The 55,180-nt window shown below is 72.2% G+C and carries 52 protein-coding genes, 1 tRNA gene and 1 riboswitch (1 of these 54 only partly in view); of the genes, 27 read left to right on the top strand and 26 right to left on the bottom strand.

Annotated elements, in window-relative coordinates; translation table 11 throughout:
• From FQY79_RS12645 to thiS, 4 genes are all read right to left on the bottom strand, one after another.
• Window positions 1-532: the beginning of an SLC13 family permease gene (locus FQY79_RS12645; protein ID WP_146313270.1), read on the bottom strand. The gene continues 1,304 nt to the left of window position 1, outside the view; 532 of the gene's 1,836 nt are visible here — the first part of the coding sequence; its start codon is at window positions 530-532; the stop codon falls past the left edge of the window.
• 94 nt (window positions 533-626) lie between these two features.
• On the bottom strand, window positions 627-1,376 hold the full coding sequence (gene trmB, locus FQY79_RS12650; protein ID WP_146313271.1) for a tRNA (guanosine(46)-N7)-methyltransferase TrmB: 750 nt from the start codon (window positions 1,374-1,376) through the stop codon (window positions 627-629).
• Window positions 1,377-1,428: 52 nt separating this feature from the next.
• Window positions 1,429-2,226 carry a thiazole synthase gene (locus FQY79_RS12655; RefSeq protein ID WP_146313272.1) on the bottom strand — a complete coding sequence of 266 codons (798 nt, stop codon included), beginning with the start codon at window positions 2,224-2,226 and terminating at the stop codon, window positions 1,429-1,431.
• 63 nt (window positions 2,227-2,289) lie between these two features.
• Complete coding sequence (gene thiS, locus FQY79_RS12660) at window positions 2,290-2,490, bottom strand: sulfur carrier protein ThiS (protein WP_146313273.1); 201 nt, start codon at window positions 2,488-2,490, stop codon at window positions 2,290-2,292.
• Between the two features lie 140 nt (window positions 2,491-2,630).
• Between thiS and FQY79_RS12665 the strand changes: the two genes are divergently transcribed.
• From FQY79_RS12665 to FQY79_RS12690, 6 genes are all read left to right on the top strand, one after another.
• Window positions 2,631-4,481 carry an autotransporter domain-containing protein gene (locus tag FQY79_RS12665; RefSeq protein WP_146313274.1) on the top strand — a complete coding sequence of 617 codons (1,851 nt, stop codon included), beginning with the start codon at window positions 2,631-2,633 and terminating at the stop codon, window positions 4,479-4,481.
• Between the two features lie 75 nt (window positions 4,482-4,556).
• A tRNA-Gly gene (locus tag FQY79_RS12670) sits at window positions 4,557-4,630 on the top strand.
• A gap of 73 nt (window positions 4,631-4,703) precedes the next feature.
• Window positions 4,704-5,651 carry a 30S ribosomal protein S6--L-glutamate ligase gene (gene rimK / locus FQY79_RS12675; protein WP_146313275.1) on the top strand — a complete coding sequence of 316 codons (948 nt, stop codon included), beginning with the start codon at window positions 4,704-4,706 and terminating at the stop codon, window positions 5,649-5,651.
• Between the two features lie 264 nt (window positions 5,652-5,915).
• Window positions 5,916-6,599 carry a response regulator transcription factor gene (locus tag FQY79_RS12680; RefSeq protein WP_146313276.1) on the top strand — a complete coding sequence of 228 codons (684 nt, stop codon included), beginning with the start codon at window positions 5,916-5,918 and terminating at the stop codon, window positions 6,597-6,599.
• Window positions 6,586-7,944, top strand: coding sequence for a sensor histidine kinase (locus FQY79_RS12685; protein WP_146313277.1), 1,359 nt, complete (start codon window positions 6,586-6,588; stop codon window positions 7,942-7,944). The genes FQY79_RS12680 and FQY79_RS12685 overlap by 14 nt, the downstream gene beginning before the upstream one ends.
• Window positions 7,945-8,133: 189 nt before the next feature.
• Window positions 8,134-8,895, top strand: a complete 762-nt coding sequence (locus FQY79_RS12690) for a protein-L-isoaspartate(D-aspartate) O-methyltransferase (protein ID WP_146313278.1) — start codon at window positions 8,134-8,136, stop codon at window positions 8,893-8,895.
• A 107-nt stretch (window positions 8,896-9,002) separates the two neighbouring features.
• Here the strand turns inward: FQY79_RS12690 and FQY79_RS12695 are convergent, their stop codons facing one another.
• The 3 genes from FQY79_RS12695 to metF all read right to left on the bottom strand — a co-directional run bounded on the left by FQY79_RS12695 (window position 9,003) and on the right by metF (window position 11,612).
• Window positions 9,003-9,914 (bottom strand): branched-chain amino acid transaminase, encoded by a 912-nt coding sequence (locus tag FQY79_RS12695; protein ID WP_146313279.1) that lies wholly within the window; start codon window positions 9,912-9,914, stop codon window positions 9,003-9,005.
• A gap of 94 nt (window positions 9,915-10,008) precedes the next feature.
• Window positions 10,009-10,719, bottom strand: coding sequence for a DUF4124 domain-containing protein (locus FQY79_RS12700; RefSeq protein ID WP_146313280.1), 711 nt, complete (start codon window positions 10,717-10,719; stop codon window positions 10,009-10,011).
• Window positions 10,720-10,787: 68 nt separating this feature from the next.
• Window positions 10,788-11,612, bottom strand: coding sequence for a methylenetetrahydrofolate reductase [NAD(P)H] (gene metF, locus FQY79_RS12705; RefSeq protein WP_146313281.1), 825 nt, complete (start codon window positions 11,610-11,612; stop codon window positions 10,788-10,790).
• A gap of 220 nt (window positions 11,613-11,832) precedes the next feature.
• Here metF and FQY79_RS12710 point away from each other — a divergent pair, with 220 nt between their 5' ends.
• Complete coding sequence (locus tag FQY79_RS12710; RefSeq protein WP_146313282.1) at window positions 11,833-12,387, top strand: DUF3228 family protein; 555 nt, start codon at window positions 11,833-11,835, stop codon at window positions 12,385-12,387.
• 12 nt (window positions 12,388-12,399) lie between these two features.
• On the opposite strand, the gene FQY79_RS12715 is transcribed toward FQY79_RS12710, so the two are convergent.
• A complete protein-coding gene (locus FQY79_RS12715; protein WP_146313283.1) occupies window positions 12,400-13,008 on the bottom strand; it encodes a DNA-3-methyladenine glycosylase I in 609 nt (202 codons plus the stop codon).
• 205 nt (window positions 13,009-13,213) lie between these two features.
• On the opposite strand from FQY79_RS12715, the gene FQY79_RS12720 reads away from it, so the two are divergent.
• Both FQY79_RS12720 and FQY79_RS12725 read left to right on the top strand, forming a co-directional pair.
• Window positions 13,214-14,374 carry a zinc-dependent alcohol dehydrogenase gene (locus FQY79_RS12720; protein ID WP_146313284.1) on the top strand — a complete coding sequence of 387 codons (1,161 nt, stop codon included), beginning with the start codon at window positions 13,214-13,216 and terminating at the stop codon, window positions 14,372-14,374.
• A 23-nt stretch (window positions 14,375-14,397) separates the two neighbouring features.
• Window positions 14,398-14,820, top strand: a complete 423-nt coding sequence (locus FQY79_RS12725; RefSeq protein ID WP_222434286.1) for a hypothetical protein — start codon at window positions 14,398-14,400, stop codon at window positions 14,818-14,820.
• A gap of 50 nt (window positions 14,821-14,870) precedes the next feature.
• On the opposite strand, the gene FQY79_RS12730 is transcribed toward FQY79_RS12725, so the two are convergent.
• The 6 genes from FQY79_RS12730 to ahcY form a co-directional block, all read right to left on the bottom strand.
• Window positions 14,871-15,431: a manganese efflux pump MntP gene (locus FQY79_RS12730; protein WP_146313285.1), complete on the bottom strand. Its 561-nt coding sequence runs from the start codon at window positions 15,429-15,431 to the stop codon at window positions 14,871-14,873.
• A 306-nt stretch (window positions 15,432-15,737) separates the two neighbouring features.
• Window positions 15,738-16,382, bottom strand: a complete 645-nt coding sequence (locus FQY79_RS12735) for a DUF2894 domain-containing protein (protein WP_146313286.1) — start codon at window positions 16,380-16,382, stop codon at window positions 15,738-15,740.
• Window positions 16,372-17,022: an OmpA family protein gene (locus FQY79_RS12740; RefSeq protein ID WP_146313287.1), complete on the bottom strand. Its 651-nt coding sequence runs from the start codon at window positions 17,020-17,022 to the stop codon at window positions 16,372-16,374. Before FQY79_RS12740 ends, FQY79_RS12735 begins: the two co-directional genes overlap by 11 nt.
• Window positions 17,019-19,112 (bottom strand): DUF802 domain-containing protein, encoded by a 2,094-nt coding sequence (locus FQY79_RS12745; RefSeq protein ID WP_146313288.1) that lies wholly within the window; start codon window positions 19,110-19,112, stop codon window positions 17,019-17,021. Before FQY79_RS12745 ends, FQY79_RS12740 begins: the two co-directional genes overlap by 4 nt.
• Window positions 19,109-19,792, bottom strand: coding sequence for a DUF3348 family protein (locus FQY79_RS12750; protein WP_146313289.1), 684 nt, complete (start codon window positions 19,790-19,792; stop codon window positions 19,109-19,111). Before FQY79_RS12750 ends, FQY79_RS12745 begins: the two co-directional genes overlap by 4 nt.
• 66 nt (window positions 19,793-19,858) lie before the next feature.
• On the bottom strand, window positions 19,859-21,307 hold the full coding sequence (gene ahcY, locus FQY79_RS12755; RefSeq protein ID WP_146313290.1) for an adenosylhomocysteinase: 1,449 nt from the start codon (window positions 21,305-21,307) through the stop codon (window positions 19,859-19,861).
• A 36-nt stretch (window positions 21,308-21,343) separates the two neighbouring features.
• A riboswitch (S-adenosyl-L-homocysteine riboswitch) is annotated at window positions 21,344-21,422 on the bottom strand.
• Window positions 21,423-21,637: 215 nt separating this feature from the next.
• Here ahcY and FQY79_RS12760 point away from each other — a divergent pair.
• The 8 genes from FQY79_RS12760 to FQY79_RS12795 all read left to right on the top strand — a co-directional run bounded on the left by FQY79_RS12760 (window position 21,638) and on the right by FQY79_RS12795 (window position 32,327).
• A complete protein-coding gene (locus FQY79_RS12760) occupies window positions 21,638-23,944 on the top strand; it encodes a TonB-dependent receptor (protein WP_186760044.1) in 2,307 nt (768 codons plus the stop codon).
• Entirely contained in the window at window positions 23,944-25,278 is a 1,335-nt protein-coding gene (locus tag FQY79_RS12765; RefSeq protein WP_146313291.1) for a spinster family MFS transporter, read from the top strand. The genes FQY79_RS12760 and FQY79_RS12765 overlap by 1 nt, the downstream gene beginning before the upstream one ends.
• The gene (locus FQY79_RS12770; protein WP_146313292.1) at window positions 25,275-26,915 is read left to right on the top strand and encodes a carboxylesterase/lipase family protein; all 1,641 of its coding nucleotides are present in this window, start codon (window positions 25,275-25,277) and stop codon (window positions 26,913-26,915) included. The genes FQY79_RS12765 and FQY79_RS12770 overlap by 4 nt, the downstream gene beginning before the upstream one ends.
• On the top strand, window positions 26,906-28,513 hold the full coding sequence (locus FQY79_RS12775; RefSeq protein ID WP_146313293.1) for an AMP-binding protein: 1,608 nt from the start codon (window positions 26,906-26,908) through the stop codon (window positions 28,511-28,513). The genes FQY79_RS12770 and FQY79_RS12775 overlap by 10 nt, the downstream gene beginning before the upstream one ends.
• Window positions 28,514-28,666: 153 nt before the next feature.
• On the top strand, window positions 28,667-29,308 hold the full coding sequence (locus FQY79_RS12780; protein ID WP_146313294.1) for a TetR/AcrR family transcriptional regulator: 642 nt from the start codon (window positions 28,667-28,669) through the stop codon (window positions 29,306-29,308).
• A gap of 54 nt (window positions 29,309-29,362) precedes the next feature.
• The gene (locus tag FQY79_RS12785) at window positions 29,363-30,253 is read left to right on the top strand and encodes an SDR family NAD(P)-dependent oxidoreductase (protein WP_146313295.1); all 891 of its coding nucleotides are present in this window, start codon (window positions 29,363-29,365) and stop codon (window positions 30,251-30,253) included.
• Window positions 30,250-31,509, top strand: coding sequence for a serine hydrolase domain-containing protein (locus FQY79_RS12790; protein WP_146313296.1), 1,260 nt, complete (start codon window positions 30,250-30,252; stop codon window positions 31,507-31,509). Before FQY79_RS12785 ends, FQY79_RS12790 begins: the two co-directional genes overlap by 4 nt.
• Before the next feature lie 32 nt (window positions 31,510-31,541).
• The gene (locus FQY79_RS12795; RefSeq protein ID WP_146313297.1) at window positions 31,542-32,327 is read left to right on the top strand and encodes an SDR family NAD(P)-dependent oxidoreductase; all 786 of its coding nucleotides are present in this window, start codon (window positions 31,542-31,544) and stop codon (window positions 32,325-32,327) included.
• Window positions 32,328-32,346: 19 nt separating this feature from the next.
• Here the strand turns inward: FQY79_RS12795 and bktB are convergent, their stop codons facing one another.
• Both bktB and FQY79_RS12805 read right to left on the bottom strand, forming a co-directional pair.
• On the bottom strand, window positions 32,347-33,525 hold the full coding sequence (bktB, locus tag FQY79_RS12800) for a beta-ketothiolase BktB (protein ID WP_146313298.1): 1,179 nt from the start codon (window positions 33,523-33,525) through the stop codon (window positions 32,347-32,349).
• A gap of 216 nt (window positions 33,526-33,741) precedes the next feature.
• Entirely contained in the window at window positions 33,742-34,401 is a 660-nt protein-coding gene (locus FQY79_RS12805; RefSeq protein WP_146313299.1) for a TetR/AcrR family transcriptional regulator, read from the bottom strand.
• A 393-nt stretch (window positions 34,402-34,794) separates the two neighbouring features.
• Between FQY79_RS12805 and FQY79_RS12810 the strand changes: the two genes are divergently transcribed.
• Window positions 34,795-35,874: a glycosyltransferase family 4 protein gene (locus tag FQY79_RS12810; protein ID WP_146313300.1), complete on the top strand. Its 1,080-nt coding sequence runs from the start codon at window positions 34,795-34,797 to the stop codon at window positions 35,872-35,874.
• A 9-nt stretch (window positions 35,875-35,883) separates the two neighbouring features.
• Window positions 35,884-38,001: an amylo-alpha-1,6-glucosidase gene (locus tag FQY79_RS12815; protein ID WP_146313301.1), complete on the top strand. Its 2,118-nt coding sequence runs from the start codon at window positions 35,884-35,886 to the stop codon at window positions 37,999-38,001.
• A gap of 118 nt (window positions 38,002-38,119) precedes the next feature.
• On the opposite strand, the gene metK is transcribed toward FQY79_RS12815, so the two are convergent.
• On the bottom strand, window positions 38,120-39,337 hold the full coding sequence (metK, locus tag FQY79_RS12820; RefSeq protein WP_146313302.1) for a methionine adenosyltransferase: 1,218 nt from the start codon (window positions 39,335-39,337) through the stop codon (window positions 38,120-38,122).
• A 207-nt stretch (window positions 39,338-39,544) separates the two neighbouring features.
• Here metK and FQY79_RS12825 point away from each other — a divergent pair, with 207 nt between their 5' ends.
• Window positions 39,545-40,606: a metal-dependent hydrolase gene (locus FQY79_RS12825; RefSeq protein WP_146313303.1), complete on the top strand. Its 1,062-nt coding sequence runs from the start codon at window positions 39,545-39,547 to the stop codon at window positions 40,604-40,606.
• Here FQY79_RS12825 and FQY79_RS12830 read toward each other — a convergent pair.
• The 8 genes from FQY79_RS12830 to FQY79_RS12865 form a co-directional block, all read right to left on the bottom strand.
• On the bottom strand, window positions 40,588-41,520 hold the full coding sequence (locus FQY79_RS12830) for a phosphatidate cytidylyltransferase (protein ID WP_146313304.1): 933 nt from the start codon (window positions 41,518-41,520) through the stop codon (window positions 40,588-40,590). The two genes, FQY79_RS12825 and FQY79_RS12830, sit on opposite strands and share 19 nt — an antisense overlap.
• Complete coding sequence (locus FQY79_RS12835; protein WP_027072832.1) at window positions 41,517-42,128, bottom strand: lysophospholipid acyltransferase family protein; 612 nt, start codon at window positions 42,126-42,128, stop codon at window positions 41,517-41,519. The genes FQY79_RS12830 and FQY79_RS12835 overlap by 4 nt, the downstream gene beginning before the upstream one ends.
• Window positions 42,125-42,763, bottom strand: coding sequence for a CDP-alcohol phosphatidyltransferase family protein (locus FQY79_RS12840; protein WP_146313305.1), 639 nt, complete (start codon window positions 42,761-42,763; stop codon window positions 42,125-42,127). The genes FQY79_RS12835 and FQY79_RS12840 overlap by 4 nt, the downstream gene beginning before the upstream one ends.
• Before the next feature lie 127 nt (window positions 42,764-42,890).
• Window positions 42,891-43,889 (bottom strand): tRNA dihydrouridine synthase DusB, encoded by a 999-nt coding sequence (gene dusB / locus FQY79_RS12845; protein ID WP_146313306.1) that lies wholly within the window; start codon window positions 43,887-43,889, stop codon window positions 42,891-42,893.
• Window positions 43,890-43,964: 75 nt separating this feature from the next.
• The gene (locus FQY79_RS12850; protein ID WP_146313307.1) at window positions 43,965-44,300 is read right to left on the bottom strand and encodes a YegP family protein; all 336 of its coding nucleotides are present in this window, start codon (window positions 44,298-44,300) and stop codon (window positions 43,965-43,967) included.
• Between the two features lie 64 nt (window positions 44,301-44,364).
• On the bottom strand, window positions 44,365-45,336 hold the full coding sequence (locus FQY79_RS12855; RefSeq protein ID WP_146313308.1) for a ribokinase: 972 nt from the start codon (window positions 45,334-45,336) through the stop codon (window positions 44,365-44,367).
• 4 nt (window positions 45,337-45,340) lie between these two features.
• Window positions 45,341-46,639: a NupC/NupG family nucleoside CNT transporter gene (locus tag FQY79_RS12860; RefSeq protein ID WP_146313309.1), complete on the bottom strand. Its 1,299-nt coding sequence runs from the start codon at window positions 46,637-46,639 to the stop codon at window positions 45,341-45,343.
• Window positions 46,640-46,723: 84 nt separating this feature from the next.
• Entirely contained in the window at window positions 46,724-47,851 is a 1,128-nt protein-coding gene (locus FQY79_RS12865; protein ID WP_146313310.1) for a GGDEF domain-containing protein, read from the bottom strand.
• Window positions 47,852-47,951: 100 nt separating this feature from the next.
• On the opposite strand from FQY79_RS12865, the gene FQY79_RS12870 reads away from it, so the two are divergent.
• A complete protein-coding gene (locus FQY79_RS12870; RefSeq protein ID WP_146313311.1) occupies window positions 47,952-48,938 on the top strand; it encodes an aldo/keto reductase in 987 nt (328 codons plus the stop codon).
• A gap of 51 nt (window positions 48,939-48,989) precedes the next feature.
• On the top strand, window positions 48,990-49,187 hold the full coding sequence (gene hemP / locus FQY79_RS12875; protein WP_146313312.1) for a hemin uptake protein HemP: 198 nt from the start codon (window positions 48,990-48,992) through the stop codon (window positions 49,185-49,187).
• A 41-nt stretch (window positions 49,188-49,228) separates the two neighbouring features.
• On the opposite strand, the gene FQY79_RS15695 is transcribed toward hemP, so the two are convergent.
• On the bottom strand, window positions 49,229-50,425 hold the full coding sequence (locus FQY79_RS15695; protein ID WP_246123118.1) for a sigma-70 family RNA polymerase sigma factor: 1,197 nt from the start codon (window positions 50,423-50,425) through the stop codon (window positions 49,229-49,231).
• Between the two features lie 233 nt (window positions 50,426-50,658).
• On the opposite strand from FQY79_RS15695, the gene FQY79_RS12890 reads away from it, so the two are divergent.
• From FQY79_RS12890 to gcvH, 5 genes are all read left to right on the top strand, one after another.
• Window positions 50,659-51,639, top strand: coding sequence for an SPFH domain-containing protein (locus FQY79_RS12890; RefSeq protein ID WP_146313313.1), 981 nt, complete (start codon window positions 50,659-50,661; stop codon window positions 51,637-51,639).
• A gap of 9 nt (window positions 51,640-51,648) precedes the next feature.
• Window positions 51,649-52,101: an NfeD family protein gene (locus FQY79_RS12895; protein ID WP_146313327.1), complete on the top strand. Its 453-nt coding sequence runs from the start codon at window positions 51,649-51,651 to the stop codon at window positions 52,099-52,101.
• A 165-nt stretch (window positions 52,102-52,266) separates the two neighbouring features.
• The gene (locus FQY79_RS12900) at window positions 52,267-53,220 is read left to right on the top strand and encodes a cation diffusion facilitator family transporter (protein WP_146313314.1); all 954 of its coding nucleotides are present in this window, start codon (window positions 52,267-52,269) and stop codon (window positions 53,218-53,220) included.
• A 76-nt stretch (window positions 53,221-53,296) separates the two neighbouring features.
• Window positions 53,297-54,388, top strand: coding sequence for a glycine cleavage system aminomethyltransferase GcvT (gcvT, locus tag FQY79_RS12905; RefSeq protein WP_146313315.1), 1,092 nt, complete (start codon window positions 53,297-53,299; stop codon window positions 54,386-54,388).
• Window positions 54,389-54,479: 91 nt separating this feature from the next.
• On the top strand, window positions 54,480-54,875 hold the full coding sequence (gene gcvH, locus FQY79_RS12910) for a glycine cleavage system protein GcvH (protein ID WP_146313316.1): 396 nt from the start codon (window positions 54,480-54,482) through the stop codon (window positions 54,873-54,875).
• The last annotated feature ends 305 nt before the right edge of the window (window positions 54,876-55,180 follow it).

Here is a 55,180-nt window from a genome sequence, read left to right on the forward strand (position 1 = left end):
GGAGGTTGGCGTTGGCGGCCACCAGCAGGTCGTTGAGCAGGATCAGCGGCGAGGTGCCGACCATGGTCAGCGCGCCGCCGGTCACGATCGCCACGGCGACCGGCAGCAGCATCCGCGACAGCGGGATGCCGGTGCGCGAGGACAGCCGCGACATCACCGGCAGGTACAGCGCCATCACCGACGGGTTCTGCATCACCGAGGAGTTGAGGCCGGCGATGCCCGAGACCAGCAGCAGCAGCCGCTGTTCGATGCCGCGCGCGCGCCGCAACAGCCAGGCGGCCAGGCGGTTGAGCGCGCCGGTGCGGTCCAGGCCCATGCCCAGGATCATGGTCGCGATCACGCTGATCACGGCATTCGAGGAGAATCCGTTGAACAGGTCCTCCGGCTGCACCAGGCCGGTGAGGCCCAGCATCACCAGCACCACCAGCGCCACCAGGTCGGCGCGCACGCGCTGGAACAGGAACAGGAGCATCGTCAGGCCCACCAGCCCGAGGACGATCTTCATGTCCGTGGTGAGGACGAGCTGGTCCATCAGCGGCGGGGCGGGTCGGTCGCGGCGCGGAAGGGGCCGGGCGCGCCGGGTGCGGCGGGCGGGTGGGCGCGGGCGATCCGTCGCGGACGCGGTGTCACGTGCCCTCCGGCGCCGTTCCGTCGTGGCGGGCGTCCTGCCGGTCGTACAGCAGGTCCCAGACGCCGTGGCCCAGGCGTTGGCCGCGGGTCTCGAAATGGGTTTGCGGGCGCCAGTGCGGACGCGGCACGTGGCCGCGCGCGCCGGCGCGGTTGCGCAGTCCCGGGGTGGCGTCGAGCACGTCCCACATCTGCTCGGCATAGTCCCGCCAATCGGTGGCGAGGTGCAAGCGCCCGCCGGCGACGAGCTTGCGCACCAGCAGGGCGGCGAAGGCCGGCTGCACCAGGCGCCGCTTGTGGTGGCGCTTCTTGTGCCAGGGGTCGGGGAAGTAGATCCGGACCTCGTCGAGGCTGGCGTCGGCGATTTCGCGCTCCAGCACCTCGACCGCGTCGTGGTGGTAGACCCGCACGTTGGTCGCACCGTCGGCGGCCAGGGCGTTGAGCAGGCGGCCCACGCCCGGCGCGTGCACCTCGATGCCGATGTGGTCGCGGCCGGGGTCGTGGGCGGCGGCCAGGCGCAGTGCCTCGCCGTTGCCGAAGCCGATTTCCAGCACCCGCGGCGCCCGGCGGCCGAAGACCGCGTCGAAGTCGCGCACGGCGCCTTCGAAATCCAGCCCGTAGCGCGGCCACAGCGCTTCGAACGCGCGCTGCTGGGCCTCGGTGAAGCGGCCCTGGCGCAGCACGAAGCTGCGCACCGCGCGCCGGCCCGGCTCGGTGGTGTAGGGCTTCTTCTGCAGCAGGTCGGCCATCGCGCGGCTCAGGCGCGGACGGCCGCCGCGGCGGGCGGGCGGTGCAGTGGGCTCATCCCACCAGCCCGTCGAGCGGCGAGGAGGCCGAGGCGTAACGCTTGCGCGGGATGCGCCCGGCGAGGAAGGCGTGGCGCCCGGCCTCGACCGCGAGCTTCATCGCCCGGGCCATGCGCACCGGGTCCTTCGCGCCGGCGATGGCGGTGTTCATCAGCACGCCGTCGCAGCCCAGTTCCATCGCGATCGCCGCGTCCGAGGCGGTGCCCACGCCGGCGTCGACCAGCACCGGTACCTTCGCGTTCTCCACGATCTCCAGCAGGTTGTAGCGGTTCTGGATGCCCAGGCCCGAGCCGATCGGCGCGGCCAGCGGCATCACCGCCACGCAGCCGATCTCCTCCAGGCGCTTGGCCAGGATCGGGTCGTCGCTGGTGTAGACCATCACCTCGAAGCCGTCGGCCACCAGCATCTCGGCGGCCTTGAGCGTCTGCACCACGTCGGGGTACAGCGTCTTCTGGTCGCCCAGCACCTCGAGCTTGGTCAGGTTGTGGCCGTCGAGCAGCTCGCGCGCCAGGCGGCAAGTGCGCACCGCGTCCTCGGCGGTGTAGCAGCCGGCGGTGTTGGGCAGGATCGTGTAGCGGTCCGGCGGCAGCACGTCGAGCAGGTTGGGCTCGCCCGGGTCCTGGCCGATGTTGGTGCGGCGGATCGCCACGGTCACGATCTCCGCGCCGGCGGCCTCGGTGGCGCGGCGGGTCTCGTCGAGATCCTTGAACTTGCCGGTGCCGGTGAGCAGGCGCGAGCGGTAGGTGCGGCCGGCGATGACGAGGCCGTCTTCGGGGTGGGGGTGCGTGGTCATCACGCGATTATCGCGCAAAGCCACCGGCGTGCGCGGTTGCCGCCGCGCCGTGTTGCGCCTCGCTCAGCCGCCGCCCAGCGCGTGCACGATCTCGATCCGGTCGCCGGGCTGCAGGCGGTGTTCCGCGTGCCGGCCGCGCGGCACGATCTCGCCGTTGACCTCCACCGCCACCCGACGTGCGCCCAATCCCTGCTGCTCGAGCAGGGCCACCACCGTGATGCCGTCGCCGACCGCGACGGTCTCGCCATTGAGGATGATGTCCATGGCGCCATTGTCGCCCGTCGCGCCGGGCCCTGCATCCGGTCGGCGCGCGCGGCGCTTGAGCGGCGTTGCCGGCTCGTGGACACTTGGGGTTCCGTGCGGCCGCGTATGCGGCCGCCGTCGATTTCCTTCGGAGAGCCAGGATGCCCCAAGCACAGACACGATCCCGCCCCGCGACCCGGCTGCTCGCCGCCGCCCTCGCGCTGGCCGCGGCGGCGCCTGTCGCCGCCGGCGACGCCTTCCCGCGCACGGTGTTCTTCGGCGACAGCCTGACCGACGCGGGCTATTTCCGGCCGCTGTTGGTGCAGCAGGACCCGGCGGCCGCGATCCTCGGCCGCTTCACCACCAACCCGGGCCTGGTCTGGGCGGAATGGCTGGCGCAGTACTACGGTGCCGACGCCACGCCCAACGGCAACGGCCAGTCGGGCGACAACTACGCCGCGGGCGGCGCGATGGTCGCCACCGACCGGATGGGCCCGCCGTTCGGGCTGACCCCGTCGCTGGCCACCCAGGCGGCCGCGCACCTGTCGGCCAACGGCGGCCGCGCCGATCCGGACGCGCTCTACACCGTGTGGGGCGGCGCCAACGACCTGTTCTCGGTGGAGGCCAACCCCGGCCAGGCGCCGCAGATCATAGGCGCCGCGGTGACCGCCCAGGTCGGCCTGGTCGGCACCCTGCAGGCGGCCGGCGCCCGCTACGTGCTGGTGCCCAACATCCCCGACCTGGGCATGACCCCGGCCTTCCTGGCCCGCGGCCCGGTCGCGGCGGCCCAGGGCACGGCGCTGTCGGCCGCGTACAACGAGGCGCTCTACGGCGGGCTCCAGGCCCAGGGCCTGCAGGTGATCCCGCTCGATACCTTCACCTTCCTGCGCGAAGTGGTCGCCGATCCGGCCGCCTACGGCTACGGCAACGTCACCGGCACCGCCTGCCAGCCGCAGATCACCGCGCAGTCGATCACCTGCCATCCGGGCACCTACGTGTCCCCGGGTGCGGACCAGTCCTACCTGTTCGCCGACGGCGTGCATCCGTCCTCGGCCGCGCACCGCGGGCTGGCCGACCTGGCCATCGCCCAGATCGAAGGCCCGCGCCAGCTCGCGGTGCTGCCGCGGTCGGCGGCGATGACCGGGCGCGGCCGCGCCGAGCGGGTCGGCGCCCAGCTGCCGGCGCTGGCCGGCCAGGAGGGCCGGCGCTGGTGGGCCGACCTGCGCGGCGACTTCCAGCGCTACGGCCACGGCGACCGCTACGACGGCGTCGGGCCGGCGCTGACCGCGGGCCTGGGCTGGGGCAGCGACGGCCTGGTGTACGGCGGTTTCGTGGGCTACGGCCGCCAGGAGAACGACTGGGGCCGGCGCCGCGGCAGCTGGGACCAGTCCGAGGCCACGCTCGGCGGCTTCGTCGGCTGGCAGGGCGGGAACGGCGCCTGGATTGGTGGACAGCTCAGCTACACCCGGCTGGACATCGACACCCGGCGCACCGTGCCGCTGGGCCCGGCGCTGCGCGCGCACCGCGGCGACACCGACGGCAGCAACCTCACCGCGGCCGTCCACGCCGGCTGGAACCTGGGCGAGGGTGCCCTGCGCCACGGCCCGGTGCTGGGACTGGTGGCGCAGCAGGTCGAGATCGACGGCTTCGCCGAGGATGCGCCCGACTCCTCGACCTCGCTCGCCTTCCCCGACCAGGAGTTCGACTCGCTGGTGGGTAGCGTGGGCTGGCAGGCGAGCTACGAGATCGGCCCGCACCTGGCGCCCTACGCGCGCCTGACCTTCGACCGCGAGTTCGAGGACGGCCCGTCCGAGGCGTTCGCCCGCTCGCAGTCCACCGGGCTCGACTACGCGGTGCCGGGCCCCGGCTACGACGACAGCTGGACCACGCTGACCATCGGCGCGCGCACCCGGCTGTTCGGGTTCGACGCCAACCTCGGCGTGAGCCTGAACCAGGGCGAGAAGGGGGGTCGCCAGACCACCGCCTTCGCGACCATCGGGGCCGGATTCTGAGGCTCCGCGGCGCGGCGCCGGGCCCCGGCGCCGCGTTGCACGGCCGCGCCGCATGGGCTTAGACTGGGGCCACGCGCGGGCGTAGTTCAATGGTAGAACTGCAGCTTCCCAAGCTGCTAGCGTGGGTTCGATTCCCATCGCCCGCTCCACATCCAGGCGGCGGCACCATCGTTACGATGGTGCCGCCGTTTTCACTTCCGGCCTCTCCCCGGCGCCGTCCGCATGAAGCTCGCGATCCTCTCCCGCAACGGCAAGCTGTACTCCACCCGGCGGCTGGTGGAGGCGGCGCGCGCCGCCGGCCACAGCGCGCGGGTGCTCGACCCGCTGCGCTGCTACATGCGCATCGCCAGCGACGGCTTCTCGATGCGCTACAAGGGCCGGGCGATCGACGGCTACGGCGCGGTGATCCCGCGCATCGGCGCCTCGATCACCCGTTACGGCTGCGCGGTGCTGCGCCAGTTCGAGCTGATGGGCAGCCACACGCCCAATCCGGCCGCGGCGGTGGCGCTGGCGCGCGACAAGCTCGCCTGCCACCAGCTGCTGGCCGCACGCGGGATCGGCCTGCCGGCCACCGTGTTCGGCGACAACCCCGACGACACCGCCGACCTGCTGTCGCTGCTCGGGCCGCCGCCGCACGTGGTCAAGCTCAACGAGGGCACCCAGGGCGCCGGGGTGATGCTGACCGAGAAGCTCTCCGCTTCGCGCGGGGTGGTCGAGGCCCTGCGCGGGCTGTACGCCAACTTCCTGGTGCAGGAGTTCGTGGCCGAGGCCGAGGGCGCGGACCTGCGCTGCTTCGTGGTCGGCGACCGGGTGGTGGCGGCGATGCGACGCACGGCCCCGGCCGGCGACTTCCGCTCCAACCTGCACCGCGGCGGCAGCGCGAACGCGGCCCAGGCCACCCCCGGGCAGTGCGCGGTGGCGGTGGCGGCGGCGGCGGCGGTGGGCCTGGGGGTGGCGGGCGTGGACCTGATCGATTCCCGTCGCGGGCCGCTGGTGCTGGAGGTCAACGCCTCCCCGGGGCTGGAAGGGATCGAGGATGCGACTGGGATCGATATTGCAGCGAAAATCGTCGAATTTGCGGTGAAAAGCTCGCAAAAGTCCGGTTCCGCGCCGCGCCTGAAGGGCCGTCGCAAGGTCGTGGACTTAACGTCTGGAGGCGGCATGGTTTAACAAAGACTTAATCGTTCCGGGTCTACCTTGTCGCCACCGGATTCCGCGCTCTCTCCTGTTTCCTTGTCCATGGGGCGGCACAACGGATGACGGTAATCGGGGCAGTCCTATTGGGCCCAGGCGATGGCCTCGTCTGGGCTCTTTTGTAGGCGCGTGTCGACGCGGCGGCGACCAGGGCGTGTGACAGAATCCCTGCATGCCCGCGACGGCGGAACCGCCACCTGCCCCCGCGGTCCAAGCAGGCCGCCCACACGGAAACCGCTCATGCGCATCCTCGTCATCGAAGACAACCAGGACATCGCCGCCAACCTTGGCGACTACCTCGAGGACCGGGGGCATACGGTCGATTTCGCGGCCGACGGCGTCACCGGCCTGCACCTGGCGGTGGTCCACGACTTCGATGCGATCGTGCTCGACCTCAACCTGCCGGGCATGGACGGACTGGAGGTCTGCCGCAAGCTGCGCAACGACGCCCGCAAGCAGACCCCGGTGCTGATGCTCACCGCCCGCGACAGCCTGGACAACAAGCTGGCCGGGTTCGACTCCGGCGCCGACGACTACCTGGTCAAGCCCTTCGCCCTGCAGGAGGTGGAGGTGCGCCTGAACGCGCTCTCGCGTCGCGGCAAGGGCGTGCAGACCCGGGTGCTGGAGGTCGGCGACCTCGAGTACAACCTCGACACCCTCGAGGTGCGACGCCAGGGCAAGCTGGTCCAGCTCAACCCGACCGCGCTCAAGATCCTGCAGGCGCTGATGGAGGCCTCGCCGGCGGTGGTCACCCGCCAGGACCTGGAAACCCGGGTCTGGGGCGAGGAACTGCCGGATTCGGACTCGCTGCGCGTGCACATCCACGGCCTGCGCGCGGTGATCGACAAGCCCTTCGACGTGCCCCTGATCCAGACCCGCCACGGAATCGGCTACCGGATCGCCGCGCCCGATGGTGCCGGCTGAGGACACCGCGGCCGCCCAGCCCGGCCGCGGCGCCCGGCGCGAGCACCGCTACCGCAGGCGCCTGCGCACGCGGATCATCCTGTCGTTCCTGCTGCTCGGCCTGGGCCTGACCACCCTGTTCGCGCTGGCCACCCTGTACGTGCGCAGCAAGCTGGAGAACCAGCTGATCGAGCAGACGCTCGAGCGCGAGGTGAGCAACCTGGTCGAACAGGTGGAGCGCAACCCCGACGAGCCGCCGTTCTTCCTGATCTTCGACGCCCGGACCTGGAGCCCGCAGAACGCGTTCAAGGTGGATCCGCTGTACCGGGACCTGCCGCCGGGCATCCATGACGTGCGCCAGCAGGCGCCCGACGGCAGCATGCACGACTACAAGGTGGCCGTGCGCCAGGGCGTGAGCCCGAACGGCACCCCGTTCACCAGCCTGGTGCGCTACGACGTCACCGGCGCCGCCGAGACCGGGACCAAGCTCATGCTGGCCCTGGTGGCCTCGGTGGTGCTGTTCTCGCTGCTGTCGTTGCTGCTGGGCTGGTGGTCGGCGTCGCGGGTGATGCGGCCGGTCTCGGAACTGGCCGCGCGCCTGGGCCAGTCCGGCGACACCACGCAACCGCAGCCGCTCGCGCCGCACTTCCCCGACGACGAGGTGGGCGAGCTGGCGCGCGCGCTCGACGACTACGCTGCGCGCCTGACCGAGGTGGTCCAGCGCGACCGCGAGTTCAACGCCGACGTCAGCCACGAGTTGCGCACGCCGCTGTCGGTGATCCGCGGCGCGGTCGAACTGCTGCTGTCGCGGCCCGACATCGACGACAAGACCCGCGCGCGCCTGCTGCGCATCCAGCGCGCCGAGCAGCAGTGCACCGACCTGATCAGCGCCCTGCTGCTGCTCTCGCGCAACGAGCGCGGGCACGGCAACACCGACGTGGCGCGGGTGGCCGAACAGCTGTTCGACGCGCACCGCGGACAGCTCGGCAGCAAGCCGCTCACCCTGCGGCTGGAGGGCGGGCCGGGCCAGGTGGTGGTGGACGCGCCCGAGTCCGCGGTCACCGTGGCCCTGGGCAACCTGGTCGGCAACGCGGTCAAGTACACCCAGCAGGGCGAGGTCGTGGTGCGGCTGCGCGACAACGCGGTGGACGTCATCGACTCGGGCCCCGGACTGAGCGCGGAGGATGCCGCGCGCCTGTTCGAGCGCGGCTACCGCGGCACCCATGCCGAGCACTCGCAGGGCGGCGGCATCGGCCTGTCGATCGTGCGCCGGCTGTGCGACCTCTACGGCTGGAGCGTGCGCGTGGCGCCCGGCGAGCAGCAGGGCGTCGTCGCCACGCTGACGTTCTCGCGCGACGACGCCTGACCCCACGCCCCGCATCCGCCCCTCGTGGGAGCGGCTTCTGCCGCGATCTGGGGTCCCGGTCGCCGCGCTCCTCCCAACACCAGGGCCAGCGTCGGACCCGTCGCCGCACCCTGCACGGGTGACGCCAACGCCGTCGCCACCGCCCCCGTGGCATGATCGCCCGTTGCGGTACGGCGGAGGAGGGTGCCGATGTCCAGCAACGCACCGCGTCGCGGTTCGCGCCTGCGCCAGTGGCTGCTGGGGCTGTTCTGGGTCCCGGCCGCGGCCTGCGCCACGTCCCCGCCGTCCGACGATCCCACTGCCCAGGCCCGCGAGCGCATGGTGGAGCGCCAGATCGCGTCGCGCGGCATCGACGACGCGCGCGTGCTCGCGGCGATGCGGGCGGTGCCGCGGCACCGCTTCGTCCCGGAGGCACACGCCGCCGACGCCTACCTGGACCAGCCGCTGCCGATCGGCCACGACCAGACCATCTCCCAGCCCTACATCGTCGCCCTGATGACCCAGCTGGCGCGCCCGGCCCCCTGCGCCCGGGTGCTGGAGGTCGGCACCGGCTCGGGCTACCAGGCCGCGGTGCTGGCCGAACTGGGCGCCGAGGTCTACACCGTCGAGATCGTCGCGCCGCTGGCCGAGCGCGCGGCGCGGGTGCTGGCCGAACTGGGATACGACCGGGTCCACGTGCGCGCCGGCGACGGCTACGCCGGATGGCCGGAGCATGCGCCGTTCGACGTGATCGTGGTGACCGCGGCGCCGGAGCGGATCCCGCAGCCGCTGCTCGAGCAGCTGGCGCCGGGCGGGCGGCTGGTGATCCCGGTCGGTCCGGTCTCCGCGACGCAGCAGCTGCGGCTGGTGGAAAAGGATGCACAGGGCCGACTGCACGAGCGCAGCGTCATCCCGGTGCGCTTCGTGCCGCTGACGGGCGAGGCGGCGGACCGGGACCGGGGCGGGCGCTAGGGCCGGGCGGGGCGCGGGAGCGACCGAAGGCGGGGCGGCGGGTGCTGGCTCCCTCCCCCGCCTGCGGGGGAGGGCCGGGGTGGGGTGGGGGGGTCCCCGCCGGTGGGTCAGACCGGCTCGAGCCACCCGTACCGGTCGGGTGTCGAGCCGTTGAACAGGCCGAAGAACAGCTCCTGGATGCGGCGCGTCACCGGACCGGCCTTGCCGGCGCCGACCTGGCGGCCGTCGACCGAGCGGATCGGTGTGATCTCCGCCGCCGTACCGCACATGAACAGCTCGTCGCACAGGTACAGGTATTCGCGCGGCAGGTCGCGTTCGACCACCTCGATGCCCGCATCGCGCGCCAGGGTGAGGATCGAGTTGCGGGTGATGCCGTTGAGCAGGGCCGCGCTCACCGGCGTGGTGTGCAGCGCGCCGTCGAACACCAGGAACAGGTTCTCGCCCGCGCCTTCGCTCAGCAGTCCGGTGGACGCCAGCGCGATGCCCTCGCCGAAGCCCAGCCGCCGCGCCTCGCGCGCGACCAGGGTGCCCGAGAGGTAGTTGCCGCCGGCCTTGGCCCCGGCCGGGATGGTGTTGGGCGCGAAGCGCTGCCAGCTCGACACGCAGGCGTCGATGCCGCTCGAAAGCGCCTCGTCGCCCAGGTACTTGCCCATCTTCCAGGTCGCCACCGCCACGTCCACCGGCGTTTCCGCCGACAGGCCGAAGCCGCCCAGGCCGCGGAACGCGACCGGGCGCAGGTAGTCGGTCGTGTTGCCGTTGGCCGCGATCACCTCGCGGCAGGCGGCGTTGATCCGCTCGAGCGGGTAGGGGATGTCGATCTCGTGAATCTTCGCCGACATGAACAGGCGGCGGTTGTGGTCGGTCAGCCGGAAGATCACCGGGCCCTTCGCAGTGTCGTAGCACCGGATGCCCTCGAACACCGACGAGCCGTAGTGCAGCGCATGCGACATGACGTGGGTCGTCGCCTCGGCCCAAGGCTTGATCGCGCCGTTGTGCCAGATCCAGTCGGGGTACTGCATGGGTCGGTCTCGATGCGGAAAGCGACATTCTGCACGATCGCGCGGCGCCGCCGACGGGGGGCGGGGACAGGCAGCGCCGCGGTCGGCCGGTCCGCTACAGGCTCAGCCACCAGCAGCCGAGGTGGCGCCGCAGCGCGAATACGGTCTGCACCGGCGTGACCCGGTTCGGCGCGGTCTGTTCGACCACCAGCCCCGTGGGCCGGCCGGCGGGGCGCGCAGGCGCGCGCGCCGCCGCGGTGGCGTCCGTGGCGGCGAAGTCCCCGTCGCCGGCGGTGGCGTCCACCGGGTCGGCCGGGGGCGCTAGCGCGGCATCCGTGGGCCGGGGCAGAGTGCGCCAGACCCGCACGCCCGAGGGCAGTTCGACCCATCCGGAGGCCGGGGCCGCGTCGGCCGGGGGCGGCGCCGGCGCAGGCGGTGCCGGATGCAACGGCGTGATGGCGACCAGGGGCCGCCGGGCAATCGCGTCGAGCCGCGACATCACCGCATAGCCGGCGCTGGAGGACATGCCGGGCCAGTGGTAGAGCCCGGCGAGCCGGTTGACGTCGCCGGCGTCGATCGCCGCGGTCAGCTCGAACACCAGGTCCTGCAGCCGCCGGCTGCAGTCGCGGCGCAGCGGTGCGCCGGCCGACGCGGCCGGGCCGGTCGGCACCACGCGCTCGCTCGCGCCGAGGTCGACGCACGGGCGGTCGGTGTAGAGGTGGTGGCCGTCGTCGGTGGTGCAGCGGCGGATCTGCGCATGCGCGGCCGGGCCTGCCCCGAGCGCGGACGACAGCAGCAGCAGGGCGCAGAGGGACCGGCGGATCATCGGGGCAGCCTAGCGCCGGGGCGCACCCGCGGGAAGCAGGACCGAGGCGCCGGCGCCCGCGAGGCGCGTTACTGCAGGCGCGCGAGCACCGCCTGGGTCGGGCGGGCGAGGTTGAGGGTGTAGAAGTGCAGTCCCGGCGCGCCGCCCTCGACCAGGCGCCGGCACAGTTTCGCCACCAGGTCGGCACCGAACTCGCGGACCGCCTCCACGTCGTCGCCCAGCGCCTGCATCTTCTTCTCGACCCAGCGCGGGATCTCCGCGCCGCACTGCGCGGAGAAGCGGCGCAGCTGGGAGAAGTTGGAGATCGGCATGATGCCGGGCACGATCGGCACCTCGACCCCGAGCGCACGGACCGCGTCGACGAAGTGGAAGTAGGCGTCGGCGTTGTAGAAGTACTGGGTGATCGCCGAATCCGCGCCGGCGTGGACCTTGGTCCGGAAGTGGCGCAGGTCGGCCAGCGCGTCGTCGGCCTGCGGATGGGTCTCGGGATAGGCGGCGACCTCGATCCGGAAATGGTCGCCGTGGCGCTTGCGGATGAACGCCACCAGGTCGGAGGCGTAGCGCAGTTCGCCGGGCTGGCCCATGCCCGACGGCAGGTCGCCGCGCAGGGCGACGATGCGGCGACAGCCCAGTTCACGGTACTCGTCGAGCAGGGCGGCGATCTCGTCGCAGCTGCCGCCCACGCACGACAGGTGCGGCGCGGCGTCCAGGCCGTGCCGTTGCAGCAGGTGGCGCACGGTATCGGCGGTGTAGCTCAGGGTCGAGCCGCCGGCGCCGAAGGTGCACGAGACGAACTCCGGGCGATGCCGGGCCAGCCTCGCCACGGTGCGGTCGAGCTGCGCGCGCTGCTCGTCGGTCTTGGGCGGGAAGAACTCGAAGCTGATGGCGGTCATCGCGGGCGGCCGGGCGGGGACCGGGAAATCATATCTCTTTATCGCGATGGATGTTAAGAGACGCCGGTGGGATGTTCCCCCGGCGACCTGTAGGAGCGGCTTCAGCCGCGACCTCCGGGGCGCCAGGTCGCGCTCCGTATCCCGGCCATCGACGGGTCGCGGCTGAAGCCGCTCCTGCAGGAACGCACGGGGGCGCGCGCATTTGGCATCCTTGCGCCCCATGCGCATCGTGCTCACCCCGTTCGCCCGCGCGCGCCTGTTCCCGCGCGAGACCCGCCCCAACACCATCCAGGACTGCAGCCCCGAGGAGTTCGAGCGGCGCCTCAACGAGGAGCCGCCGCTGAAGGTGCTCGAGGGCTACGCGCCGTTCTGCCGCCTGCACGTCCACCGCAACTGGACCTCGACCCGCTGCCTGACCGTGCCGATCACCGACGACAACCGCCACCTGCTGCGCTCGGCCTACGAAGCGCGCACGAAGCAGGAGCTGCCGGTGCTGGTGCGCTGGTTCGAGGGCGTCGAGCCGCCGGTGGCGAACTACCTCATCCCCATCCTCTACAGCGCGGAGCAGATGGCGAAGGAGGGCGCGCCGATCGACGGCGACTGGGGCATCGTCGGCTGCCTGTACACCGCCGAACCGGAGGAGATCCCGATGGCGCCGATCACCATGATGCGCAACGCGCTGGGCGTGGCGGAAGGCGGCTCCGGCGTGCCGATCGACCGCGAGGCCTACCTGCGCAGCGTCGGGTTCTGGGAGCGCAACGCCAACTGGCGCTGAGCGCCCGCCGGCTCACCCGGGGCGGCGGAACGTGCGCCGCGCGCGCTGCGCACGCTCGCGCACCACGCAGCCGGGCACGTGGTCGTTGACCAGGCCCATCGCCTGCATGAAGGCGTAGACGGTGGTGGGCCCGACGAAGGTCCAGCCGCGCTTCTTCAGCGCCTTCGACAGCGCGACCGATTCGGGGGAGGTCGAGCGCGACTGCGGCGGCGGCAGGCTGCGCGGGTCGGGCTCGAAGCGCCAGACGAAGGCGGCCAGCGAGCCTTCCGCCTCGACCAGTTCCAGCGCGCGGCGGGCGTTGTTGACGACCGCCTCGATCTTCCCGCGGTGGCGGACGATGCCCGGATCCTGCAGCAGGCGCTGGACATCGCGTTCGCCGAAGCGCGCCACGCGCGCGAAGTCGAAGCCGTGGAAGGCGGCGCGGAAGTTGTCGCGCTTGGCCAGGATCGTGCGCCAGCTCAGCCCCGACTGGAACGCTTCCAGGCTCAGCTTCTCGAACAGGCGCCGGTCGTCGGCGACCGGGAAGCCCCACTCCCCGTCGTGGTAGGCGAAGAACTCCGGCGCCGCCGCGCACCAGCGGCAGCGGGGCTGGCCATCGGGTCCGGGAACCGTTGCACCCATTGTCGTCTCCCCTGGATCGGCCTCGCGCCCGGGAGGGCACGGAGCGCACGCAAGCATACGGCCTGGCGGCCCGCGCACGCCCGGGGCCGGGCGGGCGCGGCACTCACGCTCCGACCACGAATCGCACGCACTGCGTTCACGGCCCAGCCGCGAAGGTGGAGTGGTGCTGGCGGATGCCGGCCATCGTTCCACCCGGAGCTCCGCCATGCTCGCCACCACCTGCCGGCGTCCACGCAGGATGCGCATCGAACACGTCGCCGAACCCGGGATCGAGCACCCCAACGACGCCATCGTCCGGGTCACGCGCTCGTGCATCTGCGGCTCGGACATCCACATCTACAACGGCCTGGTGCCGGACACGCGGGTCGGCTCGATCATCGGCCACGAGTTCTGCGGCGTGGTGGAGGAAGTGGGGCCCTCGGTGCAGGACCTGAAGGTCGGCGACCGGGTGCTGGTGCCGTTCAACATCTTCTGCGGCAGCTGCTTCTTCTGCCAGAAGGAGCTGTACGGCAACTGCCACAACGTCAATTCGCAGGCCAGCGCGATGGGCGGCTTCTACGGCTACACCCACACCGCCGGTGGCTATGACGGCGGCCAGGCGGAGTATGTGCGCGTGCCGTTCGCGGACGTGGGCCCGACGATCATCCCCGACGACATCCACATCGAGGACGCGGTGCTGCTCACCGACGCCTTCCCGACCGGCTACCAGGCGGCGGAAATGGGCAGCATCCGCGAGGGCGACACCGTCGTGGTCTTCGGCGCCGGCCCCGTCGGACTGTTCGCGGCGAAGAGCGCGTGGTTCTTCGGCGCCGGCCGGGTGATCGTGGTCGATCGCGAGGACTACCGGCTGGAGTTCGCCCGCAGGTTCGCGCATGCCGAGACGGTGAACTTCCTCGAGGTGGACGACGTCGCCACCCACCTGAAGAAGATGACCGACTGGCTGGGCGCGGACGTGTGCATCGACGCGGTTGGTTGCGACGCCACCGGCAGCGCCTTCCACGGCATCACCGGCAAGATCCTGATGCTGCAGGCCGGCTCGCCGATCGCGTTGCACTGGGCGATCAACAGCGCGCGCAAGGGCGGGCGCATCTCGATCGTCGGCGTTTACGGGCCGACCTTCAACATGATTCCGATCGGCAACGCGGTGAACAAGGGCCTGACCCTGCGCATGAACCAGGCCAGCGTGAAGCGCCACCTGCCGCGGCTGATCGAGCACATCCGCGCCGGGCACATCTCGCCGCGCGAGGTCATCACCCACCGCATCCCGCTCGAGGACGTGGCCGACGCCTACGACATCTTCGTCAACAAGCGCGAGAACTGCATCAAGCCGGTGCTGGTGCCGCCCTTGGCACGGGACGCGGCATGAGCACCGGGAGCATGGAGACGGACATGGAAACCAGCGACCGCCCGCACGCCCACATCCCCGGATGGGGGTCCGACCTGCCGCGCGAGAACCGCCCCGCCGTGCCGATGGAGCGCACGCCGCCGCGACTGGACGTGCCATGGAGCGATCCGCCCCCGCAGCAGCCGATGACGGTGGAAGTACTCAAGTCGGTCGAGCGCCCGGACCATTCGCGCACCTTCGGCACGCGGCTGCCGCCGAAGGGGCTGAGCGGGGCGATCCGCCGCGCCGCCTTCCGCCGCAGCGAGAACGACATCGGCCACTGGCTGCTGCTGGTGGCCGCCGACCGGATCGATGTGGTCGAAGGGCTGTGCGAGGACGCCCGGCGCTCGCCGGCGAAGACCGCGATGGTGGCCGCGGGGATCGGCGCGCTGGGGCTGGTCGCCTGGGGCCTGCTGCGTCGCCGCTGAGGCGGGTGCGCGCCGACGGGCAGCGCGCGTGCGGTGCGGGAGGCCGTCGCTCAGCCGGCCAGGTGCTGGTGCAGGATGGTGGCGCCCACCGCGATCAGCACCAGGCCGCCGACGACCTCCGCCCGGCGGCCGATCATCTCGCCCAGGGCGCGCCCGGCCATGACCCCGATGCTGACCAGGCTGAAGGTGCACAGGCCGATCACCGCGGCGACCAGCAGGATGTTGACCTCCACGAAGGCCAGGCCCACGCCGGCCGCCATCGCGTCGATGCTGGTGGCCAGTCCGGCCACCGCGACCGCCCACAGCCCGGTGCCCCGAGGTGCGCCGTCCTGCCCGCCGTCGCCGTGCAGCGCTTTCCAGACCAGATGCAGCCCGAGCCCGCACAGCAGGCCGAAGGCGATCCAGTGGTCCCATTCCTCGATCCAGCGCTGCGCGACCGACCCCATCGCCCAGCCCACGATCGGCGTCACCGCCTCCACGACGCCGAAGATCGCGCCGGTGTGCAGGGCGTCGTGCCAGCGAGGACGCATTGCCGCACCCTTGCCGAGGGCGGCGGCGAACGCATCGGTCGACATCGCCAGGCCGAGGAGGAGGATGGAAACGGGGTGCATCGCATCGCCATGCGGCCGGGGCTGGGCGCAACGGGCCTGCACGCGCCCGGCCGGCTGACGTGCATGGCTCGCTGGTCTCGCCAACCCGAGGGTTGCGACCGCCATGGCCGGTGCAGGCCAAGTGTGTTGACGGGCGCGCCGCCGCGGGTCGCGGCAGCCGGCTACTCCCCAGGGAGTGGTGCGGTCGCCAGGCGACCTGCGCGACCATTGTACGGGACGGTGCGCCCTCCACACCTGGCGCCCGGCGTGGCAGGGCGCCGCCGGGCCTCCGTGCGCGGCCGTGCGGTGCCGCCGTCCGCCGCCGCCTCAGCCCGGTCGCCGCCTGCGGCGGGAACGCGATCGCGGGTCCGCAGCGGCGGCCGGCAGACGGCTCCGCGGCGTCCGGCAATGCCGCTCCAGCGCGGCCAGCGCATCGGCATGGCCGAGAAAGTGCAGGAGGTAGCCGGGTGCGGCCTCGCGCATCACCGCGATCGCGCGATGGACCAGGACGGTGGAGTGCATGGGGCCGGCATCGGCCGGGAGCGCCGCGATCGCGTCGCGCAACCGCGCCTCCAGGCGCAGCCGCGCCCAGGCCTGGCGTGCGGCGTCCAGGGCGGGCAGGGGCGCAAAGCCGTCGCGGCCTTCCGAAGGCCGTGGCGCCGTCGATTCCGTGGCATCGCCCGGATCCGCCGCTGCGGTGGCGGCCGGCGTGCCCCGCGTGCGCAGCTGCGCGAGTAGCCCGGCCAGGGCCGCCAGGCCGTTCGCGGGAACCGCGTGTGTCGGGCGGGCAGGACCGGCGTCGGGCTGTGGAACGTCTTCGAGCAGGCGGCGCAGCCGCTCCTCCAGCACCGCACGTACCGGGCCGGCATCCAGCCTCGCCATCCGCGCCGCCAGCGCATCGATGCGCTGCAACCGTGCGCCGCCGCCCAGCGTGGACAGCCGCTGCGGCAGCTGCGGCGCGTTATCGCCCATCGGCAGTGGCCTGCGGCTGGCGCGGGCGCGGCACCGGCGCGATTTCCACCCGCCGGTTGCGGGCGCGACCGGCTTCGTGGTCGTTGGAGTCGACCGGCTGCTGGTCGCCGAAGGCGGCGGCGAACACCGAATCGGCAGGGACGCCCTCCTCGACCAGGGCGCGGGTCACGGTGAGCGCGCGCTGCGCGGACAGGTCCCAGTTGTCGGCGTAGCGCCGGTTGCCCTGCAGCACCGGGCGGTCGTCGGTGAAGCCGCTGACCATCAGGATCTCCTCGCGCGCGGACAGGTAGCCCGAAAGCGGGGCGGCGAGTTCGCGCAGCAGGGCGCGTCCCTCGTCCTGCAGCGCATCGGAGTTGACCGGAAACAGCAGGCTGCCGCGGATGCCGATGCGTCCGTCCACCAGGGTCACGCGCCCGGCCGCGAGCGGCGCGGCGAGCGCCCGCTCGAGCGTCTCGCGCTGTGCGGCCAGGCGTGCCTGTTCGCGCTCGACGTGCTCGAGTTTCGCGGCGGTGTGCAGATGAGCGCCGACCACGCCCAGCAGGATCAGCACGAACACGCCCAGCATCACCGCCATCAGGTCGCCGAAGGCGGCCCAGACGGTGGCGGTGTCGCCGTCTCCGCCGTCGATCCCCGCGCTCATGCCGCGGCCGACTCGCCCGCGCCGGCCACGCGCTGCAGGCCGGCCAGGATCTGCTGCTGCGAGGACACGCTCAGTTCGATCACTTCGCGGGCCTGGGCGACGTAGTAGGCCAGCTGCTGGTCGCTGCGCGCGAGCGAGCCGTCGAGCGCGGCGGCCACCTGCTGCAGGCGCTCGAGCAAGGCCTCGTTGGCGGCGCCGAACGACTCCACCGCCGCGGCGAAGGCATCGCCCAGGCTGGCCACCTCGATCGCGCTGCCGGTGAGCTGGGCGGCGGCGGCGTCGAGGCGCCCGGCCCCGGCATCGATGCGCTCGCCCAGCGTCGCCGCGGTGCGTTCGAGCAGGTCGGCCGAGGTCGAGACCAGCGCATCCACCGCCGCGCGCTGCTCGCCGGAGGCGTGGTTCACCGCGTCGAGCAGGGTTTCCAGGGCGGCGAGCAGGCGGGTGCGTTCCTCGAGCATTGCGGTGTCGCGGACCATGCTCTCCGACAGCGACTGGCGCAGTTCGGCGACGACCTCCGCAGCCGCGCGCGGGGCTTCCGACGCGGTCTGGACCAGGCGCGAGACCTCGGCGATCGTCGCGTCGGCGTGCGCCTGCGACTGCGCGGCGATCGCGGACGCGGTGCGCTCGAGCGTGTCGCAGATCGCGCGCTGGCGTCCGGCCACGTCCTCGCCCGCCTGCGCCCAGCGACGGGCGAGGTCGGTGGACAGGGCCTCGAGGCGTTCGCTCCAGGCGGCCAGGCGCGCTTCGTCCCGTGCCGCGAGCGCGGCCTGCAGGGCGTCGCCCGAGGCGCGCAGGCCGTCGACCAGCGCCGTCGCCTGGCGTTCCAGTCCCGTCGTGGCCGCAACCAGTGCTGCTTCGTTGCGACTGGCCAGCGCCTCGGCGGTGGCCTGCTGGCGCGCGAGCGCGTCGGTCCAGGCGTCGGCGACGGCGGCGCTGGCGGCCTCCAGCCGCGTCGCCATGCCATCGACGAGTTCGGCCGCGCGTCGTTCCTGCGCCTGCGCCGAGCGCTCGAACAGCGCGCCGAGTCCGGCGGCGAGCGCCTCGTTCGCCTGCTGCTGCGCGTCCAGGGCGCTGCGCCAGCTGTCCGCGGCGTGGGTGCTGGCGGCCTCGAACCCTGACGAGAGCTGCGTGAGCTGCCGTTCCACCGCCTGGGCGACGGCCTGGCGCAGCCCATCGGTCTCGCGCGCCACGCCGGCCAGGGTGTCGGCCACCACCGGCTGCAGCGATGCGGCGACCGCGCGGCTGCCCTCGGCGACGCTGGTTGCGAGCGACTGCCCGACCGACGCCGCGAGCGCCTCGTAGCTGCGCTGCACTTCGGTGTGGAACGCGTCCTGCCGCGCCTCCAGCCGTGCGTTCGAGGCGGCGGCCTGCTGTTCGATCGCGTGGGTCATCGCCTGCAGGCGGTCGACCAGGGCCGGCATCAGTTCGGCCTGGCGCTGCAGCAGGACGAAGGCCTGTGCGTCGCGGTGGGCGCGCGTGTGGATGCGCAGCGGGCCGGCGATGGCCTCGTCCAGCCGCTGCGCCACCTGCACCCGCTCGCGCCGCGCCAGCGCCGACAGCAGGCCGAGCGCGGCGGACGCGCCGACGCCGGCGATCGAGGTGCCGAAGGCGATCGCCAGTCCATGCACGGGCGTGGCCAGCGATGCGCGGATCGCGTCGAGGTCGAGCGCGCTGCCCAGCGCCAGGCCGGTGCCGCGCAGCGTCGCCATCATCCCGAGCAGGGTGCCGAGCATGCCCAGCAGGACCAGCAGCGCGGCCAGCGGCGGCGCAAGCGCAGGCGCGGGCAGCGCGGCGCGGCCGTCCTCGATGCGCAGCCGCACCGGCTGGCGCAGCGGCTGGGGCAGGCGCGAGAGCCAGGCCTGCAGGTCGCCCGCTTCGGCGTCCACGTCGTCGAGGGCGCGCGCCAGCGCCGTGGTACCGGCGCGGTGGCGGCGCAGGTCGAACGCGCCGGCCAGGTAGCACAGCGCGACCAGCAGCACCACGGCCAGCCCCAGCAGGCTGGTGCCGAGGTAGCCCGCGCCGATCCAGCCGACGACGGACAGGCCGGCGATGAAGATGCAGGGCGCGAGGAGGCGGGGGAGTCGGGTCATGGCGGGGGTTGGTCGGTGGCGAGCGCAGCGAGCAGCGCGTGCACGGGTGAGAAGCGCAGGTCGAGTTCGGCCAGCAGCAGGTCGCGCAGGTCGAGGCGGAAGCGGTCGAGCCAGGCGCCGGGCCCTCCGGGGACGTGCTGCGCGCGCAGGCGCGCGAAGTGCTCCGCGACCAGGTCGGGCAGCTGGCCGAGCAGGGCGTGTTCGCGCGGCGCCAGCGCCTGCTCCAGGGCCGCGTCCACCTCGGCCAGCCGGACCAGGGACGGCGCCGCGGCAACCAGGTCGCGCAGGCGTCCGCGCAGGCGGCCAGTGGCCGCGAGCATGGCGCGCTGGTGCGCCTGGTGGCGGGCGCGGAACGGCGCGAACCCGGGTTCCGCGTCGACGGGCGAAGGGCCGGGCACCGCGAGCAGCGGATCAGCGAGGATCGCCTCGCGCAGCCGCGCCTGGGTGCGCGCGCACTCGTCGGCGATGCCGGGGTCCGGCGCCGGTGCTTGGCCGGCGTCGGCCGGACGGCCGTCGAGCGCGCCCGCCAGCGCTACCGCGCGTGGCCAGTCGATCCATTGCGCGAGCGTCGCCGCCAGCGGCGCCTCCGGACCGGCGTCCGCGCCGGGACCGGCCACGCGGGCCAGCTGGCGCAGGAACACCGGTCCAGCCACGGGCACCGGTCGGGAAACGCTGCTCATCCGGGAGGGGGTCCTCAAAAAAGAACCGGGCGCCGCGGGGCGCCCGGTCTCGTGCCGCGGGGCCGGTCAGTAGCGGTAGTGCTCGGGCTTGTACGGACCCTCCACCGGCACGCCGATGTAGTCGGCCTGTTCCTGGGTGAGTTTCGTCAGCTTCACGCCGATCTTCTCCAGGTGCAGGCGCGCCACTTCCTCGTCCAGCTGCTTGGGCAGCATGTAGACCTTGCGCTCGTAGCGGTCCTTGTTGGCCCACAGGTCGATCTGGGCCAGGGTCTGGTTGGAGAACGAGTTGGACATCACGAAGCTCGGGTGGCCGGTGGCGCAGCCCAGGTTCACCAGGCGGCCCTCGGCCAGCAGGAAGATCGAGCGGCCGTTGGGCAGGTCGAAGCGGTCCACCTGCGGCTTGATGTTCACCTGCTTCACGCCCGCCAGGGCCTTGAGCGCATCGACCTGGATCTCGTTGTCGAAGTGGCCGATGTTGCAGACGATGGCCTGGTCCTTCATCGCGGTCATGTGCTCGACCCGGATGATGTCCTTGTTGCCCGTGGTGGTGACGTAGATGTCGGCCTCGCCGAGGGTGTCCTCGACGGTCTTGACCTCGTAGCCCTCCATCGCCGCCTGCAGGGCGCAGATCGGGTCGATCTCGGTGACGATCACGCGCGCGCCATAGGCACGCAGCGAGGCGGCCGAGCCCTTGCCCACGTCGCCGTAGCCGCAGACCACGGCCACCTTGCCGGCCAGCATCACGTCGAGCGCGCGCTTGAGGCCGTCGGCCAGCGACTCGCGGCAGCCGTAGAGGTTGTCGAACTTGCTCTTGGTGACCGAGTCGTTGACGTTGATCGCCGGCACCAGCAGCTTGCCGTCCTGGGCCAGCTGGTAGAGGCGGTGCACGCCGGTGGTGGTCTCCTCGGACACGCCCTTCCAGTCGGCGACCACGCGGGTCCAGTAGCCCGGGCGCTCCTTGGCCACGCGCTTGAGCAGGTTCTTGATCACCTGCTCCTCGTGCGAGGAGGAGGGCGAGTTGACCCAGCTGTCGTCGCCCTGCTCCAGCTCGTAACCCTTGTGGATCAGCAGGGTGACGTCGCCGCCGTCGTCCACCACCAGCTGCGGGCCGAGGAAGCCGCCCTTGCCGTCGGGGAAGCTCAGCGCGTCGAGGGTGCAGTCCCAGTACTCCTCGAGCGTCTCGCCCTTCCAGGCGAACACCGGGGTGCCGCTGGCGGCGATGGCCGCGGCGGCGTGGTCCTGGGTGGAGAAGATGTTGCAGGACGCCCAGCGCACGTCGGCGCCGATATCCTTGAGCGTTTCGATCAGGACCGCGGTCTGGATCGTCATGTGCAGCGATCCGGTGACGCGCACGCCCTTGAGCGGGGCCTGCGGCGCGTACTTGCGGCGGATCGACATCAGCCCCGGCATCTCGTGCTCGGCGATGTCGATTTCCTTGCGGCCCCAGTCGGCCAGCGAAATGTCGGCGACCTTGTAGTCGCCGTCCTGGGAAAAGGTCTTGACCTGTGCGTTCATTGCGTCGCTCCGTCTTGGGAGCCCCCGCGGGACTCGTGTTGACGGGCGCCGTTGTCGCAGGAACCGGACGCCGAGCCTGGCCGTGGCACCCACGGTCGCAGCGCCCCTCGGCGAGCCCACGGATTATAAGCCCTGGCGCGGTGCCGGACATGTCTGGCCCGTTCAGCGGGGCGGCGCGGGGACCGGCGCCGGCGGGCGTCGGCGCGCGTTTGCTGCATTGCAGAAAAGATTCACAAGCGTGTGAGTGAGTATTGACAACGCTCGCCGGGGGCGGTCAGTATCCGGGCCATCACGTCTTGCTGAACCAGTCTCCTGTGGGAGGAGTTTGTGATGGGGAATCGCCTTGTCGCGACCGCGTCGGTCGCCGTACTGCTCGCCATGCCCGTGACCGCCATCGCGCAGGCCACTTCCGAAGCCATCGAATCGCAACGCCAGGCGAACGCCCAGCCGGAGGTGGTGGAGCCGCAGGAGCTGGACACCGTCTACGTCACCGCCACGCGCCGCACCGAGCGGCTGCAGGACGTGCCGCTGAGCGTGAGCGTGCTGTCCCAGGATGAACTCGACGCCAAGGGCGTGGTCGGCTACGAGGGCCTGGCGTACGAGACGCCGGGCGTGGTGCTCAACCGCGCCAGCGCGAACTTCAACAACTTCACCGCGCGCGGCATCGCCACCAACGGCTACAACGCCAACCTGCAGAGCACGGTGGCGATCTACATCGACGAGCTGCCGATCTCGGCCAACGGCAACTCCACCATCCTCGACCCGAGCCTGTATGACGTGGAGCGGGTGGAGTTCCTGCGCGGTCCGCAGGGCACGCTGTTCGGATCGGGTTCGCTGGCCGGCGCGCTGCGGATCCTGACCCGTGCGCCCGACCCGAACGTGCTGGAAGGCTCGTTCCTGGCCGATGTCGGCATCACCGGTTCGAACTCGCTGCGCCAGCGCTACAACGCCATGCTCAACATCCCGCTGGCGCAGGACACCCTGGCGCTGCGCGTGGTCGCCTTCTCGCGCGACGAGGAGGGCTATATCGACAACCTCGGCACCGGGATCGAGAACGCCAACACGCTCGAAAGCCGGGGCGGCCGCGCCACCCTGCTGTGGGAGCCGACCGACCGGTTCTCGGCCCAGGTGCGGGTGTCGCGCGAGGAAAGCACCCCCGAGGACTCCTCGCTGGTCAATCCCGACCTCGGCAAGGACAAGCGCTTTTCCGACCGCCCGGACATGTTCTCGGGCGAGATGACCAACTACAACCTCACCCTGGGCTACCGGTTCGACGGCGCCCAGCTGACCAGTTCCTCGACCTGGTCGGACTACGAGGCGCTGTTCAACGTCGACCTCGCCGGCACCTACGGCCAGGCCTTCGCCTTCGGGCTCGACGCACCGTTCGAGAGCGACAGCTTCGTCCAGGAAGTGCGCCTGGTCTCGGATACCGGCGGCAAGCTGGACTGGGTGCTCGGCGGCTTCTACTTCGAGCGTGAGCGCGTGGTCAACTTCGGCTACCGCTCCAACGAGCAGTACCTCGCGCGCAGCGGCATCACCGGGCTGCCCAACGAGTACTTCATGGACTACCACACGCGCGACGTGACCAGGGAGCAGGCGCTGTTCGGCCAGCTGACCTGGAACTTCACCGACGACGTGTGGGCGACCTTCGGCCTGCGCTACGGCAGCATCGAGGCGCAGGGGTCCACCCTCGCGGGCGGCTACACCAGCGACTACCTGACCCTGGCCTACTACTGCAGCTTCCTCGACATCTGCGGGCTGCCGGCGACGATCACGCCGGTGGACGCCGCCCAGGGCCTGAAGGCGAAGGAAAGCGGCCCGTCGTACCGGGTCAGCGCCTCGTGGCGGCCGACGCCGTCGATCACCACTTACGCGGCGGTGGCCACCGGCTTCCGCGCCCCGGTCGTGAACGCGCAGGCCGGATCGGTCAGCTCGATCGATCCCGACGACCTGGTGATCCCGTTCGGCGCCGATTCCGACGACCTGGTCAGCTACGAGCTCGGCCTCAAGGGCCGCTGGTGGGACGGGCGCCTGGCGGCGAACATCGCGCTGTTCAACATCGACTGGAACGACATCCAGGTGCAGGCCAACCGCGTGTCCGACTCGATCCAGTTCGCCACCAACATCGGCGGCGCCTACAGCCGCGGCGTCGAGTTCGAGCTGATGGCGATGCCGAACCAGGACTGGACGTTCACGCTCAACGGCTCGATCAACCGGGCCAAGGTCGACTCGCTCACCGACGAGGAGGCCGCGATCTCCGGTGCGGTCCTCGGCGCGCGCCTGGCCGGCCCCGAGGTCAGCGGGTCGTTCACGGTCAACTACCAGTTCGACTGGCTCCGCAACTCCGTCGGCAACGCCTCGCTGGCGGTAGTCCACGTCGGCGGCTACCCCGGCTCGTTCCCCTACGTGCCGGGCCAGCCCGGCGTGGTCAGCCCGACGTTTGACTACACCGATGACTACACCGTGGTGAATGCCTCGCTGGCAGCGGCGTTCGAGCGCTTCACGGTCGGGATCTACGCCGAGAACCTGTTCGACGACCGCTCCATCACCTACGTCCACCCCGAGGCCTTCCTCGACAGCCGCTACGGCGTCGTGCGGCCGCGGACCGTGGGCGTGCGCGTGGGATACCAGTTCTGATGGCCGGCGTCCCCGCCGCCGCGGCCGGCCCGGGCGCCACGAACGCGCGCCCGGGGGCCCGGGCCTGGGTCGTGCTGGGCGTCCTGACCTTCGTCTACGTGCTCAACTTCCTGGATCGGCAGCTGCTGTCGATCCTGGCCAAGCCGATCCAGGACGACCTGGGCGTCACCGATGGCCAGCTCGGACTGATCGGTGGGCTGTACTTCGCGATGTTCTACTGCATCCTCGCGATCCCGGTGGGGTGGCTGGCCGACCGCACCAACCGGGTCAAGGTGCTGGCCTTCTCGTGCGGCCTGTGGAGCGCGGCCACCGCGGCCTGTGGCATGGCTTCGAGCTATCCGCAGCTGGCGCTTGCGCGCATGGCCGTGGGCGTCGGCGAGGCCGGCGGCGTGCCGCCCTCGTACGCGATCATCACCGACTACTTCCCGCCCGGCACGCGCGGCACGGCGCTGGGGCTGTTCAACCTCGGGCCGCCGATCGGCGCGGCGATGGGCGTGGCCTTCGGCGCCTCGGTGGCGGCTGCGTATTCGTGGCGCATGGCCTTCCTCTGGGTCGGCGTGGTCGGCGTGCTGACCGCGGTCGGGGTGTGGTGCTTCATCCGCGAGCCGCGCAAGGGCGGGCTCGACCCGGCGCCGGCGCAGCCGTCGTCGCCGGCCGCGGCCACCGGCGCCGCCCCGGGCTTCGTCGACACCTGCCGCAACTTCTTCGCCAACCCGGTGCTGCGCAACATGGCGCTGGCCTGCGGTGCGACCCAGTTCGTCACCTACGCGATGCTCAACTTCACCGTGCTGCTGCTGATGCGCGAGAAGGGCATGACCCTGGAGGACGTGGCGGTGTGGTACGCGCTGGTGTTCGGCCTGGGCAGTGCGGCGGGCATGTTCGCGTCCGGCCGCCTGATCGACCGCCTGGCCCGGCGATCGAGGACGGCCTACGCCTACCTGCCGGCGGCGGGCCTGGTCCTGGCCATCCCGTTCTTCCTGGGCTTTGTCTCCGCCGGCAGCTGGCAGCTGGCGCTGCTGTTCCTGGTCCTGCCCACCGGCCTGAACTACTTCTACCTCTCGCCGGCGGTGACCCTGGTGCAGGAGGAGGTGCGGCCGGACCAGCGCGTGCTGTCCGGCGCGCTGCTGCTGCTGGTGATGAACCTGATCGGGCTCGGGTTCGGCCCGACCTACCTCGGCATGGCCAGCGACTTCTTCCGCGCCACCCATCCGGACAACTCGCTGCAGATGGCGTTCTACACCCTGGTTCCGTTCTACCTGCTGGCCATCGGATGGTTCCTGCTGCTTGCGCGCAGCATCCGTCGCCAGCTCGCGCAGCAGGAGGCAAGCCCATGATCCGCTCCATCGCCCGCATCCTCGTCGTGGCGGCCGCGCTGTGCGGCGCCCAGGCCCTGGCCGCCGCCGGCCCGGTGGTGACCGCGCCGGCCGGCGCGCTCCGCGGCGAGGCGCTGGAGGGCGTCAATGCGTTCCGCGGCATTCCCTATGCACAGCCGCCGGTGCGGCAGCTGCGCTGGCGTCCGCCGGTCCCGGCCGAGCGCTGGGAGGGCGTGCGTGACGCGACCCGGTTCGGCGCGTCCTGCCACCAGCCGCCGTCGCGGCCGGGCAGCATCTACGCGCCTGCCCAGGCGCTGAAGATGAGCGAGGACTGCCTGTTCCTCAACGTGTGGACGCCGGAGGGCGCGCAGTCGGCGCCGGTGTTCGTGTGGATCCACGGCGGCGCGCTCAGCGGCGGCAGCAGCAGCGAGCCGATGTACGACGGCGCCGCGCTTGCCCGCCAGGGCCTGGTGGTGGTGTCGATCAACTACCGGCTCGGCGTGCTCGGCTACCTGGCGCACCCGCAGCTGAGCGAAGAATCGCCCGACGGCGTGTCCGGCAACTACGGCCTGCTCGACCAGATCCAGGCGTTGCGCTGGGTGCGCGACAACATCGCCGCATTCGGCGGCGACCCGGGCAACGTCACCATCGCCGGCGAATCGGCCGGCGCCCTGAGCGTCATGTACCTGATGGCGGCGCCGCCGGCGCGCGGGCTGTTCCACAAGGCCATCGCGCAGAGCGCGTACATGATCACCATGCCTGCGCTGCGCGAGGCCGTGCACGGCACGCCATCGGCCGAGTCCGCGGGCGTCGAGCTGGCCCGCAAGCTCGAGATCCGCGGCCTGCCGCGCCTGCGCGCGGCCGACCCGCAGGAACTCACGGTCAAGGCCGCGATGGCCGGCTACATGCCGCTTGGCAACGTCGACGGCAAGGTGCTGCCGGCGCAGCTGGTGGAGGTGTTCGACCGCGGCGAGCAGGCGCCGGTGCCGATCCTGGCCGGCTTCAACGAGGGCGAAATCCGCTCGCTGCGCTTCCTGCTGCCGCCGCCGCCCGCCGACGCGGCCAGCTACGAGGCGGCGATCCGCGCCGCCTACCGCGACCTGGCCGACGCGATGCTCGAGCGCTATCCGCCGCACGACATCGACGCGGCGATGCTCGCCACCACCCGCGACGCGCTCTACGGCTGGACCGCCGAGCGGCTGGTGCGCAGCCAGACCGCGCTCGGCCAGCCGGCCTACCTGTACTTCTGGGACCACGGCTATCCGGCCACCGACGAAGCCGGCCTGCACGCCTTCCACGCCAGCGAGATCCCGTACGCGCTCGGCACCCGCGACGGCACCCCGCCGCACTGGCCGGCGATCCCGGACACGCCGGGCGAGCGCGCGCTGGGCGATGCGGCGATGGCCTACTGGGCCTCGTTCGCCCGCGACGGGCGCCCGGTCGCCGACGGCGCGCCGGAGTGGCCGGCCTATGGCCAGGCGCGCGCCTACATGGGCTTCGCCGGCACGCCGCGGCCCGGCACCCATCTCATGCCGGGCATGTTCGAGCTGCTCGAGAACGTGGTCTGCCGCCGCCGCGCGCAGGGCGACCAGCCATGGCACTGGAACGTGGGCATCATCTCGCCGCCGCTCCCGCCGGAGGCGGACGCATGCCGGTAATCCACGGCGAGATGCAGGACTACGCGCTGACGCTCGACCGGATCCTCGAACACGGCGCGAAATGGCATCCCGATGGCGAAGTCGTCACCGCCCACAAGGGCGCGGTGGCCAGTCGCATCCGCTATGCCGGGCTCTACCGCCGCTGCCGCCGGCTGTCCTCGGTGCTGGCCGGCTGCGGCATCGGCGCCGGCGACGTCGTTGCCACCCTGGCCTGGAACACGCAGGCGCACATGGAAGCCTGGTACGCGGTGGTGGGAATGGGCGCGGTCTGCCACACGCTCAACCCACGGGTGAGCGAGGCCCACCTGGCGTCGATGCTGCAACAATCGGGCGCGACGGTGCTGGTCGCGTCCTGCGACCTGCTGCCGATGGCGCGACGCGTGGCCGACCAGTCGGGCGTGGTCGAGCGCCTGCTGTGGATCGACGATGCTGGCGATGCGGGGGACGCGGCCCACCTGGGCGAACCGCTCGAGCCGCTGCTGGCGCAGGCGCACGAGGAGCTGGCCTGGGGCGGCTTTGACGAACGCAGCCCCTGCGGGCTGTGCTTCACCTCCGGCACTACCGGCGCGCCGAAGGGCGTGACCTACACCCACCGCGGCAGCTTCCTGCACACGCTGCGCGCGTTGCAGGCCGACACCATGGCCCTGACCCGCCGCGACAGCGTGCTGCTGGCGGTGCCGATGTTCCATGCCAACGCCTGGGGCGTGCCGTTCGCCGCGCCGGCGGTCGGCGCGAAGCTTGTGCTGCCCGGGCGCTTCCTCGATGGAGGGAGCCTGGCCGCGCTGATCCGCGCCGAGTCGGTGACGGTGGCGATCGGCGTGGCAACGGTGTGGCTCGGGCTGGTGGACTTCCTCGACGCGCACGGCGGCGACGTGCCGACGCTCAAGCGGGTGATCGTGGGCGGCGCGCCGCTGGCGCCCGCGCTCATGGAGCGCATCGAGCAGCGCCTGGGCGTGGTGGTGCAGACCAGCTGGGGCATGACCGAACTCTCGCCGACCGGCACCATGGCGCCGCCGGACGATCCGGACCGTGCCGCGCACCTGTCGGGCCGCCCCGCGCTCGGGGTGGACCTGCTGCTCACCGACGCGCAGGGCCGGCCGCTGCCCGAGCAGCGCGGCCACGAGGGCCACCTGCGCGTGCGCGGCGCCAGCGCCATCCAGCGCTACTTCGGCGAAACCAGTCCCGCGGTGGATGCGGACGGCTGGTTTCCCACCGGGGACCTGGCGCGGCTCGACGCGCAGGGCAACCTGATCATCACCGGCCGCGCCAAGGACCTGATCAAGTCCGGCGGCGAGTGGATCAACCCGGCCGAGATCGAGGAGGTCGTGGGCCGGATCCCCGGCGTGTCGCTGGCGGCGGTGATCGGTCGCGCGCATCCCAAGTGGGGCGAGCGGCCGGTGCTGCTGGTCGAGATGCGGCCCGACAGCACCACGAGCGAACAGGAGCTGCTGGAGGCGCTGCGCGACAAGGTCGCGTCGTGGTGGGTGCCGGACGAAGTGATCCGCCTCGAGCAAATGCCTTTGGCAGCGACCGGCAAAGTTGACAAAATGCGGCTCAGGGCCGAGTTCGGGGGCGCACAGTGGCGACGGGAGGCGTGATGTCTCCGGCCAGCGCGCGTCCGGGGCGGCACGGGAGGCTGCAGGGTGTCAGAGAAGGCCACAACTTCCAGGACCAGGCCGGGCGCGGGCGAAGGCAGGCGCGGCAAGGCGGGGACTGGCAAGCGCAACACCAAGGCCGCGCAACGCGCGGAGATGACCGAACAGATCCTCGATGCCGCCGAGCACCTGTTCTCGCGCGACGGCCTGTACGGGGTAACGCTCAAGGACGTGGCCGAGCGGGTTGGCGTGCACCACACCCTGGTCAACTACTACTTCAAGGACAAGCAGACGCTGTTCGACGCGGTGATCGCGCGCCGCGCCGGCGTCACCAGCAGCGCACGGATGCAGGCGCTCGACGCCTACGAGCAGGCCAGTGGCGGCAAGCCCACGGTCGAGGGCGCGCTGCGCGCGTTCCTGGACACCGACCTGGACCTGTACAGCCGTGGCGGCGAGGCCTGGAAGAACTACGGCGCGCTCGGCGCGCTGATGTCCAACACGCGTCACGGCGCCACGTTGATGGACCAGCATTTCGACCCGGTGGTGCTGCGCCTGGTCGGCTTGCTCAAGCAGGCCATGCCCGACGCCGCGGACGAGGACATCTTCTGGGGCTACCACTTCGTGACCGGCGCGCTGATGCTCACGCTCGCGCGCACCGGGCGCATCGACCGGCTTTCGGGCGGTCTGTGCCGGTCCGACGACTACGAGGCGGTGAAAGCGCGCATGGCCACCTTCATGGCCGCGGGCTTCAAGGCCGTCTGCAAACCGCGGAAGGGAACGCGCAAGGCATCGGGCTGATCGCCGGTGGCGCACTCCCGTCCCGCGCCATCCACTGACGGGAGTACGAACACGATGCCACTCCAGGGACGCACAGCGATCGTCACCGGCGCCGGCGGAGGTCTGGGCCGCGAACACGCGCTTTACCTCGCCCGCAAGGGCGCCAGGGTGCTGGTCAACGACCTCGGCCAGGCGGCGGCGGACGCCGTCGCCGCCGAGATCCGCACCGCGGGCGGCACCGCGCTGGCGGTCGCCGGTTCGGTGGCCGACGAGGCCGCGGTGGCGGCCATGGCCGACGCCGCGCTGCAGGAATGGGGCCGGATCGACATCCTGGTCAACAACGCCGGGATCCTGCGCGACCGCAGCTTCGGCAAGATGACGCTCGAGGAATTCCGCCAGGTGCTCGACGTGCACCTGGTGGGCGCGGCGATCTGCTGCAAGGCGGTGTGGGACGCCATGCGCGCGCAGCGGTACGGCCGGATCGTGATGACCACGTCCTCGTCGGGGCTGTGGGGCAACTTCGGCCAGGCCAACTACGGCGCGGCCAAGATGGCGCTGGTCGGGCTGATGCAGACGCTCGCGATCGAGGGCGCCAAGTACGGCATCAAGGTCAACTCCCTGGCGCCGACCGCGTACACCCGGATGATGGAAGGCATCCTGCCGCAGGAGCAGCTCGACGCGCTCGAGCCGGGGCTGGTCAGCCCCGCGCTGCTGCCGCTGGTGGTCGAGGACGCGCCCACCCGCGCCATCGTCTGCGCCGGCGCCGGGCACTTCGCGCGCGCCCACGTCACGCTGACGCAAGGCCGCTACATCGGCGGTGGCGCCGATGCGGGCGAGCGGCTGATCGCGGCCTGGGACGAGGTCTCGTCGACGCAGGGCCAGGTCATCCCCGACTACGGCTTCACCCAGGCCGAGCGCGAAGTCGCCAGCGCCCGCGCCCACGCCAGGGCGGACGCACCGGCGTGAACGCGCGCGGGGACGGCCTGCCGGCGTTCGGCCGGCGCGCCTTCCTGCAGCTCGCCGCCGGGGCGATGGTCGCGGCGGCCGCGCCCGGGGCATGGGCCGGTGCGCGCTTGGATGCCGTGCTCGAGCGGCTGCGCGGCTTCGTCGAGGCGGGCGCGCTGCCGTTCGCGTCGATCCGCATCGCGCGCCACGGCGAGGTGCTGGCCGAGGCGCACATCGGCGGCGTCGAGCCGGTCGATGCGCACAGCCTGCATCGCATCTACTCCATGACCAAGCCGGTGGTCGCGGCGGCCACCGTGCTGCTGGTCGAGGACGGCAGCCTGTCGCTGCACGATCCGGTGGCGTGCTACGTCCCGGAGTTCGCCGGGCTGCGGGTGCTGGGCGCGGACGGCGCGACGGTGCCGGCGCGACCGATGACCGTCGCCCACCTGCTCAGCCACAGCTGCGGCCTGGCCAACAGCTGGGGCGACTCGCCGCTGGCGCCGCGCTACCGCGAGGCCGGCCTGGTCGCCGCGCGCTGGATGTACGACCCGCGCATCCGTGGCCTGCACGGTTTTGCCGAACGCCTCGGCCGGTTGCCGCTGGCCTTCCAGCCGGGCAGCGCTTGGCTGTACGGGTATGGACTGGACATCGCCGGGCTGGTGGTCGAACGGGTCAGCGGGCAGCGGCTGGGCGACTTCCTGCGCGAGCGTGTGTTCGCGCCGCTGGGCATGGCCGCGACGGGTTTCCACGTGCCCGTGGAGCGCGCCGGGCACCTGGCCGGGATCTACGCTCCGGGCGAAGGCGGGCTGCGCCGGATCGAGGACGGCAGCGAGCGCCTGCCGCTCGCGGTGCCGTTCGCCGACGCGGGCAGCTCGGGCCTGCTCTCGACCCTGGAGGATTACGGGCGCTTCGCCGACATGCTCGCCGCCGGTGGCGAGCGCGCAGGCATCCGGGTGATGGCGCCGGCGACGGCGCGGCTGCTGATGGCGCCGCATGCGCCACAGGCGCCCCTGCTCGAAGCGCTCGAAGCGTTCGGCCGCTACGCGCCGGGCAGCGTCGTGCAGGCCCTGGGCGGGGTCGTGCGGACCGATGCGCGCAGTGGTCCGGGCTCGGCCGGCGAGTATGCCTGGGGCGGCGCGGCCGGCACCGGCTTCTTCGCCGCGCCGCGGATCGGCCTGTCCATGACTCTGATGACCCAGGTGATGCCGGTGGCGGCCGGCTCGGCGCGCGACGTGCTGCGGCCGATGGTCTACGCCGCGCTGCAGGCGCGGGACTGAGCCGGTTGGCCGGTATGGGAGGAACCATGGCGATGGACGACAGGAACCGATCGTTCGCGGGCAAGGTCGCGCTGGTGACCGGCGCCTCGTCCGGCCTGGGCGAGGCTACCGCGCTGCGGTTCGCCCGGCTCGGCGCGAAGGTGGTGCTAGCCGCGCGGCGCGCCGGGCGCTGCGAGGCGCTCGCGCACAGGATCCGTGAGGCCGGCGGCGACGCCTGCCACGTGCGGGCCGACGTCTCCCGGGCCGCGGACGTGGAGGCGATGGTCCAGGCGACGCTTGACCGCTTCGGCCGGCTCGACTGCGCCGTGAACAACGCCGGCGTCGCCGGGCCCATGCGCACCCCGCTGGCCGAGGTCGAGGAGGCGCAGTGGGACGCGGTGATGGGCGTCAACCTCAAGGGCGTGTGGCTGTGCATGAAGCACCAGATCCCGGCCATGCTCGCCGGCGGTGGCGGCGCGATCGTCAACGTCGCCTCGATCTACGGGCTCAAGCCCAGTGACGTCGGTCATTCCACCTACGCCGCCAGCAAGCATGGCGTGGTCGGCCTGACCCGCTCGGCCGCGGCCGACTACGGCCAGCAGGCCTTGCGGGTCAATGCGGTGGCGCCGGGCTTCACCCGCTCGGAAATGGTGGACCCGCAGCGGCCCGGCGCGGCCGAACACTACGCCCGGATGGTGGCGCGCCACAGCGGCATGCGCCGTCTCGGCGAAGCCCACGAAGCGGCGAACGCGATCGTGTGGCTGTGCTCGGACGAGGCCGGCTACGTCAACGGCGCGGTGCTGGAGGTCGATGGCGGTGGCGCCACGCGCATGTACTGAGCGCGGCGCCGCGCGCGCTTCAGGCGCGCTCGAAGATCGCGGCGATGCCCTGGCCCCCGCCGATGCACATCGTCGCCAGCCCAAGGCGGCCGCCGGTGCGGTGCAGTTCGTGCACCAGCTTGACGGTGATGATCGCGCCGGTCGCGCCCACCGGATGGCCCAGCGAGATGCCGCTCCCGTTGGGATTGGTCTTCCCCGGATCGAAGCCGAGCGCGTCGGCCACCGCGCAGGCTTGGGCGGCGAAAGCCTCGTTGGATTCGACCACGTCGAGGTCGTCCACCTTCAACCCGGCGCGGGCCAGCGCGGCGCGCGTCGCCGGCACCGGTCCCATGCCCATGTACAGCGGCTCCACGCCCGCGTGCGCGTAGGCCACCAGTCGCGCCAGCGGCTTGAGGCCGTGGCGCCGCACCGCGTCGCCGGTCGCCAGCACCACCGAGGCGGCGCCGTCGTTGATGCCCGAGGCATTGCCGGCGGTGACGGTGCCGTCGGCCTTGAACACCGGGCGCAGGGCGGCCAGGTCGTCGGCGCCGACCTCGGCGCGGACGTGCTCGTCCACGCGGAACTCCGTCTGCCTGCCGCGACGGCCGACCATGACCGGCACGATCTGCCCGTCGAACCGGCCCTCGGCGATCGCGCGCGCGGCGCGACGGTGGCTTTCCAGCGCCAGCGCGTCCTGGCGCGCGCGGTCCACCTGGTGGCGCTCGGCGACGTTCTCGGCGGTGATGCCCATCAGCACCTTGTCGAACGGATCCTTCAGCCCCTCGTTGAGTCCGTCGACCAGGGTGGCGTCGCCGAGCTTGCGGCCCCAGCGGTGGGTGGGCAGCTGGAACGGCGTGCGGCTCATCGACTCGGCGCCGCCGGCCAGCGCCACCTCGCAGTCGCCGAGCTTCAGCGCCTGCGCTGCCGAAACGATGGCCTGCAGGCCGGAGCCGCAGAGCCGGTTGACCGTGAATGCGGGCGTCTCCACCGGCACGCCGGCCTTCACCGCGATCACCCGGGCGAGGTAGGCATCGGCCGGTTCGCTCGGCAGTACCTGTCCGTAGACGGCGTGGCCGATGGCGTCGACCGGAATGCCGGCCTGCGCGATCGCGGCCTTCGCGGTCGCCACGCCGAGCTCGGCGGGCGGGATGTCCTTGAGCGCGCCGCCGAAGGTGCCGATCGCGGTACGCATGGCGGAGACGAGAAAGACGTCGGTCATGTCGGGGTTCCCATGGCGGAAGGAGGCCGTTCGCGAACGGGGCCTGCGTGCACGCTTGCGGCCGTCGTGCGCGGGCCGCTCCGACCTCCTGGCGGCGGGCCGGACGTCCGACGTGGGCGCGCGGGCCGGAGATGACCAATTGAACAATTATTTTAACAAGTGTTCAATAGAGCATGGAGCGGCGGAAACGCCACCCGCCGGGTCGCGTCGCGCAGCTCAGGCGCCGGATTTCCCCCGCCTGCGGCCCGCTGCCTGCAGCCGGGGCGCGGGCTCGCTGCTGACCATGCGCTCGAGCAGGTCGCCAACCAGGGTCCGCGCCTGCTCGCGCGACCACGCGCCGTTTGCGCGGTACCAGCGCTGCGTCCAGCTGATCGCGCCCAGCATCGCCAGCACCGCGGCCTTCGGATCGCAGGCCACGATGCTGCCGTCGCGGATGCCCTCGCGCACCAACCCGCGCAGGGCGCGCTCGTAGCGGCGGCGCTCGGCACGCACCGCGGCGAAGTCCTCCTCCGACAGCGAGCCTTCCTCGAGCACGGTGATCGCCACGCTGTGTTCGCCCAGGAACTCGTCGAGCAGGGCGTCGAGCGCCATGCGCAGCTTCTCGCGCCCGTTGCGGCCTTCGCGGCGCGCGCGGGCCAGGGTGGCGAATGCGGCCTGCATGGACTGGTCGAAGCAGGCCCGCAACATGGCCTGCTTGCCGGGGAAGTAGTAGTACAGCGCCGGCTTGGTGACATCGAGCCGTTGCGCGATGTCGTCCATCGAGGTGCCGTGGTAGCCGCGCGCCTTGAACGAGGCCGAGGCCTCGCGCAACACCGCTTCGCGCTTGGCATCATGCAGTTCGGCACTGCCCGGCACGCCGTGCTTCCAACGGGCCAACTCGGTTCGCTCCCCGGGGACGTGGCGGCCAAGCTAACCGAGCCCGGGCGGGCGGGGCAATCGTGGGCCCCTGGCACCGGCCGCGCGGGACTTGAAAAGACCGCGCCTCGCCCCCAAGCAGGGGGCGCGGCGGCGCCCACGGCCGGCCGCGGAACCACACCGCTCCATCGTCGCTCCCGTGTGCGTGCCGGGCCGGCCGACGATGCTGGCCGTGCGTCCTTCCCGATTCGCCTGCGCCCCGGCTCCCGGGGCCGCAGGCCGGCCCGTGGCCGGCCGCCGGTGATCGACTAGCAAGGAGGAATGCATGAACGCAAGAACGCAGGTTCCGGTCCACGGTGCAGGTCGGGCGCGCGCCACCACGCGCGACGCGCTTGGTTCGTGAGGAGGCCGTCGATGCGCATTGCCCATGTCGCTCCCCTGTACGAGGCCGTTCCGCCCCGACTCTACGGCGGGACCGAGCGCATCGTGGCCTGGCTGGCCGATGCCCAGGTGGACCTTGGCCACGAGGTGACCGTCTTCGCCAGCGCCGACAGCCGCACGCGCGCGCGCCTGGTGCCCTGCCGCGCGGAGGCGCTGCGGCTGGATCCGGATCCGCTCAAGTCCGACATCGCCGCCCACCTGGCGATGCTGCACGAGGTGCGCAGGCGCGCCAACGAGTTCGACGTGCTGCATTTCCACGTCGACCTGCTGCACTTCCCCGTGTTCGAGGACATTGCCGGCCGCACCCTGACCACGCTGCACGGCCGCCTCGACCTCTCCGGCCTGGCCGAGGCCTACCGCTGCTGGCCGCACTACCCGCTGGTCTCGATCTCCGACCGGCAGCGCCAGCCGCTGCGCTTCGCCAACTGGGCCGGGACGGTGTACCACGGCATGCCGGAAGGACTGCTGCGGCCGGCGCAGGCGCCCGCCGGCGACTACCTGGCCTTCCTTGGCCGCATCGCGCCGGAGAAGCGGCCCGACCGCGCGATCGAGATCGCACGCCGCGCCGGCATGCCGCTGAAGGTCGCGGCCAAGGTGGACGCGGCCGACACGATGTACTTCAACCAGTGCATCGAGCCGATGCTCGCCGGCGGCGGCGTGGAGTTCATCGGCGAGATCGACGATGCGCGCAAGTCCGGATTCCTCGGCAACGCCGCCGCGCTGCTGTTCCCGATCGACTGGCCCGAGCCGTTCGGCCTGGTGATGATCGAGGCGATGGCCTGCGGGACCCCGGTGGTCGCCTGGCGCAACGGATCGGTGCCGGAGGTGGTCGAGCACGGGGTGACGGGCTTCATCGTCGAGTCCGAGGACGAGGCGATCGAGGCCATCGGCCGCCTGCACGAACTCGACCGCGCGCGCATCCGCCGCGAGTTCGAGCGCCGCTTTTCGGCCACCGCCATGGCCCGCGCCTACGTCGACCTGTACCACCGGCTGGCGGCCACGCCGGCGACCGGCGCGGACGGCGGCGACGCCGGGCTGGCCCGGCTGGGCTGAGGGCGCGAGATGGCGCCAACGCTTCCGCCCAGCCGCCAGGCGAGCTATTCGCTCAAGGACGGCGACAGCTTCCTGGTGTGCGACGCGCGCGGCGACATCCACGGCGGCGACGAGGCCGACGGCCTGTTCCACGACGGCACCCGGGCGTTGTCGCGGCTGCGGCTGTCCCTGGACGGGACCGCGCCCACCCTGCTCAGCGCGGCCATCGCCCAGGACCGCGTGGTGTTCAGCGCGCACCTGACCAACCGCCCGCTGCCGCCGATCGGCGGCAGCGCGGCGGGTCAGGGGGTCATCCACGTCAGCCGTTCGCGGTTCCTGTGGCAGGGACGCCTGCACGAGCGCATCACCTGCACCAACTACGACCGCGTGCCGGTGTCGGTGCCGCTGGTGCTCGAGTTCGCCGCCGACTTCCGCGACATGTTCGAGGTGCGCGGGATGGAGCGCGCGCGTCGTGGCAGCTATCCGCAGGCCGAGGCCCGCGGCGACCGGGTGGTGCTGCACTACGATGGTCTGGACGGCGTGTCCAGGCGCACGGTGCTGGCGTTTTCGGCCGCGCCGACCGTGCTCGACCACGGCATGGCGCGCTTCGAGTGCCGGCTGGCGCCGCGCGAAAGCTTCGAGCTGTACATGGAGGTGGGCGCCGACGCCGGCGAGCCGTCGGCGGCGCGGCATCGCCGGGCGATGGTGCATGCGCGGCGCGCCCTGCGCGCCCGCCGCCGCTCCGGCGCGCGCCTGCACGGCGGCGGCCTGCTGTTCGACGCCTGGGTGGAGCGGTCGCGGACCGACATCGCCCTGCTGGCCAGCGACCTGCCCTCGGGGCGTTATCCCTATGCCGGCATCCCCTGGTTCTCGACCCCGTTCGGGCGCGACGCGATCGTCACCGCGCTGCAGACCCTGTGGCTGGACCCGGACCTGGCCCGCGGCGTGCTCGCCTACCTGGCCGAACGCCAGGCGGCGGAGGACTCGAGCTTCCGCGATTCGGCGCCCGGCAAGATCATGCACGAGGCGCGCAAGGGCGAGATGGCGGCGCTGGGCGAGGTGCCGTTCGGCCTGTACTACGGCGGGGTCGACACCACGCCGCTGTTCGTGCTGCTGGCCGGGCGCTACTTGCGCCGCACCGGCGACCGCGCCTTCATCGACCGGCTGTGGCCCGCCCTGGAGCGCGCGATCGGATGGATCGAACGCAGCTGCGATGCCGATCCCGACGGCCTGCTTGCCTACGCCCGGGGCGAAGCCAGCGGCCTGTCCAACCAAGGCTGGAAGGACAGCGAGGACTCGGTGTTCCACGCCGACGGCAGCCTCCCGCAGGGGCCGGTGGCGCTGGTGGAGGTGCAGGGCTACGTGTACGAGGCCCTGCTGGCGATGGCGATGCTGGCCCGCGGGCGCGGTGCGCACGACGCGGCGCGGGCGTGGGAGGCCCGTGCCGGACGCCTGCGGGAGACGGTCGAGTCACGCTTCTGGGATCCGGACCTGGAGTTCTACGCCCTGGCCAGGGACGGCTCGGGACGCATGTGCCGCGTGCTCGCCTCCAACCCCGGGCACCTGCTGTACGTGGGCCTGCCTGCCCCGGAGCGCGCCGCCCATGTGATCGCCCAGCTGGGGTCACCGCGCTTCGACAATGGCTGGGGCGTGCGCACGCTGGCCACCGACCAGCCGCGCTACAACCCGATGTCCTACCACAACGGTTCGGTGTGGCCGCACGACGTGGCGCTGTGCGCGGCGGGCATGGCACGCTACGGCGCGCGCCGCCAGGCCACGCGTCTGCTGGGCGAGGTGTTCGAGGCCGCCACCCATTTCGACATGCGCCTGCCGGAGCTGTTCTGCGGCTTCCCGCGCAGCGCCGGCGAGCCGCCGATCGCCTATCCGGTGGCGTGCATGCCGCAGGCCTGGTCGGCCGGCGCGGTGTTCATGCTGCTGCACGCCTGCCTGGGCGTGGAGGTCGACGCGGTCGAGGGCCGGATCCTGATCGACCACCCGCAGCTGCCGCCCGGTGTCGAGCGCCTGCGCGTGGACGCGCTGGACGTGGGCGGGGCGCGCGTGGACCTGGCGTTCGAGCGCGTCGGCGACCGCGTGCTGGCCGCGCGTGCCGCCGGCCCGGACGACGTGCAGGTGGTGGTGCGGCTGTAGCGCCTTCCCGCCCGCTTCGGCGGGCCCCTTTCGCCTGCGGTGGGTTGCCCGTCCCGGCCTTGCGGCCATGAAGGGCGCGACGCCCCGTGCGGGGGGGCGGGGGCAAGGCCCCGCCCGATTACTTCAGCTTCGCGGCCTTCCGCAGCTCCTCGGCGCGATCGGTCTTCTCCCAGGAGAAGGCCGTGGCCTTGTGCTTCTTGCCGGCGCCGTCGGTGTAGCTGATCTCCTTGGGCTTGCGGCCGAAGTGGCCGTAGGCCGCGGTCGCCTGGTAGATCGGGTGCTCCAGGTCGAGCATCCGGGTGATCCCGTAGGGGCGCAGGTCGAAGTGCCGGCGGATCAGCTTCTCGATCACGTCGTCGGGCACCTTGCCGGTGCCGAAGGTGGTCACCGAGATCGAGGTCGGCTCGGCCACGCCGATGGCGTAGCTCACCTGCACCTCGCAGCGGGCGGCCAGGCCCGCGGCGACGATGTTCTTGGCCACGTAGCGCGCGGCGTAGGCCGCCGAGCGGTCGACCTTGGACGGATCCTTGCCCGAGAACGCGCCGCCGCCGTGGCGGGCCATGCCGCCGTAGGTGTCGACGATGATCTTGCGGCCCGTGAGGCCGCAGTCGCCCACCGGCCCGCCGATCACGAACTTGCCCGTCGGGTTGATGTGCACCTTGCTCTTGGGGAGCGACGCGAGCCACTTCTTCGGCAGCACCGGCTTGAGGATGTGCTCGCGCACCGCCTCGACCAGGTCTGCCCGCTTGATGTCCGGATCGTGCTGGGTCGAGAGCACCACCGCGTCCAGGCCGACGATCCGATTGCCGTCGCCGCTGTAGCGCAGGGTCACCTGGCTCTTGGCGTCGGGCCGCAGCCACTTGAGCCGGCCGCTCTTGCGCACCTTGGCCTGCTGCTCCACCAGCCGGTGGCTGTAGTACAGCGGGGCGGGCATGTATTCCGGCGCCTCGGTGCAGGCGTAGCCGAACATCAGGCCCTGGTCGCCGGCGCCCTGCTGCTCGGGGTTCTTGCGGTCCACGCCCTGGTTGATGTCGGGCGACTGCTTGCCGAGCATGTTGATGATCGCGCAGGTGTGGCCGTCGAAGCCGACGCTCGAGTTGTCGTAGCCGATGCCGTTGATCACCTTGCGCGCCAGCGCCTCGATGTCCACCCACGCGGTGGTGGTGACCTCGCCGGCCACGATCGCCGCACCGGTCTTGACCATGGTTTCGCAGGCCACGCGGGCACGCTTGTCCTGGGCCAGGATGGCGTCCAGCACCGCGTCGGAGATCTGGTCGGCGATCTTGTCCGGATGGCCTTCCGAGACCGATTCGGACGTGAACAGGTAGCTGGACATCGGCTATATCCTTCAATTCGGATGAAAAGATGGGTGCGGATGATACACGTGCCCGGGCCGGCGCGCATCCGCCTGCCGCGGTCCGGCCCGGGGTCCGGCCGCGCCCGCACCAGGCGGCTCCGGCACCGCACCGGGCCGGGCACGCCCGCGTGCGCCGGCCTGGCCACCGGCCCATGGCCGGCCGCGCGCCCGGCCTAGAATCGGCACATGGATTCCCTCTCCCAGCTCCTGCTTGGTGCCGCCGTGGCCGGTGCCGTGGTCCCGGCCGCGCACCGCCGCGCGGCAATGCTCGCCGGCGCCGCCCTGGGCACCCTGCCCGACCTCGATTCATTCCCGATCGCGATGGTCACCGACGACCCGGTCGCGCTGATGACCCTGCACCGCGGCGCCAGCCATTCACTGTTCGTGCTGCCGCTGCTGGGCTGGGCGATCTGGGCCTGGTTCCGGCGCCGCGGCGGCCGGGTGGCGCAGGCGCCCGGACCCTGGCTGTGGGCGATCCAGCTCGCCCTGGTCACCCACCCGCTGCTCGATGCCTTCACCGTCTACGGCACCCAGCTGCTGTGGCCGATCCCGGTGCCGCCGGCGATGTGGTCGAGCGTGTTCATCATCGACCCGGGCTACACGGTCTGGCTGCTGCTGGGCGTCGTGGTGGCGACCTGGGTCGGGGGGCGGCCGGCGGCGCGCCATGCGCTGGTGTTCGGGCTCGCCCTCAGCACGGCCTACCTGGGCTGGTCGCTGGTGGCCAAGGCGATGGTCGAGCGCGAGGCGGGGCGGTCGCTGGCCGTGCTGGGCCTGGCCGATGCGCCGCGCTTCTCGGTGCCGATGCCGTTCAACACGCTGCTGTGGCGGGTGGTGGCGATGACCCCCGATGGCTTCGTCGAGGGCGAGCATTCGCTGGTCGCCGACCGCCATCCGATCGCGTTCCGGCACCACCCTTCCGACGTCGAGGCGCTGGCGCAGGTGGCCGACGCGCCCGCGGTGGCGCGGCTGGCCTGGTTCAACCGCGGCTTCATGAAGGCCACCGAACGCGACGGCCGGCTCGTGCTCAGCGACCTGCGGATGGGCGCCGAGCCCGACTACAGCTTCAACTTCGCCGTCGCCGAGCGCGATGGCGGCCGCTGGCGCGCAATCCCGCCCGAGCAGCTGTCCTGGCCCTGGGAGGCGCGCCGGCGCCTGGCGCAGATGTGGCACCGCATCTGGAACGAGCCCGACGCCGCGGTCGCCGGGGCGCCTGGCGCGCCGGCACCGGCTCAGCCGGGGAACCAGTAGCGGGTGAAGTGGAAGAACACCGGCGCGGCGAACACCACCGAATCCATCCGGTCCATCATCCCGCCGTGGCCTTCGATCATGTGGCCCCAGTCCTTGGCGCCGAGGCTGCGCTTGACCGCCGACAGCGCCAGCCCGCCGCAGGCGCCGGCGATGACGATCACCGTCGACATGGCGGCCGCCTGCAGCGGCGCGAACGGCGTCATCCACCACAGCGCGGTGCCGATGCCCACCGCCGCCGACCCGCCGCCGACCAGGCCCTCGACGGTCTTGGACGGGCTCACCACCGGCGCGAGCTTGCGCCGGCCCAGCAGCTTGCCGAATACGTACTGCATCACGTCGCTGATCTGCACCACCAGCATCAGGTAGAGCAGCAGCAGCTGGCCTTCCACCCCGGGCCGCAGGATCATCAGCGCCGGCGCGTGGCTGATGCAGTAGATCGCCACCATCACGCCCCATTGCACCTTGGTGCTGCGCTCGAGGAAGTCGGTGGTGTCGCCGCCGAACACCGCCAGCACCGGCAGCGCGAGAAAGGCGTAGACCGGGATGAAGATCGCGAACAGCCCGTACCACTGGGCGTGGATCAGCCAGTACTGCAGCGGGATCAGCAGGTAGAACGCCACCACCAGCGGCAGGTGGTCGCCGGCGCGGGTCGGGGTGAGGGTGATGAACTCGCGCAGGGCGAAGAACGAGATCACCCCGAACACCACCAGGGTGGCGACCGGCCCGATCGCGAAGCACGCCGCCAGCACCGCGACCATGCCCCACCACGCGCGGATCCGCGCGTTGAGGTTGCGCACCGTCGGGCCGCCGCCGTCCCCGCCGCGCCGATGCAGCAGCCAGCCGACCACGGAGGCCACCACCAGCAGGGCGACGATGCCGCCGAATACCCAGAGCATCCTGGCCTGTGCGCTCATGCCATCGCCTCCACCGCGGCGCGCGCGCGTTCGAGGAAGGCATCGCGCCCTTCGCCGGGCAGGCGCGGCAGCGGCGCGCCGAAATGGACGTTGCAATACAGCGGCAATGGCAACGGCAGCAGGGCGCCCTTGGGCAGCGCACGGTGCAGGGTGTCGAGGTACACGGGCACGAGCTCCACGTGCGGGTAGTCCGTGGCCAGCCGGAACAGGCCGGGGCGGAACTGCTGCGGCAGCCGTTCGCTGTTGCGCGTGCCTTCGGGGAACAGGATCAGCGAATCGCCCTGGTCGAGGGCCGCGCGCACCGGTGCCAGCGGATCAGCGTCGGGGTCGCCGCGCTGGCGGTCGATCAGGACCGCGTGCAGCACCCGCCGCGCCAGCCAGCCGCGCAGGCCGGGGCGGTCCCAGTAGTCGCGCGCCGCCACCGGCCGCACGTGGGCGCGCAGGTGCGGGGCCAGCGCCGACCAGATCGCCACCGTGTCCAGGTGGCTGGAGTGGTTGGCGAAGTAGATGCACTGGCCCGGCGGCGGTGCTGCACGCCAGTGCGCGCGCGCGCCGACCAGGGTGCGAGTGAAGCCGACCAGCGCCGCGCCGGCCAGGCGCGCGATCATGGCGCGTGCTCCAGCCGCGCCGCGATCGCGCGCAGCCGGGTGTAGCAGGTGAGCAGGGCGCCCGCGGCGATCGCCAGCACCGCGACCGGCAGCGCGTAGCCGGTGCCGGTCGCGAGCGCCTCGGCCGGCGCCAGCACGCAAGCCGCGGTCATCACCGCCATCCGGTGCTGCTTGGCCATGGGCCCGCGGAAGTCCTGGGCCTGGCCGAGCGCTCCGCCGAGCGTGCGGACATAGGCCGTCGCGGCGGCGAACAGCGCCGCCAGCCATCCGGCCCACGGCAAGCCGGCGGCATGGCCCAGCGCCACCAGCAGCACGCTGTCGGCCACGCGGTCGGGCACTTCGTTGTAGAGCGCGCCGGCGGGCGTGGACTTGCCGCCTTCCACCGCCACCATGCCGTCGAACAGGTTGCACAGCAGCCGCAGCTGGATGCCCAGCGCGCACAGCCACGCGCCCCAGGGCGGGATCCACCACAGCGCGGCGGCGCCGGCCGCGGCGAAGACGATGCTGAGCACCGAGATCGCGTTGGGCGTGAGCGGCGTGCGCGCGAGCGCGGCGGCGATGCGCTGGATGACGGCGTTGCCGCGTGCCTTGATCGGCCGGCGCGACGCGTCCATCCCCGGCGGCTGCTGTTCCATGCAATGTCCCCGATGCGATCGCGACCCCGGCCGCGATCCGATGCCAGCGGCCGATGATGGGCAGGCAGCGGCGCGCTGGCAAGCCCGCGCCCTCAGCGCGACCCCGGCGTGCCGCGGCGGCGTGCGATCAGGCCGCTGCCGGCAGCTCCGGCTTCACCCCTGCCGCCAGCGCATCGAAGTAGTCGCGGGTCGAGCGCAGCTGCTCCTGCGCGGTCTGGGCGCGGTTGACCACGGCGAGGAAGGCGCGGTTCTCCGGCCGGTCCTTCGCGTACCAGCCCAGGTGCTTGCGCGCGATGCGCACGCCGGCCTGCTCGCCGTAGAAGGCGTGCAGCGCCTCGAGGTGGCCGAGCAGGATGTCGCGCACCTTAGCCGGGCCAGGCTCGGGCAGGTGCTCGCCGGTGGCGAGGTAGTGGGCGATCGCGCCGAAGATCCACGGCCGCCCCTGCGCCGCGCGCCCGACCATCACTGCGTCGGCGCCGGTGTGGTCGAGCACCGCGCGCGCCTTCTCCGGCGAATCGATGTCGCCGTTGGCGATCACCGGGATCGATACCCGGGCCTTGATCGCGGCGATGGTGTCGTACTCGGCCTGGCCGGCGTAGTGCTGGTCGCGCGTGCGGCCGTGGATGGCGAGCGCGGCGACGCCGCTTTCCTCGGCGATGCGCGCGATCGCCGGAGCGTTGCGGTGGTCGGCGTCCCAGCCGGTGCGGATCTTGAGCGTCACCGGCACGTCCACGGCGGCGACCACGGCCTCCAGGATCCGCGCCACCAGCAACTCGTCGCGCATCAGCGCCGAGCCGGCCCAGGCGCTGCACACCTTCTTCGCCGGGCAGCCCATGTTGATGTCGATGATGTGCGCGCCGTGCGCGGCGTTGTGGCGCGCGGCCTCGGCCATGACGGCCGGTTCGGTGCCGGCGATCTGCACGCTGACCGGGTCGGGCTCGCCGGCGTGGTCCATGCGGTGCACGGATTTGCGCGTGTTCCAGAAGCGCGGGTCGCTGGTGGTCATCTCCGACACCGCCAGCCCCGCGCCCAGCCGCTTGCACAGCAGCCGGAACGGCTTGTCGGTGACCCCCGCCATCGGGGCGAGGACCACCTTGGGTTGGATGGCGTAGGGACCGATGCGCATCGCGCCATTGTCGCAGCCGCGCCGCCGCCGCGCGAGCGGGGCGGCCGCGGCGGCCCCGCGCCGCGCCGTGCCGGGTCAGGCGGTCAGGTCGACCACGGACGCGCCCGGGGCGTTGCCCTTGACCGACTCGATGCCGTTGTCGCGGGCCGCGGCGCTGGAATACATCTCGCTGTGGCCGATGACCTGGCCGTTGGAGGCCCTCAGGTTGAAGTAGGGGCTGCCGTCCTTCGCGGTGAGACGCTCGAAGTTGGCCTCGTCCACGGCGTGCCTGCGCACCGACTCGATGCCGTTGAGCGCCGAGGCCTTCTCCTTGTAGCCCTCGCTGGAAAGGATCACCTGGCCGTTGCCGGCCTTCAGGTTGAACTGGAACTCGCCGTTCCTGCGCTTGCCGATTTCGAACTTGCCGGCCATGTCGACCTCGCTCGTGGTGCCCGGTGGGCGGAATCGGGCCAGCCGCGGTTCGGCCGCAGGGCGGTCAGACTTCGGGCTGGCGTGGCAGCCGCGGCATCGCCTCGGCCGCTCCGGGTTGCTCGGTGGAGCGCGCCGCGTACAGCGAGGCGAAGCGCACGTGGGCGATGAAGCCGCCTTCGCCGCCGCGTGCCACCGAGGCGGCCAGGGCGCCGTTGAAGGCATCGCCGGCGCCGGTCGTGTCCACCACCTGGGCGTCTTCGGCCGGCACCCGGTAGAAGGCATGCTCGTCGCCGCGGCACTTGTCTTCGCGGTGCGAGACGAAGGCGCCGGCCGCGCCCAGCGTCACCACGACCGTGCTCCGCGGCAGCAGGGTGCGGCACAGGTGGTGCAGCTGCTCGTCGTCGGTCCCCGCCACCGCCGCCGGGTCGATGCGCTCGCTGCTGTGGAGCGCGAGCAGCGCGGCGAACTCGGTTTCGTTGGGGGTGAGCACGTCGGCCACCGCCAGCAGCTCCCGCGGCGCCAGCGCATTGGCCGGGGCGGGGTTGAGGATGGTGCGCACGCCGGCGGCACGGGCGATGCGCATCGCCTCGAGCACGCTCTCGACCGGCGACTCGAGCTGGGCCAGCACGATCCTGGCGCCGGAGATCGCCTCGGCCTGGCGGGCCACGAACTCGGCCGACAGGGCGCCGTTCGCCCCGGGGCCGATCACGATGCTGTTGGCGCCGTGGACATCGACGTGGATGCCCGCGGTGCCGGTCGGTTCCCCGCTGTCCTCGGCGCGCAGGTCGATGCCGTCGGCCGCCGCCAGCGCGCGTGCGAGGCGGCCGCCGTCGTCGTCGCCGAGCGCGCACACGAACACGGTCTCGACGCCGCAGCGCGCGCTCGCTGTGGCCTGGTTGAAGCCCTTGCCGCCGGGGCCGGTGCGGTAGTGGCCGGCGCGGGTCTCGCCGGGGCGCGGCAGGCTGTCGCAGTGCCAGACGTGGTCGACGTTGAACGAGCCGACGACGACGACGCGCGGGCGGGCCTGCATGGACATCGCGCTACCCGCCCAGCCCCGTGAGCACGCCGGCGATGGTCGCGGTCATCATGGTCGCGATCGATCCGCCCAGCACCGCGCGCAGGCCGAGCCGGGCCAGGTCCTGCCGCCGCTCCGGCGCCAGGCCGCCGACGCCGCCGATCTGGATCGCGATCGAACTGAAGTTGGCGAAGCCGCACAGCGCGTAGGTCGCGATCAGCGTCCCCTGCGGGGTGAGCGACACGCCCTCCACGCCGCCGCGCAGGATCTCGCCCATCTGCACGTAGGCCACGAACTCGTTGAGCACCACCTTGGTGCCGATCAGCCCGCCGACGGTGCCCGCGTCCTGCCAGGGCACGCCGATCACCCAGGCCAGCGGCGCCAGCAGGTAGCCGAGCAGGGTGGACAGCGTGGTCGGCTTGCCCAGCGCCTGCTCCAGCCCGGTGATCTCGCCCAGCCAGGACAGCGGCGCGTTGATCAGCGCGATCAGGGCGATGAAGGCCAGCAGCATCGCACCCACGTTCAGCGCCAGCTTGAGGCCGTCGGCGGCGCCGGCGGCGGCCGCGTCGATGACGTTGGCGGTGGTCTTCTCCACGTGCACGCGCACCGTGCCCAGGGTCTGAGGGGCGCCGGTCTCGGGCACCAGGATCTTGGCGATCACCAGGGTCGCCGGTGCGGCCATGATGCTGGCGGTGATCAGATGCTTGGCGTAGAGCGCCTGCTGCACCGGGTCATCGCCACCGAGCAGCAGCACGTAGGCGCCGAGCACGCCACCGGCGATCGTGGCCATGCCGCCGACCATCAGCGTGAGCAGCTCCGACATCGTCATCCCGGCGATGTACGGGCGCACCACCAGCGGCGCCTCGGTCTGTCCGATGAAGGCGTTGGCGCACACCGACAGGGTTTCCGCGCCCGACACCCGCATCACCCGTGTGATCACCCAGGCCATGCCCTCGACCACCTTCTGCATCACGCCCAGGTGGTAGAGCACGCTCATGAAGCTGGCGAAGAAGATGATCGTCGGCAGCACCTGGAAGGCGAACACGAAGCCGAACTTCGAGGGATCGCCGAAATCGCCGAAGATGAACCGGGCGCCCTCGGAGGTGAAGCCGAGCAGCTTCACGAAACCGCCCGACAGCCGGTCGAACACGCCCGCGCCCCAGGGCGTGAGCAGCACGAACGCCGCTACCAGCACCTGCAGCACCAGGCCGATCCCCACCAGCCGCCAGTCCACCTTCCGCCGGTTGTTCGAGAACAACCAGGTCAGGCCGATCAACACCGCCAGGCCGACGATGCCGAAACCGACCCGCGCTACTGCTTCCATTAGACCCTGTTCCGGCGGCTGACTGACGCGGCAGCCTAGTGCAGCGGGCCGCCCGCGGCAACCTCGCGGGCCGGCGGGGCCGGGTCAGCCGTCGCGGGCGACCACCCGGTTGCGGCCGAGGCGCTTGGCCTCCTGCAGGCGGCGGTCGGCCGCGCCGAGCAGCGCCGAGGCGGTGGCGCCGTCCTGCGGGAAGGCGGCCAGGCCCGCGCTGAAGGTCAGCGCCATGGACTCGTTGCCACGCTCGGTCTGGAACGGGCGCTCGCCGAGGCTGCGACGATAGCGGTCGATGCGCTCCCAGGCGCTGCCCACCGGGCACAGCAGCACCAGCACGAACTCCTGGCCGCCGATGCGCGCCAGGTACTCGTCCTCGCCCAGCATCTCGCGCAGGTGGCCGACCAGATGGCGGATCGCGCGGTCGCCGTTGCCCTGGCCCAGTTCCTGGTACACGCGGTTGAAGTGGTCCAGGTCCACCAGCCCGATCGTGACCGTGCGGCCCTCGCGGCGCGCGGCCTCGAACATGCGCGGCAAACGCTGCATCAGCCAGGCGCGGTTGGGCACGCCGGTCAGGCTGTCGCGCCCGGACATCTCGATCAGCCGCTGCATCCGGTGCACCAGGGTGGCGGTGAGCAGGGTCATCAGGCCCAGCAGCACCAGCCGCGTGCCCTGGCCGCGGACGGTGACCGCGCCATGCTCGATCGACAGCAGTGGCTCGTCCGCCAGCCCCAGCACCAACGCCACCAGCAGGCCGTACAGGGCGATCGCCAGGGTGCCCATGTACAGGGTGAGCCGGCCGTCGTGGCGCAGCGCGGTCAGCGCGATGGCGAACAGGTAGAAGCACCACACGCCGGTGCCGTTGAGGGCGGCCGGCGCGTCGCCCGCCGCCTGCAGCGCCAGCACCGCGGTGATGATCGCCACGTCGTAGCCGCCGCTGGCGTAGGGCAGCCAGCGCAGACGGCGGTGGTCGCGCGCCAGCGCCAGCCAGATCTGCGCCATCAGGTTGACGAACACCGCCACGCCCAGGTCCAGGAGGATGCGCGAGGTATCCCCGCCGCCCAGCCCCGAGGCCAGCGGCAGCGCGAGCGTCAGCAGCGACAGCAGGGCGCGCACCTTGGCCACCAGCAGTTCGCCGCTGGCGCCCAGTTCGAGCATCACCTCGTCGGGGCGGCCGAAGAGGATGGCCAGCATGTGCCTGATCGAATTGGATTCGTGCATGGCCCGTCGCATCGTGACTGCGGGGCGAGGATACCGCGTGGCGTGGGCCGCCGCCCCCGGCATGGATAGACTGTGGCCGCATCCGACCCCGAGGACGACCATGCAATATCGCAGGCTTGGCGGCTCCGGCCTGAAGCTTTCGGCACTGTCGCTGGGCAGCTGGCTCACCGCCGGCGTCCGGCTGGGGCGCGGCGGGATGCGCGAACTGGTCGCGCTCGCCTGGGACCATGGCATCAACTTCTTCGACAGCGCCGAGAACTACGCACACGGCGAAGCCGAGCGGGTGCTGGGCGACGTGCTCACCGACCTGCGCCTGCCGCGAGACGGCTTCTGCGTGTCGAGCAAGGTGCTCTTCGGGTCGGTGCCCGACCCGCGCCCGACCCAGGCCGGGTTGTCGCGCAAGCACGTGCGCGACGCCTGCCACGACGCCCTGCGCCGGCTGCGCGTGGACTATCTCGACCTGTTCTTCTGCCACCGGCCCGATCCGGAGACCCCGGTGGCCGAGACCGTGCGCGCGATGGACGACCTGGTGCGCCAGGGCAAGGTGCTTTACTGGGGCACGTCGGAGTGGCCGGCATCGCTGATCCGCGAGGCCTTCGAGATCGCCCGCGCGCACCACCTGGCCCCGCCAACGACGGAGCAGCCGCAGTACAACCTGCTGCACCGCGAACGCGTGGAGCTGGAGTACGCGGCGCTGTATGCCGAATGCGGGCTCGGCGCCACGGTCTGGTCGCCGTTGGCCTACGGGCTGTTGAGCGGCAAGTACGATGACGGCGTGCCGGAGGGCAGCCGGCTGTCGCAGCCGGGGGTGCCGGGCCGGCTCGACCGTCCCGGCGGACAGGCGCGGCTGGAACGCGCGCGCCGCTTCAGCGCCGCGGCTGCCGAGCTGGGCGTGGCGCCGGCCCCGCTGGCGATCGCGTGGTGCCTGAGCAACCCGCATGTCTCCAGCGTCATCCTCGGCGCCAGCCAGCCGGCGCAGCTGCTCGAGAACCTCGGTGCGCTGGAACTGGCCGACCGCTTCGACGACACGGTTTGGCGGCGGCTGGAGTGCGTGGTGGACCAGGGCCGCGGGTCGCCGGGTGGTTGACAGTCAAATGAGAATCATTAGCATCGGGTTCCCCGACGGCGAGGAACGCCAATGCTGTCCCATCCGGACCACCCCGAGACCGGCTCCGCAACCGCGACGGAGGCGCCACCCGGCCGGCAGTCGTGCGCGGAGCCCGAGATCGACAGCCTGCGCCTGCTGCAGGGCCGTCGCGAAGTGCGCATCCGCCATGGCAACGAGTGCTATCGGCTGCGCCACACCCGCAACGACAAGCTGATCCTCACCAAGTAGGAATCGCCGCGATCGCCGCGCGTGCCGCGGACGGTTCCGTGTCAAGGGCCGGCCGGGCTCCCCGGGACGGCCAGGAAGGCCAGGTTCCGCGTGATTCCGGGCGCCGGGGCGGGTGTCGGCGGGACCGGAGGGCGGGCGGCGGCCGGCACCGGGGGCTTCGGCGGCCCGGCGGGCCGGGGCGGCGGCGCCGGCGGAGCGGGCGGCCAGGCCATCGGCCCGGGGATCGCGACCCGCGCCTGCGCGCGCTTGCGGTCGCGCAGGTAGTCCACGCTCACGCGCTCGCCTTCGCGCTTGCCGCGCAGCACGTCCATCACTTCGCGCGGCGTGGCCACCGCCTTGCCGTCGACCTGCTGGATCACGGCGCCCGCCTGCAGGCCGTCCATCCCGCCGGGCGAGAGCACCAGCACGCCGCGGTCGGCACCGAAGTAGCGGCCCAGCTGGGGATCCACCGTTGCCAGGTGCAGGCCGCGCCAGCGCAGTGCCGAGGCCAGCCGGGTCTTCCCGCCGTCGATCGCCCGCCGCACTTCGGCCTGGACCTCGGGGCTGATGCCGGGCAGTTCGAACTCGAAGACGTCGTCGCCCACGATCCCGAACCCGCCATCGGGTGCCCTGATCACGGCGACCCGGCGGTCGCGCCCGGGCGTGACGTCGACCGTGGCGCGACGCCCGTCGCGCAGGTAGCCGATGCGCACCGGCTTGTCCGCCTCCAGGCCGGCGAGCAGCTTGCGCGCGTTGCCGACCCGCAGCTGCCCGCTGTTGCCGAGGATCTCGATGCCGTCTACCGAGACCATGCGGTCGCCGCTGCGCAGGCCGGCCTCGGCGGCGCCGCTGCCGGGAGTCACGCCGGCGAGCCACAGCACGCTCCGGGTGGTCGCGGGCAGCGCCTCCAGGGCACGCTGGAGCAGGGCCGCGTCGGCGGCGGCGGGCGGCGGCGGCGCGAACTCGTCGACCGCCTCGAAGCCGTCTTCCATCGGCAGCTCTTCGGCAAGCCGGCGGCCGCGGCGCAGCGCCATCAGCGCCTCGTTCAGCGCGATCCGGCGCAGCCAGGCCCAGAACGGGCTCTCGCCGCGGAATCCGCCGATCCGGTCGTACACCTTCAACATCGTCTCCTGCAGCACCTCGAAGGCCTCCTCGCGGTCGCCGCAGATGCGCAGCGCCATGGCGAACACCGGCCGCTCGAACCGGCGATACACCTGTTCGAACGCGGTACGGTCGCCGGCCCGCGCCTTCGCCAGCACGCGTCGGGCAGGTCGATGGCGAAGCTCGACGCGGGTCTGGGGGCTGCGGCCATTCCCCATTGTGGATGCCGCCGGAGGCGAAACGGTCGCAGCCCGGGCAGACCGGGCATCGAGGGGGCGCGACCGGGAACGCGACGGGGGAGCGGACGCGCCGGTCCGGGGCGACGGTCACATCCGGCCGCCGGGTGCCGTCTGCGTCCTATACTCGATCCTGTTTCGGGAGGAGCGATTCCATGGGCGGAGGCATGTTTCTCACGGCGGTGCTGCTGGTCGCCGGCGTCATCATCCTGTTCAAGACCGTCAGGATGGTGCCGCAGGGCTACGAGTGGACGGTCGAGCGCTTCGGCAAGTACACCCACACCCTGGACCCGGGGCTGCACTTCCTGATCCCCGTGGTGTACGGCGTCGGGCGCAAGGTCAACATGATGGAGCAGGTGCTGGACGTGCCCAGCCAGGACGTGATCACCAAGGACAACGCGGTGGTCAAGGTCGACGGCGTGGTGTTCTTCCAGGTGCTGGATGCGGCCAAGGCGGCCTACGAGGTCTCCAACCTCGAGATCGCCATGATCGCCCTGGTCCAGACCAACATCCGCACCGTGATCGGCTCGATGGACCTCGACGAGTCGCTGAGCGGACGCGAGGCGATCAACGCCCAGCTGCTGAACGTGGTCGACCACGCCACCAACCCCTGGGGCGTGAAGGTCACCCGCATCGAGATCCGGGACATCCAGCCGCCGCGCGACCTGGTCGACGCGATGGCGCGGCAGATGAAGGCCGAGCGCGACCGCCGCGCGGTGATCCTCGAGGCCGAGGGCCACCGCCAGTCCGAGATCCTGCGCGCCGAAGGCGAGAAGCAGGCGGCGATCCTGCAGGCGGAAGGCCAGAAGGAGGCCGCGTTCCGCGAGGCCGAGGCGCGCGAGCGCCTGGCCGAGGCGGAGGCCAAGGCCACGCAGATGGTCTCGGAGGCGATCGCCCAGGGCGACGTGCAGGCGATCAACTATTTCGTCGCGCAGAAGTACGTCGAGGCGTTCGAGAAGCTCGCCACCGCGCCGAACCAGAAGTTCGTGCTCATGCCGATGGAGTCCAGCGGCATCATCGGTTCGATCGCCGGCATCGCCGAGCTGGCGAAGGATGCGCTCGGCAAGCAGCAGTCCGCCCCGCGCGGCGGCAACCAGCCGCCCCCGGTGCGGCCCACCTTCCCGGCGGGAAGCTGAGCCATGGAGCTGCGCTGGGACGTGGTCGGCTGGGCGGCGGTGGCGCTGCTGCTGTTTGCGGCGGAAGCGCTGGCGCCCGGCGCCTTCATGCTCTGGATGGGGCTGGCCGCCGCGGCGGTGTTCCTGGCCGTGCTGCTGGTGCCGGGGATCCCGCTGCTGGCCCAGGTCGCGGCCTTCGTGGTCCTGAGCTTCGTGTCGATCCAGGTGTACCGCAAGTACGTGCGCGGGCGCGGGCGCGAGCGCGAGAGCGACCGCCCGACGCTCAACAAGCGCGCCTACCACCACGTCGGCCGGGTGGTGCCGCTGGAGCAGCCGATCGTCGCCGGCCGCGGCCGGGTCAAGATCGGCGACGCGTTCTGGACCGTGCAGGGCCCGGAGCTGCCCGCCGGAACGCCGGTGCGGGTCACCGGGACCGACGGCGAGATCCTCCAGGTCGAACCCGAGGTGCCGTCCGCCCGGTAGGCCGTCCGACCGTGCAACGGCCGCCTGCGCGGGAGCGGCGCCGGTCGCGCATTCAGTTGCCTGCCGACCGCCAGAGCAGCGGTCCGCGCGTCTCCGCGTGCCGGCGTGGCGGCAGCCGGCACGCGCGATTGTGTAACACCGCCGGTCGTGGCTAGCGTGGACGCCATGACGCACCACCATCACCACCACCACGCGGGCCACGGCCACCACCACCACGAGCACGCATCGGCCGCGAGCATCCGCCACGAACGCCCGCTGTGGTGGGCGCTGGCCCTGATCGTGCTGTTCGCCGGGGTGGAGGCCGCCGCGGCCTTCGCCACCAACAGCCTGGCGCTGCTGTCGGACGCGGTGCACATGGTCACCGATGCATTCGCGCTGGGCGTGGCCCTGGTCGCGGTCCGGCTCGGACGACGCCCGCCGGATGCGCGCCGCAGCTTCGGCTACGTGCGTGCCGAGGCGATGGGCGCGTTGCTCAACGGCCTGCTGCTGTTCGTGCTGTCGGGCTACATCCTGTGGGAGGCCGCGCACCGGTTCCTGGCGCCGCCGGCGGTGGCATCGCTGGGCATGCTGGTCGTGGGCGTGGCCGGGCTGCTGGTCAACCTGGTGGCGATGCGGCTGCTGCACGCCGGCAGCGAGGAGAGCCTCAACGTCAAGGGTGCCTACCTCGAGGTGTGGGCGGACATGATCGGCTCCCTGGGCGTGGTGGCCGGCGCGGTGGTGATCCATTTCACCGGCTGGCGGCTGGCCGACCCGCTGATCGCCGCCGCCATCGGGCTGTGGGTGCTGCCGCGCGCGTGGGCCCTGGTACGCCAGGCGGGCAACGTGCTGATGATGGGTGTCCCCGATGGCATCGACCTGGAAGAGGTCCACCGCGCGCTGGCCGGCCTGCCCGGGGTCGACGACGTGCACGACCTGCACGTGTGGGCCCTGGCCTCGCGCCAGGCGGCGATGACCGCGCACCTGGTGGTGGATGAGGAGGTGGACGCGCACGCCTTGCGCCACGTGGCCGTGGAGATGCTGGCCGCGCGGTTCGGGATCGGCCACGCCACGCTGCAGGTCGAGAGCGACCCCTGCCAGGGGCCAGACTGCGGCGCCGCGGGCGCGGGTGGCCGCGCCTAGCCTGGCGGCGCCCCATGCGGAAACGGCGGCGAGGGGATCGGCGATAATCGCTCCAACCCACGCAGGAACGCCTTCCATGACCCGCAAGACCATCCTCAACGACCACCATCGTGCGCTCGGCGCGCGCATGGTCGACTTCGGCGGCTGGGACATGCCGATCCATTACGGCTCCCAGATCGAGGAGCACCACCAGGTGCGCCGCGACGCCGGCATGTTCGATGTCAGCCACATGAACATCGTCGACGTGGACGGTCCCGGCAGCCGGGCATTCCTGCGCAGGCTGCTGGCCAACTCGATCGACAAGCTCAAGCAGCCCGGCCGGGCGCTGTACTCGTGCATGCTCAACCCCCGCGGCGGGGTGATCGACGACCTGATCGTCTACTTCCTCGGCGGCGACGCCTACCGCCTCGTGGCCAACGCGGCCACGCGCGACAAGGACATGGCGTGGATCGGTGATCAGATCACGGACTTCGATGTCCGGGTGCGCCAGCGACCGGAGTTGTCGATCATCGCGGTCCAGGGGCCGAACGCGCGCGAGCGGGTCCTCGGCCTGCTCGGCGACGCTGCCGTGCAGGCGTCGGAGCTCGGCCGGTTCGCGGCCGCGGAGCTGCCCGGCACGCCGTTCGGCGAGGTGTTCATCGCGCGCACCGGCTACACCGGAGAGGACGGATTCGAGGTGGTGGCCTCGGAATCGGGCGCGGTGGCCCTGTGGGACGCACTGCTGCACGCGGGGGTGAAGCCGGTGGGGCTGGGCGCGCGCGATACCCTGCGCCTGGAGGCGGGCATGAACCTCTATGGCCAGGACATGGACGAGGACACCAGCCCCTACGAGGCCGCGCTGGGCTGGACGGTCTCGCTCGACGAAGGTCGCGATTTCATCGGCCGCGAAGTGGTCGAGGCGCACCATCGCGACGGCGCCCCGCGGCGGATGATCGGGCTGCTGATGGAAGACAAGGGCGTGCTGCGCCGCGGGCAGGCGGTGCGTACGGCCGGCGGGGATGGCGAGATCCTGTCCGGGACCTTCTCGCCGACGCTGGGCAAGGCGATCGCCTTCGCCCGCGTACCGGCCGGCGACCTGTCCGGCGGGGTCAGCGTGGACATCCGCGGCCGCGACGTGCCGGTCCGGGTGGTGAAGTTCCCCTTCGTCCGCGACGGCAAGCCGGCCTGACCCGGTGGCGGCCGAACTTGCCGCCGCCCACCCGGGCATGGATACACTAGCGCCACCTTCCCCCTGACCCCGCACGATCCGGAGAGCGGACATGAGCGAGATCCCTGGCGACCTGAGGTTCATGAAGTCACACGAATGGGCCCGCATCGAAGGCGATGGCAAGGTCACGATCGGCATTTCCGACCATGCCCAGGGCCTGCTGGGCGACCTGGTCTACGTCGAGCTGCCCCAGGTCGGCGACAGCGTCGAGGCGGGCAACGCCTGCGCGGTGGTCGAGTCGGTGAAGGCGGCCTCGGACGTCTACGCCCCGGTGTCGGGCACCGTCACCGCGGTCAACACCGCGCTGGCCGACAAGCCCGAGACCATCAACGAGGACGCCTACGGCGAGGGTTGGCTGTTCGTGGTCGAGGCCAGCGATCCGGACCAGTTCAACGACCTGCTCGGGCCGGACGATTACGCCGACCTGATCGAGGAAGACGACCTGTGATGCATGCGCGGCGGGCGCGATGCGTCCGCCGCCCGCGAGCGGTCGCCTGGCGTCGGCGGCCGCATTGCCAGCCGGACTCTGGTCCGCGCGTCAGACGCACTCCCTGCTTGGGCTCTTCTTCTCCTTCCGTATCGATGTGTCGCTGGTCGCGATGCAGCCCGATCGCGTTCGCGCGCGACGCTTCGCGTCGCTCCGGGACCGCTCCGGTGGCCCGGAAAGTTTGCGCACTTTCGGCGCAAACCACTCCCGCAGGCGCGTCGCCAGGCAACCGCGTCAAGCGTGCGTGATGGCGACGCGCTCGACGT

Source organism: Luteimonas wenzhouensis, assembly GCF_007859305.1.
Lineage (GTDB): Bacteria > Pseudomonadota > Gammaproteobacteria > Xanthomonadales > Xanthomonadaceae > Luteimonas > Luteimonas wenzhouensis.

What these genes read in the sequence shown, in the direction of transcription:
- rimK (WP_146313275.1), top strand. Translation starts at nt 4,704, where the DNA reads ATGAAGCTCGCGATCCTCTCCCGCAACGGCAAGCTGTACTCCACCCGG.
- ahcY (WP_146313290.1), bottom strand. Translation starts at nt 21,307, where the DNA reads ATGAACGCACAGGTCAAGACCTTTTCCCAGGACGGCGACTACAAGGTC.
- FQY79_RS12850 (WP_146313307.1), bottom strand. Translation starts at nt 44,300, where the DNA reads ATGGCCGGCAAGTTCGAAATCGGCAAGCGCAGGAACGGCGAGTTCCAG.
- hemP (WP_146313312.1), top strand. Translation starts at nt 48,990, where the DNA reads ATGCTGTCCCATCCGGACCACCCCGAGACCGGCTCCGCAACCGCGACG.
- FQY79_RS12795 (WP_146313297.1), top strand. Translation starts at nt 31,542, where the DNA reads ATGGACGACAGGAACCGATCGTTCGCGGGCAAGGTCGCGCTGGTGACC.
- FQY79_RS12685 (WP_146313277.1), top strand. Translation starts at nt 6,586, where the DNA reads ATGGTGCCGGCTGAGGACACCGCGGCCGCCCAGCCCGGCCGCGGCGCC.
- FQY79_RS12825 (WP_146313303.1), top strand. Translation starts at nt 39,545, where the DNA reads ATGGATTCCCTCTCCCAGCTCCTGCTTGGTGCCGCCGTGGCCGGTGCC.
- FQY79_RS12870 (WP_146313311.1), top strand. Translation starts at nt 47,952, where the DNA reads ATGCAATATCGCAGGCTTGGCGGCTCCGGCCTGAAGCTTTCGGCACTG.
- FQY79_RS12760 (WP_186760044.1), top strand. Translation starts at nt 21,638, where the DNA reads ATGGGGAATCGCCTTGTCGCGACCGCGTCGGTCGCCGTACTGCTCGCC.
- FQY79_RS12725 (WP_222434286.1), top strand. Translation starts at nt 14,398, where the DNA reads ATGGAAACCAGCGACCGCCCGCACGCCCACATCCCCGGATGGGGGTCC.
- FQY79_RS12865 (WP_146313310.1), bottom strand. Translation starts at nt 47,851, where the DNA reads ATGCACGAATCCAATTCGATCAGGCACATGCTGGCCATCCTCTTCGGC.
- bktB (WP_146313298.1), bottom strand. Translation starts at nt 33,525, where the DNA reads ATGACCGACGTCTTTCTCGTCTCCGCCATGCGTACCGCGATCGGCACC.
- FQY79_RS12720 (WP_146313284.1), top strand. Translation starts at nt 13,214, where the DNA reads ATGCTCGCCACCACCTGCCGGCGTCCACGCAGGATGCGCATCGAACAC.
- FQY79_RS12735 (WP_146313286.1), bottom strand. Translation starts at nt 16,382, where the DNA reads ATGGGCGATAACGCGCCGCAGCTGCCGCAGCGGCTGTCCACGCTGGGC.
- thiS (WP_146313273.1), bottom strand. Translation starts at nt 2,490, where the DNA reads ATGGACATCATCCTCAATGGCGAGACCGTCGCGGTCGGCGACGGCATC.
- FQY79_RS12745 (WP_146313288.1), bottom strand. Translation starts at nt 19,112, where the DNA reads ATGACCCGACTCCCCCGCCTCCTCGCGCCCTGCATCTTCATCGCCGGC.
- FQY79_RS12665 (WP_146313274.1), top strand. Translation starts at nt 2,631, where the DNA reads ATGCCCCAAGCACAGACACGATCCCGCCCCGCGACCCGGCTGCTCGCC.
- FQY79_RS12835 (WP_027072832.1), bottom strand. Translation starts at nt 42,128, where the DNA reads ATGATCGCGCGCCTGGCCGGCGCGGCGCTGGTCGGCTTCACTCGCACC.
- FQY79_RS12900 (WP_146313314.1), top strand. Translation starts at nt 52,267, where the DNA reads ATGACGCACCACCATCACCACCACCACGCGGGCCACGGCCACCACCAC.
- trmB (WP_146313271.1), bottom strand. Translation starts at nt 1,376, where the DNA reads ATGGCCGACCTGCTGCAGAAGAAGCCCTACACCACCGAGCCGGGCCGG.
- FQY79_RS12785 (WP_146313295.1), top strand. Translation starts at nt 29,363, where the DNA reads ATGCCACTCCAGGGACGCACAGCGATCGTCACCGGCGCCGGCGGAGGT.
- FQY79_RS12700 (WP_146313280.1), bottom strand. Translation starts at nt 10,719, where the DNA reads ATGATCCGCCGGTCCCTCTGCGCCCTGCTGCTGCTGTCGTCCGCGCTC.
- metK (WP_146313302.1), bottom strand. Translation starts at nt 39,337, where the DNA reads ATGTCCAGCTACCTGTTCACGTCCGAATCGGTCTCGGAAGGCCATCCG.
- FQY79_RS12730 (WP_146313285.1), bottom strand. Translation starts at nt 15,431, where the DNA reads ATGCACCCCGTTTCCATCCTCCTCCTCGGCCTGGCGATGTCGACCGAT.
- gcvH (WP_146313316.1), top strand. Translation starts at nt 54,480, where the DNA reads ATGAGCGAGATCCCTGGCGACCTGAGGTTCATGAAGTCACACGAATGG.
- FQY79_RS12840 (WP_146313305.1), bottom strand. Translation starts at nt 42,763, where the DNA reads ATGGAACAGCAGCCGCCGGGGATGGACGCGTCGCGCCGGCCGATCAAG.
- FQY79_RS12830 (WP_146313304.1), bottom strand. Translation starts at nt 41,520, where the DNA reads ATGAGCGCACAGGCCAGGATGCTCTGGGTATTCGGCGGCATCGTCGCC.
- FQY79_RS12770 (WP_146313292.1), top strand. Translation starts at nt 25,275, where the DNA reads ATGATCCGCTCCATCGCCCGCATCCTCGTCGTGGCGGCCGCGCTGTGC.
- FQY79_RS12750 (WP_146313289.1), bottom strand. Translation starts at nt 19,792, where the DNA reads ATGAGCAGCGTTTCCCGACCGGTGCCCGTGGCTGGACCGGTGTTCCTG.
- FQY79_RS12740 (WP_146313287.1), bottom strand. Translation starts at nt 17,022, where the DNA reads ATGAGCGCGGGGATCGACGGCGGAGACGGCGACACCGCCACCGTCTGG.
- FQY79_RS12765 (WP_146313291.1), top strand. Translation starts at nt 23,944, where the DNA reads ATGGCCGGCGTCCCCGCCGCCGCGGCCGGCCCGGGCGCCACGAACGCG.
- FQY79_RS12655 (WP_146313272.1), bottom strand. Translation starts at nt 2,226, where the DNA reads ATGACCACGCACCCCCACCCCGAAGACGGCCTCGTCATCGCCGGCCGC.
- FQY79_RS12775 (WP_146313293.1), top strand. Translation starts at nt 26,906, where the DNA reads ATGCCGGTAATCCACGGCGAGATGCAGGACTACGCGCTGACGCTCGAC.
- gcvT (WP_146313315.1), top strand. Translation starts at nt 53,297, where the DNA reads ATGACCCGCAAGACCATCCTCAACGACCACCATCGTGCGCTCGGCGCG.
- metF (WP_146313281.1), bottom strand. Translation starts at nt 11,612, where the DNA reads ATGACCGCCATCAGCTTCGAGTTCTTCCCGCCCAAGACCGACGAGCAG.
- FQY79_RS12890 (WP_146313313.1), top strand. Translation starts at nt 50,659, where the DNA reads ATGGGCGGAGGCATGTTTCTCACGGCGGTGCTGCTGGTCGCCGGCGTC.
- FQY79_RS12860 (WP_146313309.1), bottom strand. Translation starts at nt 46,639, where the DNA reads ATGGAAGCAGTAGCGCGGGTCGGTTTCGGCATCGTCGGCCTGGCGGTG.
- FQY79_RS12680 (WP_146313276.1), top strand. Translation starts at nt 5,916, where the DNA reads ATGCGCATCCTCGTCATCGAAGACAACCAGGACATCGCCGCCAACCTT.
- FQY79_RS12690 (WP_146313278.1), top strand. Translation starts at nt 8,134, where the DNA reads ATGTCCAGCAACGCACCGCGTCGCGGTTCGCGCCTGCGCCAGTGGCTG.
- FQY79_RS12810 (WP_146313300.1), top strand. Translation starts at nt 34,795, where the DNA reads ATGCGCATTGCCCATGTCGCTCCCCTGTACGAGGCCGTTCCGCCCCGA.
- dusB (WP_146313306.1), bottom strand. Translation starts at nt 43,889, where the DNA reads ATGCGCATCGGTCCCTACGCCATCCAACCCAAGGTGGTCCTCGCCCCG.
- FQY79_RS12710 (WP_146313282.1), top strand. Translation starts at nt 11,833, where the DNA reads ATGCGCATCGTGCTCACCCCGTTCGCCCGCGCGCGCCTGTTCCCGCGC.
- FQY79_RS12855 (WP_146313308.1), bottom strand. Translation starts at nt 45,336, where the DNA reads ATGTCCATGCAGGCCCGCCCGCGCGTCGTCGTCGTCGGCTCGTTCAAC.
- FQY79_RS12695 (WP_146313279.1), bottom strand. Translation starts at nt 9,914, where the DNA reads ATGCAGTACCCCGACTGGATCTGGCACAACGGCGCGATCAAGCCTTGG.
- FQY79_RS12715 (WP_146313283.1), bottom strand. Translation starts at nt 13,008, where the DNA reads ATGGGTGCAACGGTTCCCGGACCCGATGGCCAGCCCCGCTGCCGCTGG.
- FQY79_RS12815 (WP_146313301.1), top strand. Translation starts at nt 35,884, where the DNA reads ATGGCGCCAACGCTTCCGCCCAGCCGCCAGGCGAGCTATTCGCTCAAG.
- FQY79_RS12780 (WP_146313294.1), top strand. Translation starts at nt 28,667, where the DNA reads ATGACCGAACAGATCCTCGATGCCGCCGAGCACCTGTTCTCGCGCGAC.